Annotated in this window: 45 protein-coding genes and 3 tRNA genes (2 of these 48 only partly in view); 27 read left to right on the forward strand and 21 right to left on the reverse strand. The window is 37.0% G+C overall.

The window, feature by feature from the left end:
- Positions 1 to 322, forward strand: the end of a protein-coding gene (locus BUC16_RS04920) for a sodium-translocating pyrophosphatase (RefSeq protein WP_073368362.1). 2,255 nt of this gene lie to the left of the window's left edge; only the last 322 of its 2,577 coding nucleotides appear in the window; its start codon lies beyond the left edge, outside the window; the stop codon is at positions 320 to 322.
- A 77-nt stretch (positions 323 to 399) separates the two neighbouring features.
- On the opposite strand, the gene BUC16_RS04925 is transcribed toward BUC16_RS04920, so the two are convergent.
- Entirely contained in the window at positions 400 to 1,014 is a 615-nt protein-coding gene (locus BUC16_RS04925; protein WP_073368363.1) for a deoxynucleoside kinase, read from the reverse strand.
- On the reverse strand, positions 1,014 to 1,805 hold the full coding sequence (locus tag BUC16_RS04930; RefSeq protein ID WP_073368365.1) for a hypothetical protein: 792 nt from the start codon (positions 1,803 to 1,805) through the stop codon (positions 1,014 to 1,016). The genes BUC16_RS04925 and BUC16_RS04930 overlap by 1 nt, the downstream gene beginning before the upstream one ends.
- Before the next feature lie 276 nt (positions 1,806 to 2,081).
- On the opposite strand from BUC16_RS04930, the gene BUC16_RS04935 reads away from it, so the two are divergent.
- Positions 2,082 to 2,972 (forward strand): GLPGLI family protein, encoded by an 891-nt coding sequence (locus BUC16_RS04935; RefSeq protein ID WP_073368366.1) that lies wholly within the window; start codon positions 2,082 to 2,084, stop codon positions 2,970 to 2,972.
- 43 nt (positions 2,973 to 3,015) lie between these two features.
- On the forward strand, positions 3,016 to 5,718 hold the full coding sequence (locus BUC16_RS04940; RefSeq protein WP_141226081.1) for a carboxypeptidase regulatory-like domain-containing protein: 2,703 nt from the start codon (positions 3,016 to 3,018) through the stop codon (positions 5,716 to 5,718).
- Between the two features lie 94 nt (positions 5,719 to 5,812).
- Here the strand turns inward: BUC16_RS04940 and BUC16_RS04945 are convergent, their stop codons facing one another.
- The 7 genes from BUC16_RS04945 to BUC16_RS04975 form a co-directional block, all read right to left on the reverse strand.
- A complete protein-coding gene (locus tag BUC16_RS04945; protein ID WP_073368369.1) occupies positions 5,813 to 6,313 on the reverse strand; it encodes an OmpH/Skp family outer membrane protein in 501 nt (166 codons plus the stop codon).
- Between the two features lie 47 nt (positions 6,314 to 6,360).
- A complete protein-coding gene (locus tag BUC16_RS04950) occupies positions 6,361 to 7,803 on the reverse strand; it encodes an OmpH family outer membrane protein (protein WP_073368371.1) in 1,443 nt (480 codons plus the stop codon).
- A 35-nt stretch (positions 7,804 to 7,838) separates the two neighbouring features.
- Positions 7,839 to 10,595, reverse strand: coding sequence for a BamA/OMP85 family outer membrane protein (locus BUC16_RS04955; RefSeq protein WP_073368372.1), 2,757 nt, complete (start codon positions 10,593 to 10,595; stop codon positions 7,839 to 7,841).
- A complete protein-coding gene (gene uppS, locus BUC16_RS04960; protein WP_073368374.1) occupies positions 10,528 to 11,268 on the reverse strand; it encodes an undecaprenyl pyrophosphate synthase in 741 nt (246 codons plus the stop codon). The genes BUC16_RS04955 and uppS overlap by 68 nt, the downstream gene beginning before the upstream one ends.
- A gap of 3 nt (positions 11,269 to 11,271) precedes the next feature.
- Positions 11,272 to 11,946, reverse strand: a complete 675-nt coding sequence (gene porG / locus BUC16_RS04965; protein ID WP_073368375.1) for a type IX secretion system protein PorG — start codon at positions 11,944 to 11,946, stop codon at positions 11,272 to 11,274.
- Positions 11,947 to 12,114: 168 nt separating this feature from the next.
- Complete coding sequence (locus BUC16_RS04970) at positions 12,115 to 12,999, reverse strand: NAD kinase (protein ID WP_073368377.1); 885 nt, start codon at positions 12,997 to 12,999, stop codon at positions 12,115 to 12,117.
- Between the two features lie 12 nt (positions 13,000 to 13,011).
- Positions 13,012 to 13,671 (reverse strand): CBS domain-containing protein, encoded by a 660-nt coding sequence (locus BUC16_RS04975; protein ID WP_073368378.1) that lies wholly within the window; start codon positions 13,669 to 13,671, stop codon positions 13,012 to 13,014.
- A gap of 113 nt (positions 13,672 to 13,784) precedes the next feature.
- Here BUC16_RS04975 and BUC16_RS04980 point away from each other — a divergent pair, with 113 nt between their 5' ends.
- From BUC16_RS04980 to serB, 7 genes are all read left to right on the forward strand, one after another.
- Positions 13,785 to 14,498, forward strand: a complete 714-nt coding sequence (locus BUC16_RS04980) for a pyridoxine 5'-phosphate synthase (RefSeq protein ID WP_073368380.1) — start codon at positions 13,785 to 13,787, stop codon at positions 14,496 to 14,498.
- A gap of 166 nt (positions 14,499 to 14,664) precedes the next feature.
- The gene (locus BUC16_RS04985) at positions 14,665 to 15,426 is read left to right on the forward strand and encodes an alpha/beta fold hydrolase (protein ID WP_073368381.1); all 762 of its coding nucleotides are present in this window, start codon (positions 14,665 to 14,667) and stop codon (positions 15,424 to 15,426) included.
- Between the two features lie 31 nt (positions 15,427 to 15,457).
- The gene (locus BUC16_RS04990; RefSeq protein WP_073368383.1) at positions 15,458 to 15,796 is read left to right on the forward strand and encodes a phage holin family protein; all 339 of its coding nucleotides are present in this window, start codon (positions 15,458 to 15,460) and stop codon (positions 15,794 to 15,796) included.
- A 126-nt stretch (positions 15,797 to 15,922) separates the two neighbouring features.
- On the forward strand, positions 15,923 to 17,248 hold the full coding sequence (locus BUC16_RS04995) for a trigger factor (RefSeq protein ID WP_073368385.1): 1,326 nt from the start codon (positions 15,923 to 15,925) through the stop codon (positions 17,246 to 17,248).
- Positions 17,249 to 17,421: 173 nt separating this feature from the next.
- On the forward strand, positions 17,422 to 18,096 hold the full coding sequence (gene clpP / locus BUC16_RS05000) for an ATP-dependent Clp endopeptidase proteolytic subunit ClpP (RefSeq protein ID WP_073368386.1): 675 nt from the start codon (positions 17,422 to 17,424) through the stop codon (positions 18,094 to 18,096).
- Between the two features lie 79 nt (positions 18,097 to 18,175).
- Positions 18,176 to 19,408, forward strand: a complete 1,233-nt coding sequence (gene clpX, locus BUC16_RS05005) for an ATP-dependent Clp protease ATP-binding subunit ClpX (protein WP_073368388.1) — start codon at positions 18,176 to 18,178, stop codon at positions 19,406 to 19,408.
- A 150-nt stretch (positions 19,409 to 19,558) separates the two neighbouring features.
- On the forward strand, positions 19,559 to 20,794 hold the full coding sequence (gene serB / locus BUC16_RS05010; protein ID WP_073368750.1) for a phosphoserine phosphatase SerB: 1,236 nt from the start codon (positions 19,559 to 19,561) through the stop codon (positions 20,792 to 20,794).
- Between the two features lie 76 nt (positions 20,795 to 20,870).
- Here serB and BUC16_RS05015 read toward each other — a convergent pair whose 3' ends face one another.
- Entirely contained in the window at positions 20,871 to 22,322 is a 1,452-nt protein-coding gene (locus tag BUC16_RS05015; protein ID WP_073368389.1) for a T9SS type A sorting domain-containing protein, read from the reverse strand.
- A 574-nt stretch (positions 22,323 to 22,896) separates the two neighbouring features.
- The gene (locus BUC16_RS05020) at positions 22,897 to 24,423 is read right to left on the reverse strand and encodes a GH3 auxin-responsive promoter family protein (protein WP_073368391.1); all 1,527 of its coding nucleotides are present in this window, start codon (positions 24,421 to 24,423) and stop codon (positions 22,897 to 22,899) included.
- 140 nt (positions 24,424 to 24,563) lie between these two features.
- On the opposite strand from BUC16_RS05020, the gene BUC16_RS05025 reads away from it, so the two are divergent.
- Positions 24,564 to 25,358 (forward strand): DUF2797 domain-containing protein, encoded by a 795-nt coding sequence (locus tag BUC16_RS05025; RefSeq protein WP_073368392.1) that lies wholly within the window; start codon positions 24,564 to 24,566, stop codon positions 25,356 to 25,358.
- Positions 25,359 to 25,413: 55 nt separating this feature from the next.
- Here the strand turns inward: BUC16_RS05025 and BUC16_RS05030 are convergent, their stop codons facing one another.
- Together BUC16_RS05030 and sppA are read right to left on the reverse strand one after the other, a co-directional pair.
- Positions 25,414 to 28,053, reverse strand: a complete 2,640-nt coding sequence (locus BUC16_RS05030; RefSeq protein WP_073368394.1) for an AsmA-like C-terminal region-containing protein — start codon at positions 28,051 to 28,053, stop codon at positions 25,414 to 25,416.
- 185 nt (positions 28,054 to 28,238) lie between these two features.
- On the reverse strand, positions 28,239 to 29,999 hold the full coding sequence (gene sppA, locus BUC16_RS05035) for a signal peptide peptidase SppA (RefSeq protein ID WP_073368395.1): 1,761 nt from the start codon (positions 29,997 to 29,999) through the stop codon (positions 28,239 to 28,241).
- Between the two features lie 136 nt (positions 30,000 to 30,135).
- Here sppA and folK point away from each other — a divergent pair, with 136 nt between their 5' ends.
- Positions 30,136 to 31,272 (forward strand): 2-amino-4-hydroxy-6-hydroxymethyldihydropteridine diphosphokinase, encoded by a 1,137-nt coding sequence (gene folK / locus BUC16_RS05040; RefSeq protein WP_073368397.1) that lies wholly within the window; start codon positions 30,136 to 30,138, stop codon positions 31,270 to 31,272.
- Between the two features lie 12 nt (positions 31,273 to 31,284).
- On the opposite strand, the gene BUC16_RS05045 is transcribed toward folK, so the two are convergent.
- From BUC16_RS05045 to BUC16_RS05055, 3 genes are all read right to left on the reverse strand, one after another.
- The gene (locus tag BUC16_RS05045; protein WP_073368399.1) at positions 31,285 to 35,280 is read right to left on the reverse strand and encodes an Ig-like domain-containing protein; all 3,996 of its coding nucleotides are present in this window, start codon (positions 35,278 to 35,280) and stop codon (positions 31,285 to 31,287) included.
- A 91-nt stretch (positions 35,281 to 35,371) separates the two neighbouring features.
- Complete coding sequence (locus tag BUC16_RS05050; protein ID WP_073368400.1) at positions 35,372 to 35,908, reverse strand: RNA methyltransferase; 537 nt, start codon at positions 35,906 to 35,908, stop codon at positions 35,372 to 35,374.
- Between the two features lie 75 nt (positions 35,909 to 35,983).
- On the reverse strand, positions 35,984 to 36,451 hold the full coding sequence (locus tag BUC16_RS05055) for a DUF1573 domain-containing protein (RefSeq protein ID WP_073368402.1): 468 nt from the start codon (positions 36,449 to 36,451) through the stop codon (positions 35,984 to 35,986).
- A 153-nt stretch (positions 36,452 to 36,604) separates the two neighbouring features.
- Between BUC16_RS05055 and mutS the strand changes: the two genes are divergently transcribed.
- From mutS to BUC16_RS05070, 3 genes are all read left to right on the forward strand, one after another.
- Positions 36,605 to 39,211: a DNA mismatch repair protein MutS gene (mutS, locus tag BUC16_RS05060; protein ID WP_073368404.1), complete on the forward strand. Its 2,607-nt coding sequence runs from the start codon at positions 36,605 to 36,607 to the stop codon at positions 39,209 to 39,211.
- Between the two features lie 144 nt (positions 39,212 to 39,355).
- A tRNA-Gly gene (locus tag BUC16_RS05065) sits at positions 39,356 to 39,428 on the forward strand.
- Between the two features lie 82 nt (positions 39,429 to 39,510).
- Positions 39,511 to 39,596 (forward strand) — tRNA-Leu (locus tag BUC16_RS05070).
- A gap of 290 nt (positions 39,597 to 39,886) precedes the next feature.
- Here the strand turns inward: BUC16_RS05070 and BUC16_RS05075 are convergent.
- Together BUC16_RS05075 and BUC16_RS05080 are read right to left on the reverse strand one after the other, a co-directional pair.
- Positions 39,887 to 40,090, reverse strand: a complete 204-nt coding sequence (locus BUC16_RS05075; protein WP_073368405.1) for a hypothetical protein — start codon at positions 40,088 to 40,090, stop codon at positions 39,887 to 39,889.
- A gap of 355 nt (positions 40,091 to 40,445) precedes the next feature.
- Positions 40,446 to 41,675 carry a 3-deoxy-D-manno-octulosonic acid transferase gene (locus BUC16_RS05080; RefSeq protein WP_073368407.1) on the reverse strand — a complete coding sequence of 410 codons (1,230 nt, stop codon included), beginning with the start codon at positions 41,673 to 41,675 and terminating at the stop codon, positions 40,446 to 40,448.
- A 133-nt stretch (positions 41,676 to 41,808) separates the two neighbouring features.
- Here BUC16_RS05080 and BUC16_RS05085 point away from each other — a divergent pair, with 133 nt between their 5' ends.
- Genes BUC16_RS05085 through galE form a run of 3 tightly spaced genes read left to right on the forward strand, consistent with a single transcriptional unit; the run spans position 41,809 to position 44,411 of the window.
- Positions 41,809 to 42,939, forward strand: coding sequence for a DegT/DnrJ/EryC1/StrS family aminotransferase (locus BUC16_RS05085; RefSeq protein ID WP_073368408.1), 1,131 nt, complete (start codon positions 41,809 to 41,811; stop codon positions 42,937 to 42,939).
- Between the two features lie 5 nt (positions 42,940 to 42,944).
- Positions 42,945 to 43,391 (forward strand): nuclear transport factor 2 family protein, encoded by a 447-nt coding sequence (locus BUC16_RS05090; protein ID WP_073368410.1) that lies wholly within the window; start codon positions 42,945 to 42,947, stop codon positions 43,389 to 43,391.
- Positions 43,392 to 43,397: 6 nt separating this feature from the next.
- On the forward strand, positions 43,398 to 44,411 hold the full coding sequence (gene galE, locus BUC16_RS05095; RefSeq protein ID WP_073368411.1) for a UDP-glucose 4-epimerase GalE: 1,014 nt from the start codon (positions 43,398 to 43,400) through the stop codon (positions 44,409 to 44,411).
- Positions 44,412 to 44,539: 128 nt separating this feature from the next.
- Here the strand turns inward: galE and BUC16_RS05100 are convergent.
- Positions 44,540 to 44,612 (reverse strand) — tRNA-Gly (locus tag BUC16_RS05100).
- Positions 44,613 to 44,747: 135 nt separating this feature from the next.
- On the opposite strand from BUC16_RS05100, the gene BUC16_RS05105 reads away from it, so the two are divergent.
- Both BUC16_RS05105 and BUC16_RS05110 read left to right on the forward strand, forming a co-directional pair.
- Positions 44,748 to 45,194: a GNAT family N-acetyltransferase gene (locus BUC16_RS05105; RefSeq protein WP_073368413.1), complete on the forward strand. Its 447-nt coding sequence runs from the start codon at positions 44,748 to 44,750 to the stop codon at positions 45,192 to 45,194.
- Positions 45,187 to 46,782: a L,D-transpeptidase family protein gene (locus tag BUC16_RS05110; protein WP_073368414.1), complete on the forward strand. Its 1,596-nt coding sequence runs from the start codon at positions 45,187 to 45,189 to the stop codon at positions 46,780 to 46,782. The genes BUC16_RS05105 and BUC16_RS05110 overlap by 8 nt, the downstream gene beginning before the upstream one ends.
- Here BUC16_RS05110 and BUC16_RS05115 read toward each other — a convergent pair.
- Positions 46,771 to 47,493, reverse strand: coding sequence for a murein L,D-transpeptidase catalytic domain family protein (locus BUC16_RS05115; protein ID WP_073368416.1), 723 nt, complete (start codon positions 47,491 to 47,493; stop codon positions 46,771 to 46,773). The two genes, BUC16_RS05110 and BUC16_RS05115, sit on opposite strands and share 12 nt — an antisense overlap.
- A 188-nt stretch (positions 47,494 to 47,681) precedes the next feature.
- Between BUC16_RS05115 and BUC16_RS05120 the strand changes: the two genes are divergently transcribed.
- The 7 genes from BUC16_RS05120 (at position 47,682) to pruA (ending at position 56,951) form a co-directional block, all read left to right on the forward strand.
- Positions 47,682 to 50,075: a DUF5916 domain-containing protein gene (locus BUC16_RS05120; protein ID WP_073368417.1), complete on the forward strand. Its 2,394-nt coding sequence runs from the start codon at positions 47,682 to 47,684 to the stop codon at positions 50,073 to 50,075.
- 117 nt (positions 50,076 to 50,192) lie between these two features.
- The gene (gene gpmI, locus BUC16_RS05125) at positions 50,193 to 51,710 is read left to right on the forward strand and encodes a 2,3-bisphosphoglycerate-independent phosphoglycerate mutase (RefSeq protein ID WP_073368419.1); all 1,518 of its coding nucleotides are present in this window, start codon (positions 50,193 to 50,195) and stop codon (positions 51,708 to 51,710) included.
- An 89-nt stretch (positions 51,711 to 51,799) separates the two neighbouring features.
- A complete protein-coding gene (map, locus tag BUC16_RS05130; protein WP_073368421.1) occupies positions 51,800 to 52,618 on the forward strand; it encodes a type I methionyl aminopeptidase in 819 nt (272 codons plus the stop codon).
- Complete coding sequence (locus tag BUC16_RS05135) at positions 52,618 to 53,382, forward strand: class I SAM-dependent methyltransferase (RefSeq protein WP_073368423.1); 765 nt, start codon at positions 52,618 to 52,620, stop codon at positions 53,380 to 53,382. Before map ends, BUC16_RS05135 begins: the two co-directional genes overlap by 1 nt.
- Positions 53,383 to 53,463: 81 nt before the next feature.
- Positions 53,464 to 54,717 (forward strand): type IX secretion system plug protein, encoded by a 1,254-nt coding sequence (locus BUC16_RS05140; RefSeq protein WP_073368424.1) that lies wholly within the window; start codon positions 53,464 to 53,466, stop codon positions 54,715 to 54,717.
- An 81-nt stretch (positions 54,718 to 54,798) separates the two neighbouring features.
- A complete protein-coding gene (gene apaG, locus BUC16_RS05145) occupies positions 54,799 to 55,185 on the forward strand; it encodes a Co2+/Mg2+ efflux facilitator ApaG/CorD (RefSeq protein WP_073368426.1) in 387 nt (128 codons plus the stop codon).
- Between the two features lie 137 nt (positions 55,186 to 55,322).
- Positions 55,323 to 56,951 (forward strand): L-glutamate gamma-semialdehyde dehydrogenase, encoded by a 1,629-nt coding sequence (gene pruA, locus BUC16_RS05150; RefSeq protein WP_073368428.1) that lies wholly within the window; start codon positions 55,323 to 55,325, stop codon positions 56,949 to 56,951.
- 105 nt (positions 56,952 to 57,056) lie between these two features.
- Here the strand turns inward: pruA and BUC16_RS05155 are convergent, their stop codons facing one another.
- On the reverse strand, positions 57,057 to 57,671 hold the 3' portion of the coding sequence (locus BUC16_RS05155) for a DUF2490 domain-containing protein (protein ID WP_084546095.1). 63 nt of this gene lie beyond the right edge of the window; the window shows 615 of its 678 coding nt (coding positions 64-678); its start codon lies off the right edge, out of view; the stop codon is at positions 57,057 to 57,059.

The following is a 57,671-nucleotide window of genomic DNA, read 5'->3' on the forward strand; positions in this document are numbered from 1 at the left end:
GGGCAAATGCGATATGTCAAAATGTGCCACGATGACCAAAGAAGAGTGTGCCAAAATGTGTGACGAAAAAGGCTGTACTCCAGAGCAAAAAGAAATGTGCATGTCGCATTATGATGCCAACGGGAAATTTATTGAGCATAAAACTGAAAAAGCGTGTTGTGCCAAAAAAGGAATGGTTGACAAAAATGTAAAAGTTGAAATTATCAATACGGATGGAAAAGCAAAAGCGACGGTGACCACTTCCGAAAAAGGAAATGTAAACGTCCAAGTTTTTGAAGGTTCCTTAGAAGAAGTCAAGGCTAAAGTGGGAGCTTTGAAATAGTGTCTTTCCGTATTTAGATCATAAAAAATGCCTCACGAAAGTGAGGCATTTTTTTATATTATCTGAAAATCTATGTTCTAAAACAATCCATTCAACTCGGCATCGATTTTATTGATAATCATTCCCAAATCTTCAGGATTGTCAACAAAATTGATATTGTCCACATCGATAATCAATAATTTTCCTTTCGTGTAAGTCTGAATCCAAGCTTCGTAGCGTTCGTTCAATCGGTTGAGGTAATCTATGGAAATCGTGTTTTCGTATTCACGACCGCGTTTGTGGATTTGACCGACTAAATTAGGGATTGAACTTCGTAGATAAATTAGCATATCGGGTGCTTTTACCATTGATTCCATTAATTCAAAAAGCGAAGTATAGTTCTGGAAATCACGGTTGGTCATCAAGCCCATGGCGTGAAGATTGGGTGCAAAAATATGTGCATCTTCGTAAATGGTTCTGTCTTGGATGATTTTTTTGCCGCTTTCGCGAATTTGCAACACCTGGCGAAAACGACTGTTCAGGAAATAAATCTGCAAATTAAACGACCAACGCTCCATTTGGTGATAGAAATCATCCAAGTAAGGATTGTCGACCACGTCTTCAAAATGAGGTTCCCATTTAAAATGTTTTGCCAGTAAACGTGTCAATGTCGTTTTTCCTGCGCCTATGTTTCCTGCTACTGCTATGTGCATTACGGTATTGAGATTTTATAATTGCTAATTCCTTGGTTGGTAAAAATAGACAAAATTTGGTCTTTGTAATAGAAATTTTTAAATGATTTTTCCACATTTTCAATCGGGGAAATCGTTTTGTTTTTCAAATCCTGAACATATAATTTTCCTTCTTTTAAAAAGATAATGTATTGGTTTGAAGCAATTTGAATCTGGTCAAAAAAGGCAACTTTTCCCAAGCTGCTGATTTTTCCAAAAACATCGCAAGAGTACCAATTCAGGTTGTTGTCTATCCATTGAAAAGTATTGAAATCGGATTGGTAGTATTTTATGCTTCCTGAAATGGAAGGTGTTATCGATTGGAACACGTTTTTCAAGTAGTCAAAAAGTCCAATTTGTTGGGTCAAACTGTTGTAAATCCAAAGCCTGTTTTGGGAAGCAATTCCGGTTGCGGTAGCCATTATTGGAACATCATTCTCGGAAAGATTTATTTTTTGGGTTTCGCTCAACTGATTGTCCAAAAGAATAATCGTGTTGAAATTTTCATAAAACAACATAATTTTCAATGGGTTTTGGACGTCAATTTTTGTTGGTCTTCCCAGAGAAATATTTTTGTATTCAAAAGATTCGTCTTTTTTGCGCTTGGACAAAACATTGTTTTTTATCGAATAGTAAAAACCAAATTGATCGTATCCCATGAAATTATCTGCGACAAGGGCTGTCGAATCCAGTTTGGTGGCAACAAATATTTTATCCTGTCCATAAGAAACAGCAATGAATAAAATAAAGAATAAGAGAAAGGTTTTTTTCATAAGCGCACCAAATTACAAAAAAATGAATTAAAGCTGTTGGATATTTTCAATTTCAAGTCAGGGTTTCATGTTCATCTGTTTAAAAACACAATCTATCTATAGGTTTGGGGAACTTGTATGTTTAATTTTCCTTGTTGGTTTATTAATGCTACTTTTGATAGAATGCTTTTTACGGAAAGCTAAATTACCATTAAACCCTTTGCATTAATAAATGTCTAATTTGTTAATTGTAACAAAAACATTTTTGAATTGTCTTATATAAAAAAATTAAAACTTATGTCTAAACTTATTTTTACAATCACGTTATTTTTTGCGGTTCATTTAGGACTTCAAGCCCAGGAATTTCAAGGGATGGCAGTGTATGAGTCCAAAACGAGCATGGAGGATTTTAAGGCTCGAATGTCTGGTAACAAGGATATTACTCCAGAGATGCAAAAAAACATGGAAGATAGGATGAAAAAAATGTTCGAAAAAACATTTATTCTCAATTTTGACAAATCGGCTTCAATTTATAAAGAAGAAGAAAGACTCGATGCACCCACACAAGGCGGTGGTGGTTTTCGTGTGATGGGAGGTTTGATGGGTGGTGGAGGAACGTTTTACAAAAACATAAAGGAAAAAACGTATACTGTTGACAAGGAATTTATGGGGAAAGAATTTTTAATTAAAGATTCGTTGCCCAATTTAAAATGGAAAATGGAAGGGGAAACTCGTGTAATTGGAGGTTTCAATTGTTTCAAAGCAACTGCGGTACGTCCAGTAAATAAAACTGATTTTCAAAATTTAAGACCAAAAAAAGAAGAAGAAACAACTGCGAAACCAGCCGATGCCACCAAGAAAACTGATTTTATGAGCGGATTGGAAATGCCTAAAGAAGTTGTCGTGACGGCTTGGTACACACCAGAAGTGCCAGTTAACCAAGGGCCTGATAATTATTGGGGTTTGCCAGGATTAATATTGGAAGTTAACGACGGTAAAACGGTTATTTTATGTTCCAAAATTGTTTTAAACCCAAAAGAAAAAGTAGTGATAAAAGCATCCACAAAAGGGAAAGTAGTTACTCAAGCTGAATATGATGAAACCGTAATAAAAAAAATGGAAGAATTCCGAGAAATGAATCGTGGACGTGGTGGAAACGGTGGGACACAAATCCGAATAGGCGGTTAATTGTCCAGACAGCACCAGTTTTTAACATTCCAAATTTCATATAATGAAAAACATATTTCTTGTTACACTATTCTTTATCAGTTCACTTTCTTTTGCCCAAACCATAAAAATTGAAGGAGTTATAACCGACGATAAAAACGTTGGTTTGGAAATGGTCAATGTCATGGCGGTAAACAAAGCCACAAAAGGGATGGATTCCTATGCCATTACAAATGAAAAAGGGAAATATGTGCTGGATTTGAAAGTGAATACTACTTATACCATCAATGTGAGTTTTTTGGGAATGAAGAGCACGCAGTTGGAAATTGTCACTTCTAACGTGAATATCAAAAAGAATATTGTTTTAGAAGGAGGAGCTGTTGAATTGGACGGGGTCGAAATTGTACGTGAAATGCCTGTTTCCATCAAAGGTGACACCATCGTTTACAATGCCGATTCGTTTAAAACAGGAACCGAACGAAAGTTGGAAGATGTCTTGAAAAAATTGCCAGGTGTTGAAGTCAACGCTGATGGAGAAATAGAAGTGGAAGGCAAAAAAGTGACCAAATTAATGGTTGAAGGCAAAGATTTTTTTGACGGCGATACCAAATTGGGTGTCAAAAATATTCCTGCAGATGCCATTGACAAGGTTCAAGTGCTTCGCAATTTCAACGAAAATTCCATCCTGAAAGGGGTGGAAAACAATCAAGACAACGTGGCGATGAATATCAAACTGAAATCAGGAAAAAAGAATTTCTGGTTTGGCGACTTGACTGCAGGAATTGGCGTGGGAATGTTGGATAGTCGCTATTTGATTAACCCAAAATTGTTTTATTACAGTCCTAAATACAGTATTAACCTAATTACAAATTTCAATAATATTGGCGAGTTGCCATTGACCATTCAAGATTATAATAAATTAACGGGAGGATTTAGGGGATTGACGGCAAAAGGTGGTTCCAGTTTTAATGTTTCATCCAATGATTTGGGTATTTCATTGATGCGAAACAATCGAGCCAAAGAAATTGAAACCCAATTTGGAGCCGCAAATTTCTCTTATAATGTCAACAAAGCTTGGACTTTGAGTGGTTTTGGGATTATATCATCCTCGGTTACGGATTTAGAAACAGTATCACAAACCAATATTTTGGAACCCAATTCTTCCGAAATTCAATCTACGGAGAACAAGAAGGAGTTAGCCAATCAAAAAAGTAATTTGGGAATGTTTAAATTGAGTTCAAGCTACAAACCATCAACTGATTTCCAGTTTGATTATGATGTTTTGACCAAGATTTCGAAACAAGAGGAAGATGCACCCTCGATAAGGGAGTCCATTGTCAATAATACTTCGGCAACCGAAATTATCAATACGGCTAAAGAGCAACAACCTCTTTCGATAAACCAAAACCTGAGCTTGTTTTATACCCTTGACGAAAAGAATATTTTCGCAGTCGAAATGCAGCATTTGTATCAAGAGGAAGATCCTTTTTACAATACCAATTTAAACTCGCAACCCTTTAATTTGGTGGGTTATACTCCTGGTCAAAATCGAAATGACATTACTCAAAATCGTTTTGTCAAAACGAGTAAAATTGATGCTAAAGCCGATTATTATTATATGCTTACACCAAAAAGCAATATCAATGTCACACTTGGAAACACCTATTCGTATCAGAATTTCAATTCCAGCATGTATCAAACTTTGGACAATCAAGACATTAATGAATTGGACGCGACCGTCAACAAAAATGACGTGAGTTACAATTTCAACGACGCCTTTTTGGGATTGCATTACAAGATTTTGACAGGGAAATTTACTTTCACGCCCGGTGTGAGCGTTCACGGTTACAATATGACCAACCAACAATTAGGAACGGATTACAGCCAGAATTTCTCGAGGGTATTGCCTGATTTATTGGCAATTTATCAAATCAAGAAAGCGGAATCCCTGACTTATAATTTTTCGTACACCAACAGTTTTACCGATATTAACCAATTGGCGGAAGGGTTGGTTTTTTCTAATTACAATAGTCTAAGAAAGGGAAGTAGAACGCTCGAAAACGCAACTGCTCGTCAACATTCCTTACGCTATTTCAAATACAACATGTTTAATTTAGAAAACATATCCGCCTTTTTGACCTATTCAAAGCGAATAGATGCCATAAAGACCAAGGCTTTTTATAATGGTGTAAACCAATCCTCGGTACCCTATAATTCGGATTTTGCAGACGAAACTGTTTCGGGAAGCGGGTCTTACGGTCGTTCTTTCTTGAAGAATTATAAAGCTTCTTTTTCGGCAAACTTAAATTGGTCGTTGTTCAATAATATTCAAAACAACGTATTGTCGTCAAATGAAAGTTTTACCCAAAGTTATACGCTAAGAACGTCCACGAATTACAAAAAATTACCCAATTTAGAACTGGGTTACAATATGGTAATTAATAATTACGCCAACAGTATTTACTATACCGACAGACCTTTTGCCAAATTGGATTACTACTTTTTGGACAGTTTTTCGCTCGTGACGGAATATGAGTTTTACCACTATCACAATGCCGAAAAAACGGTTGATAACCAGTATGATTTCTTGAGTGCAAGTCTTATTTATCAAAAGAAAGACAGCAAGTTCGAATATAAAATCAGTGGAACCAATCTATTGAACACCAAGTCCATAAACGACGATAGTTTCTCGCAATTCTCCACCAGAATCTCGCAATACACCGTTCAGCCACGATATTTGATATTGTCTTTGAAGTATAATCTATAAGGAGCTAATCCAGCTGTTTATTTCAATCTTGGCTAATAAAAAATCCGCAATTCTTCAGAAATTGCGGATTTTTTATTAACAAGCGTTTTTTTTATTAGAAACCTAAATCTTTTTTTACGTCTGCAGTCAAGTTTGGACCGTCAGCAAGTAAAAGAGCAGTTCCATCAAGAACATATTGAAAACCTTTTGCTTTACCCACTTTTTGGATAGAAGTTCTTACTTTTTCGTAGATTGGTTTTGTGATTTCTTCTTGTTTAGTTTGCAATTCTTTTTGTGCATTTTGACCATAATCCTGGATTCTTTTTTGCATGTCTTGAACTTCTTTTTGACGTTCTCCATTTACAGCTTCTGTAACTGTTGCAGCTTCAGCATCATATTTTTTCAATTTTGCTTGAAATTCTTCAGCCATTTTTTTGTATTCAGCATCATAAGTAGCACTCAATTTTTCAAGTTGTTTTTGCGCATCAAGCATGGCAGGCATTTTCGTCATAATTTCACTTACATCAACATGGGCTACTTTTGCTTGTGCATTAATAGTTTGGCTGGCTCCTAAAACTAGTATTGCAGCAATTAGTAAAGTTTTGATTTGTTTCATCGTTTTAAAATATTAATTAATTATTGTTTGTATTTATTTTATTGTATCTAATTTTTTTCTTCATTTGCCTTTTTTGCGGCTTCTTTATCTTCGAGCATTTTTTTTCTTTTTGCTTCCAATTCTTTTTTACGGTCTTCAATCACTTTTTTGCGATCTTCCAGTGCTTTTGCCCTTGCATCTGCTTGTTTTTGTTTGGCTATTTCCGCTGGTGTTTTTGTCGTTTCCTTGGCTGGATCAGCAACAGTTTCTTTTGTTTTTGCCTCTTCTTTTGTTGTACTTTCAGAAACCGTGCCAGTTTTTTTGGCTTCTTTTTCTTCAAGTGCTTTCTTCCTTTTTTCTTCTTGTGCCTTTTTATTGTCTTCGGCTACTTTTTTACGGTCTTCCAAGATTTTTGCCCTGGCGTCGATTTGTTTTTGTTTAGCTTCGGCAGCCGCTGTTTTTGCAGCTTCTTTGTTAGCGTCGGTATTGGTTGTAGCCGTAGTGCTGCTAGTTGTTGTTGGAGTGGCAGCTCCTGTTTTCTTGGCTTCTTTTTCGGCCAAAATTTGTTTTCTTTTTTCTTCTTGTGCTTTTTTATTGTCTTCGGCTACTTTCTTACGTGCTTCCAGCGTTGCCGCTCTTTCGTCCAATATTTTTTGTCTTGCCTCTGCCGCAGCTGTTTTTGCTGCTTCTTTGTCCACGTTGTTGCCAGTATTGGAACTGGTTGGAGTTGACCTTGAAGCAGAAGGGGCTACGCCATTTTTTCTAGCTTCTCTGTCGGCAATGATTTGCAATCTTTTTTCTTCAGCCGCTCTTTTCTTTTCTTCCTGCAATAATATTCGGTCAGCAATTGCTTTGTCTCTTGCCGCTTTTTTTGCGTCCAATGCTTTTTGTCTGTCTGACAAAGCTGGATTCTCGTCAAGAGCATCTTCTTTGGCTTCCTTGGCTTCTTCTTCTTTCAGTTCTTTTTTGGTCAACTGCTCTCTTTTTTCGGTTCGATTCAAAACACGAATAATTTGGTCGCTTATGTCAAATCTTTTTGCAGCAAAAAGCATTGTCAAATCTGAAGTTTTGTCAAATATGAAATCATATTTTTTTGTTTCGGCAATATCCTGCACTGCTGTGAAAACTTGGTCTTGTATCGGTTTTGTCAAACCGGCTTTTTGTCTCATCAAATCACCGTCAGGGCCAAATCTTTTTTGTTGGTAGTCCAAAGTTTCATTTTCAAGGAACGTGATTTCAGCAATTCTTTCTTCAATAAGTCCTTTTGTCAACAAGGCTTTTTCTGCTTTTAAGGCTTCTTTCAGTTTGTTGATTTCAATTTTTTTTGCTTCTATTTCTTGCTTCCATTTCTGGGCTTTTTGCTCAAGTTGATTTTGGGCTTCCATGTAATCGGGTACATTTTGCAAAATGTATTCCATGTCGATATAGCCCACTTTTGTCCCCCTGGTCTGTCCCAGAAATTTTCCGGATACGATCAGCGCTAAAAATATAAATAAAAATTCTTTTCTCATAACTTAGGTGTATTAGAAAAAATTATATCATTTTTTTAAAATTGTTGCCCAATAATAAAATGCGTTTCCCATCCATTTGGTTTTGAACCCAATGTTCCATTTGGCTGCGGTAATCCATCGAAACCATAACCAAAATCAATTCCCAATAATCCAAATGCAGGCATAAATACCCTTAATCCAACTCCCGCCGAACGGCTTAAAGCAAATGGATTGTAATTTTTGAACGTGTCGAATGACGAACCTGCTTCCAAGAAAGTAAGAGCATAAATGGATGCCGATGCTTTCAAGGTTATTGGGTATCGCAATTCCAATGAATATTTGTTGTAAATAGTTGCTCCAATTGGTTCCCCTTTATCATTTATAGGAGTCAATGAACTATTTGGATATCCTCTCAAGGCTATGGTTTCTCTACCATCCATGGAGTAATTTGCCATTCCATCTCCACCTAAAAAGTATCTTTCGAAAGGGATGATGCCTCTGTCTTTATTGTATGCTCCCAAGAATCCGTATTCTACCAAAGATCGGAGTACTAATTTACCATAAACTTTTGTATACCAATCCCCTTTGAACTTTATTTTGTAATATTCTAACCATTTGTATTTCTCTTGATCCACTTTTGCAGGATCGGCAGCAGCATCTTGATAATTGGCAACGCTACTTGGTGTTGGGTTTGTTGCGCTTGGAACGGCTTCCAAATAATCACCATCGTTAACCATTACTCCATTACCACCAACATAAGAGGCACCTGAGTGAGTATATTTATATTGTTCTTGATTGCCTAATGTGGCATAATCCACTCCGTTAAAGTAAGAGTAAGGAAGGGTAAATTTACCAACCAAACTAAATTCGGCACCATAGGTCGGGAATATCGGGTTGACCCCTTTGTTGCTTCTGGAGAAACCGATGGTGTAAGCCAAGTTTCTTGAGGCGCCATCACCAAATGTAAACAAGCCGGTATTGTAATTATGCAAATCATAATGTTGGTAACTGATGGTTTGCGACAATCCGAAATAATCATCAGGAATCGTAAGTCTTTTGTAAATACCTGCCGAAAGTGTCAAGATGTTGAAACTTCTGCTTTTGTCCACTTTTTGTGTTTGAAAGTTGTTGTAAAACTGACTTGTATAAGAAACAGAGGTAGTAAGATTTACAGGCTTTTGTTTTCCAAACCAAGGCTCTGAAAAAGATGCGCTGTAGGTTCTGTAATATGAACTTGCTTGCAGTCTCAAGGATACTTTTTGTCCGTCTCCCATGGGAAGAGGTTTGTAGGCTTCTTTTTTGAACAGGTTTCTTGCCGAGAAATTATTAAAGGACAATCCTAAAGTTCCAATAAAACCGCCTCCGCCATAACCTCCTTGAAGTTCGATCTGGCTGGCCCCTTTTTCGGTCAATGGATATTCGATATCTACCGTTCCTGCCGCTGCATCCACGTTTTTGAATTTTGGCTCAATGGTTTCAGGATCAAAAAATCCTAATTGTCCAATTTCACGAATGGTTCTTATCAGTAATTCTTTGTTGTATTTTTCTCCCGGTTTGGTTCTTAATTCTCTGTAAACTACGTGGTCATTGGTTTTGTCGTTTCCAGTAATCGTAATTTTGTTGAAATAAGCGATTGGTCCTTCGGTAATTCGAATTTCAAAATCGATGGAGTCATTGGCTGTTTTTGTTTCCACTGCATTGATGGTAGAGAACAAATAACCGTTGTTTTGGTATAAATTGGTAATGTCGTCACCATCGGGTTTGGATTTATCCGCGATTCTTTTTTCAAGAAGCACGCCGTTGTAAGTGTCTCCTTTTTTGACGCCTAGATAACCGATAAGCGCTTCATCTGAGTATACCGTGTTTCCAAGAAACTTGATATTTCCGAAACGATATTTGTTACCCTCTTCGACTTTTATTTTAATCATCAAAGCATTGATGTCTTTGTTGTAGGCTACTGAATCAGAAACAATTCTCGCATCTCTGTATCCTCTTTCTTTGTAAGCATCAACTACTTTTACTAAGTCATCATCGTATTTCGATTTGATGAATTTGGATGCTTTTAGAGTGATAAGGGTTTTTCGTTTGGTATCTTTCATTGCGGCGCGCAAGGTTTCGTCTTTCAACTCCTTGTTGCCCACAAAATCAATGTCCTTGATTTTTACTTTTGCTCCTTTGTCGATTTTTACAACCATGTTAACCATGTTAACTTCTGCAGTGTCTATAACGGTATTTATGGTTACCTTGGTATTGAAAAAACCATCTTTTTTGTATTTGTTTTCGATGTAGTTTTTTGTGGTTGTGATCAAGTTTTCATTGACTACTTTGCTTTTGGTAAGGCCATTGTCTTTTATTAAACCTTCAATTTTACTTTTAGGAACTCCTACAATTTTTACTTCATTTAATTTAGGTAATTCTTCAACGTGCAAATCAAGATAAATGCTGTCATTTTCAACTCTATTTACATAAAAAGAGATTTCGTCAAAGAGACCCAGTTTTCCTAATTTTTTTATGGCATTGCTTATTTGTTCTCCGGGAACGGTAATTTCTTGTCCTTTTTCAAGACCGGCAAAAGTTACTACGGTATTGGCGTTGAAACTTATTTTGCCCACTACGTCAACTTTGGCTAGAATGTATGATTTTCCTTGGTCAAAAGGGATTCTTTCTTGGGCTTTAATTTGAGAAAAACTGCCAAAAATTAAGAGGCTAAGGACTATCTTTATGCTTTTTTGTAACACTAAAAAATTATTTAATTTGTTCACTTGTTTTTCCAAATCTACGCTCTCTTTTTTGATAACTAATGATAGCCTCATACAAATCTTGTTCTTTAAAGTCTGGCCATAATATATCAGTAAAATATAATTCTGCGTAGGCAATTTGCCATAACAAAAAATTACTTATTCTATGCTCTCCACTTGTTCGTATTAATAAATCTACCTCTGGTAAATTTTGCGTGTAAAGATGCTCATTTATAATTGAATCGTCAATAGAGTCTATTGAAATTATATTATTTTTAACTTTATCGCTTATGTTTCTTACAGCATTTACGATTTCTTCCCTAGAACCGTAGCTTAATGCCAGTGTCAAGGTCATTCTGGTGTTGTCTTTGGTCTTGTCCATTACGTCCAGAAGTTCTTTCTGTGCTGATTTTGGTAATTTGTCTAAATTGCCAATGGCGTTTAGTTTGATGTTGTTGTTTTGAAGGGTTTTAAGCTCTTTCTTCAGGGCTCTTATCAAGATTTTCATCAGGGTTTCGACCTCTATTTTTGGCCTGTTCCAGTTTTCGGTGGAAAAAGCATACAAGGTAAGAAACTCTATGCCTAATCTGGCACAAGTCTTTATGTTCTCTTTTACGGATTTTGTCCCGCTTTCGTGTCCAAGAGTTCTTAATAATCCTTGTTTTTTTGCCCAACGACCATTGCCGTCCATAATGATGGCCAAATGTTTGGGTAAATTGGTAGTGTCTATTTTATCTAGTAAATTCATTTTTTATTCTGCACAATAACAGGGTTTGATTCCAAAAGTATAAGTTAGCGTTAGCCCTGTGAAAACGTACCAATCATTGTTATTTATATTTCCAAATTTCAACAAATTTTCATCCTTTGGATTGCTTCCGTCCAAGTTGTCCGTAAAGGTATATCTTGTTCCAACTTCCAAGCCTATTACAAAATATGGCGAAACATTTGATTTTATTCCTAAAATCATTGGAATTGCCATGGAACCAGCGTCTGAATTCTTAAACGTTTCTCCTGACGAAACATACAATCCATCGTACCTGAAATAGCTTATTCCAGAATACACATAAGGCGTTATTTTTCTTTTGGCTTCGTGTAAATTGAAGTCGAAAAAATTAAATTCAAGGCCTAAAGATACTTCTTTTATATTATTTTCAAAACGATAACCTCTTTGATTTCTGCCTGGCTCTTTTGAATCAAGATCATTGGCTGAAATTTTTGATTGCGTGTACGAAAAACGGTAGGAATGTCTAGGGCTTTTGTTCCACTTGTAAAGAATTCCAAGAGCCGGTTCGTTGGGTGCAATATAGGTGGTAAGCCCAACATCACCAACATAATTACTTCCGCCTACAAAAACACCCAACTCGTTAATTTGGGCATTCATTGTACAAAAAAAAAGCAAAAACAATAGATGAAATAATTTATACATTTAATTAAAAATTGCGTGCAAATATAATAATAATCAACACGAATCAATACCCATTGGATTAAATGTGTGTTTTATTGAATAATTGACACTAAATGAAGTGAATAATTGATTCGAAAACACTTTAACGGAAAAAACAAGCGTATTCGTATGGTGAACAGTAAGAATGATTTAGTTTCTTCTGTCTTCTCCCCAAAATAATTTGGTTCGAAGGGTTTTCAAGAAAGTTTCTTTTGGTATTTCCACCATGTTGATTTGGAAAGGCGTTTTCTTGATAACCAATATGGTTTCGTTTTTCACGGACGTGATTCTGGAATCCAATGAAACCAAGTAATTTTCTTCTCTTCCTGAAACTTTTAATCTGATTTCCGTTTCGTCGGGAACCACTAGCGGACGGGCATTGAGATTGTGAGGCGCAATAGGAGTGATGACGAAACTTCTCACGTCTGGAGTCAATATTGGTCCACCACAACTCATTGAGTAGCCGGTAGAACCTGTGGGAGTGGCAATAATTAAGCCGTCGGCCCAATACGAATTTAAAAACTCGTTGTTCAAATAGGTTTCTATCGTAATCATGGAAGTGGTGTCTTTTCGGCTAACGGAAATTTCATTCATTCCAAAATTAAGTTCTTCGATGGCTTCATTGGTTGGAGTGCACGTTAGGCTCAACAATGTTCTTTTGGAAATGGTGTATTTCTTGTCAATGATGAATTGCATGAACTCGTCGATGTTTTCTTTTTGCACAGTTGCCAAGAAACCCAGTCTTCCTGCGTTTATTCCCAAAATTGGAACGCCTGAATTTCGTACCAAAGCTGCGGCTCTCAAAATAGTTCCATCCCCTCCAATGCTGATGAGCATGTCGAAACTGCTGTCTAGTTCTTTATGGGAAGAAAAAGTCTTGTATTCTTTTTCGATGATTTTTTTTTCGTGTAGTATCATCAAGAATTCAGCTTCGATAATCATTTCTACATTATTTTTGTTGAAAAACACAAAAATGTCATTTATGATCGGTTCGGTGCTGTTTAGATAGTATTTCCCGTAAATGGCTACTTTCATCAAGTTGGTTTGTTAGATATTAAGATATTTGTCCAAATAATCGGAGCGTTCCTTTAATGTGTTGATGTAATTGTCTTCGTTGTGTTCGGACATAATTTCATAGTCATATCTTCTGAAGGTCTGGATGATTTCGTTTATGGGGCCGATATTTATTTTTATGGTTACTTCTATGTTTTCCACATCAGTGCCAGACACGAACAAACCAAGTATTTTGCCATTGTTGCTTTCCACGATTTGGGTAATTTGGCTTAACGAATAATCTGCTTGTCTTTTTTTGACAACAATAATTCTTCCCGACTCGAATAAAAAAGGGGTTTCGCTAAAAAATTTGATGATGTCGCCCATTTCATAATAGCCGATATATTTGTTTTTATCGTCCAAAACAGGAACCAGGTTGGTGTTGTTTTTTGCAAAAACCTCCAAAACTTCAAGCCAAGCCATATTGTTTCTGGCAAAAAAACCTTCGAGGGAATATTTGTAATCGGATATTTTTTTAGAGCCGTCAAAAGTTTCAATATCTTCGGAAGCAATACTGCCAATGTACACTTCTTCCTCGATTACGGGGAAATGGGAAAAAGTCAATTCATCAAAAAACTCTTGAACAACCGAGATACTGTCTTGGCTTTCAATAGCTTTGAAATCATTGGTAATATAGTTTGTAATTTCAGTCATAATCAATTCAAAATATTTGACGCAAAATAATCAAAATTATACAATTACAGCTAATTTAACTTTGTATTTTTGCAGCTTAAGGTTCTAAAAATTATTCTCAATAAATTAATCCAATGACAAAGTTAAGTGTAAATATTAACAAAATAGCCACTTTGCGAAATGCTCGTGGTGGAAATGTTCCAGATTTGTTAAAAGTGGCTGCCGATATCCAGAAATTCGGTGGACAAGGAATCACCATTCATCCAAGACCGGACGAAAGACACATTCGCTATCAGGATGCCCGTGACTTGAAATCGATAGTTTACACCGAATATAATATTGAAGGAAATCCCGAAAAAAGCTTCGTTGATTTGGTTCTCGAAATAAAACCGGAACAAGTTACTTTAGTGCCCGATGCCGTCGATGCCATAACTTCAAATGCAGGTTGGGACACCATAAAACATAAAGATTTTTTAATCGAAATGGTTCAGGAATTTCAAAGAAACGGAATCAGGACTTCCATCTTTGTGGATCCCGTTCTCGAAATGATTGAAGGAGCCAAAATTATTGGAACCGAAAGAATCGAATTGTACACGGAAGCTTTCGCGCATCAATATGGTTTGGGAAACAAAAACGGAATTGATCCTTACGTGAAGTCGGCAGTTTTGGCCAATGAGCTAGGTTTGGGGATTAATGCAGGGCACGATTTGAGTTTGGACAACATCCAGTTTTTTCATCAAAACATTCCGGGTTTATTGGAAGTTTCCATTGGTCACGCACTTATTTCCGAAGCTATCTACCTTGGATTGGACAATGTGGTCAATATGTATTTGCAAAAACTGAAATGATTTTCTACCATATAAGTTCATTTAAGTTGTAGAGAAATTGCAATTCTTAAAACTTATATTTCTTATGATATAAATTGTTTAAACCATATAAGATAAACTATCGAGTCAAACCTTAAATGAACTTATATGCCTTATGTGGTTAACAATTTTTAAATTCTAAATTAAAATGATTTATTCAAAAATAGAAGGTACGGGCAAGCCACTCCTGATTATCCACGGATTTCTGGGAATGTCCGACAATTGGAAAACGATGGGAACGCAATTTGCTGCCGATGGATTTCAGGCGCATTTGTTGGATTTGCGCAATCACGGCAAGAGTTTTCACTCCGAAGAATTCAATTATGAAATAATGGCGCAGGATGTTTTTGATTATTGCAAAGCCAATAATTTGGAAAAAGTCAGTATCATCGGGCATTCGATGGGTGGGAAAACGGCAATGCTTTTTGCAGCACAGTATCCTGAAATGGTCGAAAAATTAATAGTTGCCGACATTGGTCCAAAATTCTATCCGCAACATCATCAAATTATTTTTGAAGCCTTGAATGCAGTCGATTTTTCCAAAAAACCAAGCCGAAACGAAGTTGAAGAAATTATGTCGCAACACATAACCGATTTTGGAACAAGGCAGTTTTTGTTGAAAAGTTTGTATTGGCAAGAGCCGGGACAATTGGCATTCCGATTTAATTTGGCCGTTTTCAATGCAAAAATGGACGAAATAGGAAAGCCGCTTCCGGAGAATGCCATTTTCAATAAACCGACGCTTTTCATTCGTGGCGGAAATTCCAATTATATTCTCGATGAAGATTTCCAAAACATCCAGCAACATTTTCCGGATTCCAGGATAGAAACCATTCCGAATGTAGGTCATTGGCTTCACGCCGAAAATCCAAAACTCTTTTATGAAATAACGAATTCGTTTTTGAAATAATTATTTTATACTTTTGAAATAAAAAACACTTATGAAATTACTTACCAGAATTCTCGTTACCTCAGTTTTGGTGTTGCTTATTGCCCATTTTATGACAGGTGTTCATGTTGCGGGGTTTGTTACCTCATTGCTTGTTGCAATTGTTTTGGGATTGCTCAATATTTTTATAAAACCCATATTTGTATTATTGACTCTGCCATTTACCATATTTACATTAGGTTTGTTTTTATTGGTCATCAATGCCATAATCATCTTGCTTTGTACCAATATAGTGGGCGGATTTAGTGTGGATTCTTTTTGGACGGCATTGCTTTTTAGTGTCGTGTTGTCTATTTCACAGTCTATTATGTATAAAATTGTGGGAGATTAGAGGAAGAAAAGAATCTGAATTGAAGTGCAAATAAGGAGCTAAAATTCAATAGATTAAAAACTTGTTTGGGTTGTAAAATTTTTATAATTTTGCAACCCAATTTTATTATGTAAATAAACGAAGAAGATGGATATTAAAAGAGTAGCATTAGACGCAGTAAACGAAACAATTGTAATGACAGTTGTTCACATAGATTACAAAGGTCAAGTAGCAAAAAGAATAAACGAAAAAATGCCTTTGGCAACCGTAAAAGGTTTTAGAAAAGGGGCTGTGCCAAAAGACCTTGTTGAAAAACAATATGGTAAAGCAATCAAACAAGAAGAAGTTAAAAAAGTGGTTGATTTGGCTTTAGAGCGTTATGTTCAATCGGAAAGATTAAATCTTTTGGGAACTCCTCTTGCCAAAGTAAACGAAAACTTCAATTGGGATGCTGAAGAATTGGTTTTTGAATATGAAATTGGTTTGGTTCCATCTTTCGAAATTGACTTGGATGCTAAAAACGACATCGTAAAATATGTAGTTACAGCTGATGATAAATTAATTGACGGACAAGTAGAGCGTATACAAAAACAATTTGGAAATGCAATTCCTCAAGAAGTTGTTGTAGAAGGTGCTGATTTGAAAGGTGTTTTTACCAACGAAGCAGAAGGAATCGGAAATACTACTAGCATTTCATTGTCAGTTTTCAAAGACAAAGCAACTGCCGATAAATTTATTGGTAAAAAAGTAGGTGATGTTGTGACTGTAAATACAAAAGGTTTATTCGAAGATGATCATCAATTGATGGATTATTTGAAAGTAGGTCACGATAATGTTCACGGTTTGGCAATCGATGTTGATTTTACTATCGAAGCAATCACCGTTTCTGAGCCAGCTGAATTGAATCAAGAATTGTTCGACAAATTGTTCGGTGAAGGAAACGTGGCTTCATTGGAAGACTTGAAAGCAAAAATCAAAGAAGATGCCGAGGCTCAATTCGCTCAGCAAGCAGACCAAAAATTATTGGGTGATGTAACCGAGTTTTTAATCGAAAACACCAAATTCGATTTGCCGGCTGAATTTTTGAAAAAATGGTTGCAAACTGTAGGGGAGAAAAAATTATCTCCAGAAGAAGCTGAAGTAGAATATGCACGTTCTGAAAAGGGATTGCGTTTTCAATTAATTGAAGGGAAAGCATTGGCACAAAGTGATATCAAAATCACTTTTGAAGATTTGAAAACTTTTACAACTAAAAACATTCGTCATCAAATGGCACAATTCGGGCAAACCAATCCTACTGACGAAGAAGTTCAAGGGATTGTTGCAAGAGTTTTGTCTAACCAGGAAGAAGTAAAAAGACTTTCAGACCAAGTAGTTGCCGAGAAATTATTGGAAATCTTCAAAGAGAAAGCAAATCCAACAACTAAAGAAGTGACTTACGAAGAATTTATTGCTGCGTCTTACGGAGAATAATTTCTAAAAAAAATAAGTATATTTGAGCGTCAAAAAGATTATTTTTTTGGCGCTCTTTTTTTTAAAGTTCTTGTAAAACTTAGAATTAAGACATATTGGCATCATTTGTAAAGAGGTACGACCTTTGATAAATTAAATTACAATATATAAACTAAAACTTAGAACAAATAAATATGAACTACGGTAAAGAATTTAAAAAGTTTGCTACAAAACACCAAGGTGTAAACGCAATGTACTACGACAAAATCGTGGCAGCAATGAATCCAACAAACATGACACCTTATATTATTGAGGAACGTCAGTTGAATATTTCTCAATTGGACGTTTTTTCAAGATTGATGATGGACCGAATTATTTTCTTGGGAACAGGAATTGATGATCAAATCGCCAACATCGTTCAAGCGCAGTTATTGTTTTTGGAAAGTGCCGATGCTTCAAAAGACATTCAAATTTATTTGAACTCTCCAGGAGGAAGCGTTTATGCAGGATTGGGAATTTATGATACGATGCAATACATCAAACCAGACGTTGCCACGATTTGTACAGGAATGGCCGCTTCTATGGGAGCAGTTCTTTTATGTGCAGGAGCAGCTGGAAAACGTTCAGCATTGCCGCATTCAAGAGTGATGATCCACCAACCATCAGGAGGAGCACAAGGTGTTGCAACGGATATGGAAATCAACTTGCGTGAAATGTTGAAACTAAAAGACGAATTATATAATATCATTTCGCATCATTCAGGACAAACTTTCGATAAAGTACACAAAGACAGTGAGCGCGATTATTGGATGAAAGCTGATGAAGCCAAAGAATATGGAATGATTGATGAAGTGTTGAGAAGAAGTTAAATTAGATAACAGGTTTCGGATTTCAGGCCGCAATTTTTACAACCTGAAATCTGAAATCTAAAATCTGCAATCTAAAAAGATGGCAAAACCAAAATTAGAATGTTCGTTCTGCGGAAGAAAAAAACCGGAAACCAATTTATTGATTGCCGGAATCGATGCACACATTTGTGATAAATGTATCGAACAAGCCCATGGAATTGTATTAGAAGAATTAAAATCAAGCGGGAAGGCTCATTTGCCAACCGATTTGGTGTTGAAAAAGCCAAAAGAGATCAGGGCTTTTTTGGATCAATATGTAATTGGCCAAGACCAAACCAAAAAAGTAATGTCGGTTGCGGTTTACAATCACTACAAACGTTTGATGCAACAAGAATTGCACGACGAGGTAGAGATTGAAAAAAGCAATATTATTATGGTAGGCCAAACTGGAACCGGGAAAACATTGGTGGCTAAAACCATTGCGAAAATGTTGGATGTTCCTTTGGCTATTGTTGATGCAACGGTATTGACAGAAGCCGGTTATGTGGGAGAAGATGTCGAAAGTATTTTGACACGTCTTTTGCAGGCTGCCGATTATGATGTGACCAAAGCCGAAAGAGGAATTGTTTTCATTGACGAAATTGACAAGATTGCCCGCAAAAGCGACAATCCATCCATCACTCGTGATGTGTCTGGAGAAGGAGTGCAGCAGGCTTTATTGAAATTATTGGAAGGAACTGTGGTAAATGTTCCACCAAAAGGAGGAAGAAAACATCCGGATCAAAAATTCGTTGAGGTAAACACCCAAAACATTTTGTTTATTGCCGGTGGTGCTTTCGACGGAATTGAGCGAATCATTTCAAAACGTTTGAATCGTCAGGCTGTGGGTTATTCTACTTCTAAAAATGCTGACAATATCGACAAAGACAATTTGTTGCAATACATTATTCCAAAAGACATCAAAGACTTTGGATTGATTCCTGAGATTATTGGTCGTTTGCCAGTATTGACTCATATGGATCCTTTGGATAGGGAAACTTTGAGAGCGATTTTGACGCAGCCTAAAAATGCTTTAATCAAGCAATATAAAAAATTGTTTTTGATGGATGAGGTTGAATTTAGCATCACGGACGAAGCTTTGGATTTTATCGTTGACAAAGCTTTGGAATACAAATTGGGAGCTCGTGGATTGCGTTCATTATGTGAAGCTATTTTAACAGATGCCATGTATGAATTGCCAAGTTCTGATGATAAAGTATTGCATATCGACGTGGATTACGCCAAAGAAACATTGAACAGAAATTTATTGAAACGATTGGAAATCGCTTCTTAAATTTTTTGGTTTATTGAATTCCAAACCCGACAGTTTTTAAAAAGCTGTCGGGTTTTCTATTTTTTACTCTTTGTGAAAAAACATCAGATATTCTTTTTTATGAGCAATAGATTGTCGATTTTTGCCCATCGTAAATCAAAACAAGTAAAAATGGCAATAGGAGATAAAGAGATTATTTTGTTAAAAGTTTCTGGTCAGGATAAACCTGGGGTAACAGCTGGGTTGACATCCATATTGGCAACTTATGATGCCGTTATTTTGGATATTGGTCAAGCTGATATTCACGATACATTATCATTGGGTATTTTGTTTGAAATAAAAACAGGGTCTTCTTCAGGGCCAGTTTTGAAAGATTTATTGTTCAAAGCTTATGAATTGGGGATTAAGGTGAAATTTATTCCGATTTCCATTCCTGACTACGAAATTTGGGTAAAAGGACAACGCAAACAACGCTATATCATCAATGTTTTGGGAGAAACATTGACCGCCGTGCAATTGGCTGCCGTGACCAAAATAATGTCAGACCAAAATTTGAATATCGATTCCATCATACGATTAACGGGTAGAACTTCTGTAGTGGAGAAAGAGGAATATCCTCGTTCTTGCGTGCAATTATCCGTGACTGGAGATATTGTCGATAAAACGTTGATGACGGCCAGTTTTATGGAAATTTCTGGAGAATTAGATGTAGATATCTCTTTTCAAGAAGATAATATGTATAGAAGAAACAGACGTTTGGTGTGTTTTGATATGGATTCGACTTTAATTCAAACTGAAGTAATTGATGAATTGGCTGAATTGGCTGGTGTTGGCGAACAAGTTAGAGCCATTACCGAATCGGCGATGAACGGCGAAATTGATTTTAGCGAAAGTTTCAAAAAGCGTATGGCTTTGCTGGAAGGTTTGAGCGAAGATGTTTTGCATAATGTTGCCATAAATTTACCGATAACCAAAGGAGCACATCGTTTGATGAAAGCCTTGAAATATTACGGTTATAAAACGGCTATTTTGTCTGGAGGTTTCACCTATTTTGGTCACTATTTGCAAAAGGAATTGGGGATTGATTATGTTCACGCCAATGAATTGGAAATTAAAGATGGTAAACTGACAGGGAAGTATATAGGCGAAATTGTCGATGGAGCAAAGAAAGCTGAATATTTAAAAGCGATAGCCGAAAAAGAAGGCATACACATCAACCAAACCATTGCAGTGGGTGATGGGGCTAATGATTTGCCTATGTTGAATTTGGCAGGGTTGGGAATCGCTTTTCATGCGAAACCAAAAGTAAAAGAAAATGCGGCTACATCTATTTCTAGCCTTGGTCTTGACGGTATTTTATACTTGTTGGGCTACCACGACAGACATATTGATATGATGCAGGAGTAAAAACTGCAAACTAGAATATAAAAGCCTTGATTCTTTGGGGTCAAGGCTTTTTTGTGTGTACTAGAGGGACGTTGATTTATTTTTTGATTATGGTTTTGGTGGCTTTTCCTTCATTGGTGATTACCTCAAAAAAGTAGCTTCCATTGGTTAAAGAGCTCATGGAAATACTAGTGCTTTTTTCTGTTTTTACCAATTGTCCCAAAGTGTTGTAAACATTTACTTTTTCCAGAATTAAATCTTCCTGAAAACTGATGGTCACCGTCCCTGAAGCCGGATTGGGATACACCGAAAAATTAGCCAATACAAAACTGTCTGAACTTAAAACAGCCGATAAATCATAGACCCTGACGGATCCCGTAAAACCATAATTGCCTGGAGCTCCAATGGCCAAGATGCTTCCGTCGCCGGAAAGCGAAACACTGCCACTTTCATCACCAGCGGCTTCTCCATCAATGTCGGTTCCCACTTTTGTCCAAGTGCCGGAAACATTTTTGTAGACCCTGACCGATCCTGAACCATTGCCATTGCCACCATTGTTTGTAGCTCCAATAGCCAAGATGCTTCCGTTGCCGGAAAGCGAAACACTGCCACTTTGATCACCAGCGGCTTCTCCATCAATGTCGGTTCCCACTTGTGTCCAAGTGCCGGAAACATTTTTATAAACCCTGACTGATCCTGAATTGAAACCATTTCCATCATTGGCTATAGCGCCGATGGCCAAAGTAGTAGCGTCGGTGGAAAGCGAAACACTCGATCCAAAACTATCACCAGCGGCTTCTCCATCAATGTCGCCTCCCACTTGTGTCCAAGTGCCGGAAACATTTTTGTAGACACGAACTGATCCTGACTCAGCACCATTTCCATCATTTTGTGGAGCTCCAATGGCCAAGATGCTTCCGTCGCCGGAAAGCGAAACACTATTACCAGTCCAATCACCCGCTGCTTCTCCATCAATATCGGTTCCCACTTGTGTCCAAGTATTAGAAACATTTTTATAGACCCTGACTGATCCTGAATAAGTACCATTTCCACTATTAGTAAGTGCTCCAATGGCCAAGATACTTCCATCGTTGGAAAGCGAAACACTAGAACCACTCCAATCACCAGCGGCTTCTCCATCAATGTCGCCTCCCACTTGTGTCCAAGTGCCGGAAACATTTTTGTAGACACGAACTGATCCTGAAAAACTACCATTTCCATCATTTCCAGGAGCTCCAATGGCCAAAGTAGTACCGTCGCTGGAAAGCGACACACTCCATCCATTACCATCATCAGCGGCTTCACCATCAATGTCGGCTCCCACTTGTGTCCAAGTACCTGAAACATTTTTGTAGACCCTAACGGATGCTGAATTCTCGCCAAAAGTCCATTGTTGAGTAGCTCCAATGGCCACGATACTTCCGTCGCCGGAAAGCGAAACACTAGAACCACTATAAAGATTACCGGCTTCTCCATCAATGTCGGCTCCTATTTGTGTTTGTCCAAAACAAAAAAATGGAAATAAAATAAAAAGTAGTATTTTTTTCATAATTAATTGATTTAGAGATATCTAATAAAGTTAATTAAAAAAATGCAAGAATGTTAAAGAATAATCAATTTATTTAGATTATTGTGCAAATGGAAAATTTGAATCTTTTTATTAAGTTTGAAGTACTTTTAAAACGACTTAAGAAAGTCCAAGAAATGCCAATTGAATTACAAAATCTTCACCTTTTTCAAATTTCAAGGTGTCAACACTTGTTAAAAACTACAAAAAGGAAAAGCTCAAAAATGTACTTTTTTTGAGCTTTTTTATTTGTTTATGTGTGCTTAAAGGTATTTTGTAAATTATGTTTTTTTGAAAACCTTTCCATGTTTTTACACTAACCTAAGTCTAATTAATGATAGAACTTAGATTAAGAGAATAATGAATACATACTTTTTATGATTTATTTAGAAATAATTTTTTTAGATTTTTCTACGCACTTAGAAGTAAAAAAAATATAAAAAGTATTGCATAGTTTTGTTGATTGTAATATTTTTTTCAATTCATTATTTAAAAAAATCAGACCAAGCTAAAAAGTAGTGAAAATGTAAAACTATCAGAAGCAGTTTTTTTATTTTTAATGATGCACGATAGACTGCATTTTTTTCAATTGTTCCAAATAATCTCTCTCGTTCGACAATCTCGGAATTTTGTGTTGACCGCCTAGTTTGTGTTTTTCTTTTAGCCAATCATAAAATAAATTGGGTCTGGCGATATTGATTATCAAAGGATTTAACGTCATGTTGTTGAATCGTTTGGCTTCGTAATCGGAGTTCAAGGATTGCAAAGTTTCGTCCAGTACTTTTTGGAAAAGAGCAAGGTTGGTTGGGTTTTCCTTGAATTCGATAATCCATTCGTGGGCACCTTTTTCCTTGTCTTTCATGAAAATTGGCGCAACGGTATAATCGACCATTTCGGTTCCGGTAATTTGGCAGGCTTTGGCAATGGCTTGATCGGTGTTTTCGACCATCAGTTCTTCGCCAAAAACATTGATGTGGTGTTTGGTTCTGCCGGTTACCCGAATTCGATACGGACTCAAGGAAGTAAAACGAACAGTGTCGCCAATCATGTAACGCCACAAGCCGGAATTTGTGGTAATGACAATGGCATAATTTTTAAAAAGTTCCACTTCCGATAATCGGATGGTTTTTTGATTCGGAGTCCCAAAAGTATCCATCGGAATGAATTCATAGAAAATCCCGTAGTCCAGCATCAGCAACAAATCGCTGGAATAATTCAAATCCTGGATGGCAAAAAATCCTTCAGAGGCGTTGTATATTTCGTAATATTTGAAATCTTTTTTAGGCAATATTTTTTGATATTGTTCCCGATACGGTTCAAAATTCACTCCGCCGTGAAAATATACTTCAAGGTTTGGCCAAAGTTCCAGTAAATTTCCTTTGCCCGTTTCCGTGAGTAATTTGTTCATCAAAACCAGCATCCAAGACGGAACACCTGCAAAACTGGTTACATTTTCATTTTTGACTTCATTGATTATAGCGGGAAGTTTGGTTTCCCAATCGCTCATCAGCGAAATTTCCTTGTTTGGAGTGCTGCTGAAATCTGCCCAAAGTGGCATATTTTCAATCAAGATGGCCGATAAATCGCCAAAGGAAGTATTGTTGTCTTCATAAATTTGGGAACTCCCACCAAGGCGAAGACTTTTTCCTGTAAACATTTCTGAATTTTCGTTGTTGTTCAAATACATGCACAATAAATCCTTGCCCGCTTTGTAATGACAATCCTCTAATGCTTCAGGGCTTACGGGGATAAATTTGCTTTTGGCATTGGTCGTTCCGCTGGATTTGGCAAACCATTTTATCGGAGTTTCCCATAAAACATTTTGTTCGCCTTTTCGGGTACGTTCAATCAAAGGCTGCAATTCTTCGTAGGTGGAAACGGGAACTCTTTCGGTAAAAGTGGCGTAGGAATGAATGCATTCATAGCCATATTGTTGACCTATAACCGTGTTTTCAGATGCTCGAATCAAATTCATCAGTAATTCTTCCTGAACTTCATTTGGGTACTTCAAGAAAAGTTCTATTTGATGGATTCTTTGTTTGAGAACCCAAGAAGCAAACGAATTAATGACAGTTATTGGCATTTTTCTGATTTAGATTTTTAGTGCTAGAATTAGGATTCGCAATTTGATTATCGACTAACAAATACTAACTTTACATCGTTATCAAAAATAATAAAAAAATATAGATTTCCTAACAGATAATTCCTAATTCTCAATCCAAAATGACCTACGAAGGAACACTTACCAAAATGCAAACCGAGTTTGCGAACCCAATTCAATATTATCTGGTTTTTGAGAATAGTTTTTTGAATGTAAATCAATTACTCAACAAGAATGTCGAAATTTCTTTTCAGGGCTATCAATGTTTGAATTGTGGCAAAAAGAAAAAGATATATCGTCAAGGGTTTTGTTATGACTGTTTTTACTCGAGTCCAGCTGTTGGAGACTGGATTATGAAACCGGAATTGAGCACGGCGCATCTGGGTATTCAAGACCGTGATTTGGTTTATGAGGAAAAAGTGCAATTGCAACCGCATATTGTGTATTTGGCTTTGTCAAGCGAAATAAAAGTTGGGGTGACCAGAAAAACTCAAATGCCCACAAGATGGATTGATCAAGGTGCAACCCAAGCTATTTCTATCGTGGAAGTACCGAATCGTTATTTGGCGGGAATAACGGAGGTGGCTTTGAAAAATCATTTTGCAGACAAAACGAATTGGCGTAAGATGCTGCAAAATAATGTGGAACAAGTAGATTTAATCGCCGAAAAATTGAAAGTCCAAAATTGGATTCCCACTGAAGTACAGGAATATTTCTACTCCGAGAAAAATGATTTATACGAAATGCATTTCCCTGTTTTGGAATACCCAAAAAAAATAAACAGCCTAAGTTTGGACAAAACACCCAATTTTCAAGGGAAGTTAACCGGAATAAAAGGGCAATATTTGCTCTTTGATGACGGCACGGTTTTTAATGTCCGCAGTTTCGAAGGATATGTGGTAACAATCAACGTATAAAAGAAAAGCCTAAAAGATTAAATACTTTTAGGCTTTTTTGATTCTATGAAACACTCTAAGGTGTTTTAGTTTCTTCTGCCGGTTTTTTCTTTTTGTTGAACAATCCATTCAGCAAATCGGCGGCTTTTGTTTTTACATCTTCATTAGTTGCGGGAGTTGCAGTTTTAGTGGTGTCACTTGGCTTTTTCGTGTTTTTATTAATGTAATCGGTCAATGCTGAACTGCCTTGTTTTATTGCTTTTTCTTTTTGTTGTTTCACCAATTGATTGGTTAAATTAGTGACTGCGCCTTTCATGTCTGTCGAAATTTTTGGGCTGCTGAAACTTCCCGTCATCAGCGCATTTATTGGGATGTTCTCCAATTTTGCGGCATCGGCTGGAGATAGTTTCGCGATTAAGGCATTCGCCTCCGTTCCAAGATATTTGGCGGGAACATCAAATTTCAGGTTGTAATTCATGCTTTGGTCAAAACCGTGTGTTCCGCCAATTGTCGCTTTGATGTCTTTGTATTTGATGTCAAATGGTTTTACGTTTACTTTTCCATCCTTGAAAGTCACGGCAGCTTTCAAATCATTCAAATTGACTTTGCTTATGTCAATGAACTTCAAGTTAGAACCCAATGCGTTTAGCAAAGTCGAATTTTGGGCACTTACGGTAGTCGAAAGCAGTTGCCCCAACAAATCTCCGGTAAGCGAATTCAAATCGGGAGTCAATTCCATTGCGTCAAGATTTCCGTTGAATTTCATGGTCGAATTGATTTTTCCATTGATGATTCCGGCTATTGGTGCAATTTTTTTCAACATGTCAAGTTGGGTAAACGATTGTGCAATATCCACTTGGTTCAAATTCAAGTCCATATTGAAAATCGGTACTTTTCCTTTGGTTGAAACGGCGCCGTTTACGCCAATCGTTCCTCCGAAAATGGAAGATTTCACGTTTTGCAAAGTGACTTTTTCGTCTTTGACAATCAATTTCCCGGAAACATCTTTCAAGGTCAAATTGTCGTATAAAACCGTGTTGGCTTTTGCGGTGAGCGTGCAATTCAAGAAAGCGGGAATCTTCATGGCTTCCGCTTTTTTGGTTGGTTTCGCCTGTTCGCTGTCGCTCTGGTCTGTTTCTGCTTTGGAAGGTTTTCCCGTTGTCATAAAATCATCAACGGCCAATTGATTGGAAGTCATGTTGAAGTTTCCTTTCAATTCTTGGTTTCGGAACATAAATCCATAGAAATTCTCCAAAACTCCCGTCACGCTCAAGTCGCTTTTTCCGGTCGTTGCGTTGAATTGTTTCAAATGGACTTGACTTGGATTAAACTGGACCAAAGCATTGCTGATGGTCATTGTTTTGCCGTTTTCATCCACATATTTAAAGCCGGACAAACTCATTGTTCCTGCATTGTTGATGTTTTGATATTGGCTTTTTTCAACGGATTGCATGTCAAATTTGGTGGTCACGTCTGCTTTTAGGATCCCGGACAAAGGTTTGCTCAATTTTATCGGATAAGCTTTTGACAAATTCCCCAAATTAATGGTTCCTTTCAATGCGGCATCTACCAAGGCATTTTCGGTAATGTTTCGAATATTGGCTTTGGCATTGAAAACGTCTTGGTCAATGGCGAAAGACAATTTGTCCAAATTAATGTAAGTGTCGTTCAAAATCCCCGTTTCATTGATAATTTTGGTATCGATTACAATATTTTTAACCGATTTTGGAAGGTTTGGATATTGGAAAGAAGCGTTATTGGAAGCAATTTCAATATTGAATTTAGGAACGGTTCTGTCCGAATACAATCCTTTGGCAAAACCAGCCACGGTAAAATCACCAGTCGTTTTTACGTTTTCCAAACTCGATGAATAAGCCGCTGGAATAAGTCCCAAGAAGTTTTTGAAGGAGGAAGTGGGCGTTTTGAATGTCAAATCATATTGTTGTCCGCCTTCGACCATTTGGATAAATCCATCCAATTCTATTGGCAATTGATTGATCAAGGCCTTGTTTTTCTTGAAAGTGTATTTGCTGTTTTTCAAATCGATTCCCAAAACCGCATCCAGACTGATGGAAACATTTTTCATGTAATTGACTTTGTCCATCGAGAGCACTATTTTGGCTGTCGATTTGGTGTCCAAGTCCAGTTTTTGGGCGGCAAAATCTCCTGTTCCTTCGTGGTTTAAACTATCGATGACCATTTTTATTTTCGACTTTTCGTCCAAATATCGGAATTGGAAATCTTCGATTTTATAATTCTGGATTTTTAACGACAATGGCTTGCTTTTTCCATCGGCTGCCGGTTTGTCGTCTTTCAGGGCGATGTCATAATTGGCCAATCCATCTTTATTGAAGATGATGTTGATCAAACCGTTTTTCGAAGTGATTCCGTCAATATTCATCGTTTCCTTTTCTCCCTTGAAAAGTTCCTTGATGGATAGTTGCAAATTCAATTCGCCCAAGGAAACCAAAGTGTCGCCTTCAAAAGGAGCTTTGTTGATGATGACCAATTTTTCTATCGTCACATTCGCATTGGGAAAATTTTTGAACAAACTCAAGTCAGCATCTGCAAAAGAGACTTTGGCGTCAACTTTCTCGTTGATGGCTTGTGCAATTTTGGCTTTTATCTGGTCTTTAAACAAGTAGGGGGCAGCAAATAAAGTTCCTACAAGAAGAACAATCACGATTCCACCAATTTTTAAAATTTTCTTTGTCATAATTGTTTTCTTTAGATGCAAAAATCGAAACAAAAATAATGCCTTATGTTTTTATACAAACGTAGTCTTTTTATAATTTAGTGTTTTCAGGAATCTTTTTTATAAGGAATACTTTAACTTTATGGAATTAAAAAATCCGTTTGAGCAATTGCTCAAACGGATTTTTTAGTAAAATGGGCGATGTTCTAATGGATGTTGATTTCAAAAGGCATCATTGCCTGAACTCCTTTTTGAGATTGGACTTTTTTAATTTGTTCCATTATTCTATAAGTTTCTTCACCTAATTCTTCTTTTATATAAGATTCTTTAGATTTTGCAAACGGTAAATTTTGCAAAAGATCATTGATGTCTTTTTCAAATTCCGGGAAGTTTTGAGTATTGTATTGTTTTGTTTTTGCCAAAGAGGCTGCTTCTTTTATGGCGGCATCCAAACCACCAATTTTATCGACAAGTCCTATTTTTACTGCTTCGGAACCTGACCAAACTCTACCTTGCGCAATGGAGTCCACTTGTGCAAAAGTCATTTTTCGTCCTTGTGCAACGTGTGACACGAATGTTTTGTATATATGCTCGACACTTTCAAGAGTGACGGTTTTGAATTTTTCGTCCATTGGTACAAAAGGGCTGTATTCAGCAGCATTTTCATTGGTTTTCACTTGTTCCGTGTGGATGCCAATTTTTGTAGCCAATTGGGTGAAATTCGGCAAAATTCCAAAAACGCCTATTGATCCGGTAATGGTGTTGTTTTCGGCAAAAATTTTGTTGGCATTACAAGCAATGTAATACCCGCCGGAAGCGGCATAATTCCCCATGGAAACCACTACGGGTTTCACTTTTTTGGTCAATTCGACTTCTCTCCAAATCAAATCCGATGTCAAGGCACTTCCACCAGGACTATTGATTCGAAGCACGATGGCTTTTACGTCTTTGTCTTTTCGAGCTTCCATCAGCGAGCGACGCATAGAGCCTTCGCCAATGGTGTTCACGTCACCTTCGCCGCTCATAATTTGACCTTGTGCATAGATAATGGCAATTTTGTCTTTGACTTCAAAATTTTCAGAAGTTGTAACTGTTTTTCTGGTATAGTCCAAAAGATCTACTTTGTTGTAATCTTCGTCTTTTTCCACCTTCAAAATTTTTCGAATGGCATCGTGATAAATATCTTCGTAGGCCACGACATCTACCAATTTTTCAGCTTTTGCCATTTGGGGAGTTCGAGCCAAAAGTCCGTTGGCAATCTCGTTCAATTTTGTCACTGAGATATTTCTGCTTTTGGAAATGTCTCCGATTATGGAACTCCAAACCGAATTCAACAAGGCCAAAGTTTGTTCCCTGTTGGCATCGCTCATTTCATTTTCCAAGAAGGGCTCCACGGCACTTTTATATTTGCCGTGTCGAATGACTTCCATTTTCACACCCGATTTCTCTTGTAAATCTTTGAAAAACATCAATTCGGCCGATAATCCCTTGAAATCGAAATCGCCAACTGGATTCAGGTAAATTGTATTGGCAACAGAATTCAAATAATATTCTTTTTGTGAATAGGAATTGGCGTAAGCCATAACAAATTTCCCTGATTTTTTGAAATCTTCCAAGGCATCTCGCAAGGCTTTTCTTTGTGCCATTCCCAATTCGGATTCGTTATTTAAAATTGATATTCCCTTGATGTAGTCATCAGTTTTGGCGCTTTCGATGGCGTTGATAATATCCGAAAGTCCAATTTTTTCCCCATCGGATAAAATGGTCATCCATGGGTTTTTGTATTTTCCTGCATAATCATCTTTGATGTGTTTCAAGTCCAATTCGATAACTGAATTGCTTTTTACTTCCACAGCTTCTGGTTCACCACCAAAAATAGCCGCGATGAGAATCAATCCAACAAAGAACAGCATTAAAAAAACGAATAGACCGACTATTGTTGCCAAAACATTTCCTAAAAATTTCATAATTGTATTTTTTTAATAAGTAGCAAAAGGGGTTGATGTGTTACAAATTCAAGTTTTAAAAACGGAAAATTTAGTTATCAACAGCTTGGCAAATATAGTTCTATTCTAAAATTGTTTTAGTTAATTTGTGCTTAATATGAAATCACAACATCAAGTCGTTTTATCTTTAGGCAGCAATCAGGGCGATCGTCTTCGAAATATTGAATTTTGCCTGCAACTGATTCATCAGGAAATTGGAACAATAATCAGGGTTTCAAAGTTGTACGAAACACCGTCTTGGGGTTTTGAAAGCGATGCTTTTTATAATTGCGCCTTGGTCATTCATACTTTTGCATCGGCAGAAAAAATATTGGAGCAAGTTTTGAATGTTGAAAGACAATTGGGGCGAGTTCGTGGTGAAACTTTAAACTATCAATCCCGAATAATCGATATTGATTTGATTACTTTCGATTTTGAAATTATCGATTCTGCAACTCTCCAAATTCCGCATCCGTTGATGCAAAACAGGAAGTTTGTGCTGCTGCCAATGCTGGACTTGAATTTAGATTGGAAACATCCTGTTTTGCATAAGAAAATAGCCGAATTGCTGGCAACATCTCCAGATGAAAGTGTTTGTACCGTGGTGCAAAATTTGAAAAATCCATTGGATTCGATTCCTTTGGAACAATTCAACTATATTGCTTTTGAAGGGAATATTGGAGCAGGAAAAACAACCTTGACTGCAAAAATAGCCGAAGATTTTAATGCCAAAACGGTTTTGGAACGTTTTGCCGACAATCCGTTTTTACCCAAATTTTATGAAGACCAAAATCGCTACGCTTTCCCGCTCGAAATGTCGTTTCTTGCCGACAGGTATAAACAATTGTCGGATGATTTGGCCCAATTTGATTTGTTCAAGGATTTTATCGTGGCCGATTACCATATTTTTAAATCGCTGATTTTTGCCAAAGTAACGCTTCAGGAAGACGAGTTTAGGTTGTATAAAACGCTGTTTGATATTGTTTACAAGGAAATGCCAAAACCGGATTTGTATGTTTATTTATATCAAAATACGGAGCGTTTACTGGAGAATATAAAGAAAAGAGGCAGAAGTTACGAGCAAAATATTCCGGCGGATTATTTGGATAAAATCAATGGTGGCTACTTGGATTACATCAAATCACAAACGGATTTGAATGTTTTGATTATTGATGTTTCGGATCGGGATTTCGTAAAAAACCAGGAAGATTATATTTATATCTTGGGTGAGATTCAAAGAAAAATAAGTAAATAAATACTTTTAAAATTATCTTTTTAAGGAAAAATGCCCTTTTATTTCGGGTTTGGAATCTTCCATTTTTAATACATACCAATAGTCATCGGCGGGTAATTCTAAACCATTGAATGTGCCGTTCCATCCTGAATTTCTGTAATTAAGTTGTTTTAATAGTTTTCCATATCGGTTAAAAATTTCTACTCTTGAGTTAGGGAAATTCTTCATTTCTTTTATTTCCCAAAGATCGTTAAATCCGTCATTGTTTGGAGTGAAATATTTTGAAATCGTAAATATTGTAAAATCTTGGTCTAATAAATTACAGCCGTTTTTTTCCCTGACATAAGCGGTATGCTGTCCACTTGGGATGTGTGAAAATTGATTGGAATCCGTGAATAATTCTCCGTCAATCGAAAATTCATAATAATTTTCAGGATTATCTAATTGTATTGTTATGGAATTTTCGTCAACAACAATTTCCTTGATTATTGGTTTTGGATGTTCTATGACTTTGAAGTTTTTTTTTGAATCGCAATTTGCTAAAGGCGAGCTAATAGTTACATTGTAATCGCCAATGCTTGAAACAACAATGGTTTGTGTGGTTTCGCCGCCTGGAGACCATAAATAATTCATTCCCGGGATTGAAGCGTCCAATGTTGCTGTTTCAGATTGGCATAACACAACTTCTTCATTGATGGAGGTAACGGGGTATATTGTCGCCACTACGGCTGACCTTGGACTTGTGCATCCAGATGTGGTTGCGTCTACATAATAAGTAGTTGTCGATGTTATGGTTGGAGTAGTGAATGTAGTTCCAATTCCCAATGCAGTTCCGCCAGTTGCTGCATCGTACCAATTAATTGTCCCGGCCGAAGCAGTTGCGCCAATTGTTACTGTTCCTGTGTCACAACGAGATGCAGGAGAAGTTGAAGTAATTGAAGGAGAAATATTGACGGTGGCCGTAATGGCAGTTCTCGTCAGTGCTGTGCATCCAGATGTAGTTGCGTCAACATAATAAGTAGTTGTGGTCGTAAGGATTGGAGTTGTAAATAAAGTTCCAGTTCCCAATGTTATTCCTCCTGTCGGGACATCATACCAGTTAATTGTTCCATTCGAAGCGGTTGCTCCCAGTGTTACTGTGCCGGTATCACAACGAGAAGCCGGTGCTGTAGAAGTAATTGTTGGAGGAATGTTGATGGTGGCTATAATGGCAGTTCTTGTTGGACTTGAACAGCCAGATGTAGTCGCGTCAACATAATAGGTGGTCGTTGAAGCAAGGTTTGGAGTCGCAAATGAAGTTCCAGTTCCCAATGAAGTCCCTCCAGTCGGCACGTTATACCAATTGATTGTTCCGGCCGAGGCTACCGCTCCCAATGTTACCGCTCCTGAATTGCAACGAGATGCGGGCGTGGTCGAAGTAATTGTTGGAGAAGTATTAATCGTGGCGATAATTGCAGTTCTAGTTGTTGATGTGCATCCAGATGCAGTGGCATCAACATAATAAGTGGTCGTCGATACTAGGATTGGACTTGTGAATGAGGTTCCTGTTCCCAATGCGGTTCCTCCTGTCGGGACAGCATACCAGTTAATTGTTCCTCCCGAAGCAGTTGCTCCCAGTGTTACTGTCCCGGTATCGCAACGAGATGTCGGTGTGGTTGAAGTAATGGTTGGCGTGGTATTTATGGTAGCCGTAATTGCAGTTCTTGGTATGCTTGGACAACTTCCATTCGTTGCATCAACATAATAGTTCGTCGTGGTTGCAAGGTTTGTAATGGTAAATGAATTTCCTGTTGCTATCGGAATCCCTCCAGTGCTATTTGTGTACCAATTTACAATACCATCACTGGCAGTGGCTTGAAGCGTAATACTTCCAGAATCGCATCTTGAACTAGGACTCGTGCTGGTGATTTTAGGGATGGTAATCTTGGTACTTGCCGAAATTTGAAGTACAGGGTCACCAAGCATGCCTCCGTATTCCACGATATATCCTTGGGGGTAGTAATTAGGGTTGGTAATTGGGTCTCCTGTTTCTCTAAGGTCATTCCAAGTTCCTATTCTATTTAGTGCAGGTGCTGTTATGTGAGCATAATCTTCGTTGTTGTTTGAATCATTAGGTTCATTGCCAGAGGTGTTCCAATTAGCATAATTAAAAGGAGGAGTTGTTGCTCCATTGCCTTTTCCAATCCAAAAAGTAGTACCCGCTTCGGGTCCAGTTACCCATTTCCAAGTACCTTCTGTTGCTGCGTCACTACCACCAATCCATCCAGTTCCTGGTGCTTGAGCTCCTGCTAATTGAGTTTCGTCTGCAGCTGTTAACGTTGCTAAATAGCCTTGTAAGCCATAATAAGTTTTTGCAGCAGCCTCATCTCTTGCTTTTGTCCAATTAATTCCTAAACTCGGAACATATTCATAAAAATGTCCATTTGATGGCAAATAATTGGCTGTTCCAAAACCTAAATTGATAGAAAAATCTCTAGTTCCAGAAGGAGATATTGACGAATTAGTAAATGTTACATCTTTGATTGCAGCTTCAAAATCGGAATAAGTAACCGGAATTCCTGTTGGACTATATAGTTTTAGTTTTCCTTCTAAAGAACTCCAAGATGTTGTAATTGTGGGATGTAAAAGAGGATTAGCTAGTGCTAATAAATCTTGACCTGAAACATAGCCTGAAGATATTTGAATATAAATGGCATCAGTACCTGTTTCGGATGGATCGTGAGTTATTGTTACTCCAGTAACTATTTTGATGCTTGTGCTGGGACAATAAGTTTGATTTCCTGTTGCCGTAATTACAGGAGGGGTTATTATAGGAGCAGTTATTTTATAGCCACAATCTTCAGAATAACTGGCTGCGGCGTCTTTTCTAGAAGACCAGTTGGCGTTAGAATAAGCTGCATCATCGACTTGTATGCATCCTAGCCTTAGGTTAGATGTTAAACTTAAACTAATGGGGATAATTGTTTTATTATTTCCATTTTTTAAATTTAAATTAGTTAATTGAGTATTATTGCATTTAAAATAAAATAAAAGAGTATTTTTTGAAACATCTAAATAAGTAAATGGATTATAACTGCATTCAAAATTCCACAAAACAGTATTTTTAGAAACATCTAAACTAGTCAATTGGTTGTTGCTGCAAAAAAAGCGCTTTAAAGCTACATTTTTAGAAACATCTAAATTGGTTAATTGGTTATTGTTGCAATAAAAAGTTTCTAAAGCTGTATTTTTAGAAACATCTAAATTAATAAATGGATTATTGCTGCAATCAAAAGTTTCTAAAGCTGTATTTTTAGAAACATCTAAGTTAGGTAATTGGTTATTGTTGCAACCAAAATTTTCTAAAGCTGTATTTTTAGAAACATCTAAACTAGTTAATTGGTTATTGCCGCAAGATAATCCTTTTAAAGCTATGTTTTTAGAAACATCTAAGTTAGGTAATTGGTTATTGTTGCAAGCAAAACTTTCTAAAGCTGTATTTTTAGAAACATCCAAACTAGTTAATTGGTTATTTCCGCAAAATAATTGTTTTAAAACCATGTTTTTAGAAACATCTAAAGAAGTTAATTGATTAACCGAGCAAGAAATTTTTTCTAAAGCTGTATTTTTGGAAATATCTAAATTAGTTAATTGGTTATAATCGCAAAATAATATAATTAAAGCAGTATTGGCAGAAGTGTCAAGACTTGATAAATTATTCCTTTGACAGTTCAAATCAGTAAGATTTGTGTTTTTGGAAAGATCTAGAGAGCTAATTTTGTTGAGATTAGTTAAGCCTGCGCTTCCAATATTTAATCTTTCTAATTTTACAAATGCTTGAATTCCTGTTAGATTTGAAATGTTTTTACTTGGAACTTCCAAGGATTTTAAATTATCTACACTCGCAGTAAGGACTTTGCCATCAATTGATCCGCTGTCAATTCCTAAATCTATCAAGGCCTGCTCAAAATTTACATCAGGAATTGCAGTATATTGGGCTTGCCCGAAAAAACTAGACAAAAGAATAAACAGTAAAAAAAGTTTTTTCATGCTAAAATTAATTTCTTTAAAAAAAAGTTCACGGAAGATATAAAATAAACCCTTTAAATTAATTATTTAGCACAAAAAAATCAAAAAATAGTTACAAATTCCATTTCATTTTTTTGAACAAATCCCAAACCACGATTCCTGTACTTACTGAAATGTTCAAGGAGTGTTTGGTGCCTAATTGTGGAATTTCGATACAGCCATCACACAATGCAACCGCTTCTTGAGATACACCATATACTTCATTTCCGAAAACCAAGGCGTATTTTTTGTCTTTTTCCACTTTGAAATCTTGAAGAAAAGTAGCGCTTTCAACCTGTTCGATAGCGAGTACGGTTACACCTTCTGTTTTCAAATTTTTGATGACTTCGAGAACGTCTTTAGCGTGTTCCCAAGCCACGGTTTCGGTTGCGCCGAGAGCCGTTTTGTGAATTTCCTTGTTGGGAGGAGTGGCCGTGATGCCGCACAAATATATTTTTTCAATCAAAAAAGCGTCGGCGGTCCTGAATACGGAACCAATGTTGTGTAAACTGCGTATATCATCCATAACAATGATGATGGGTGTTTTCTGGGCTTCTTTAAAATCTTCAATGGATTTTCGATCGAGCTCGCTGTTTTCTAGCTTTCTCATATGTATATGGTTGAGTGTTCAAATAAAAAAAGCTTCCAGAATGAGGAAGCTTTTTTTAGGATATTAATTTTGAATTTAGCTTTTTGGAGCATCAGCGGCCAATACATTACCTTTTATTGTAAGGGTTTTTGAAGGACTTCCTGCTGCATTCGAGGTTACTGTTACTGTTTTTGTAAATGGTTGTCCAGCTCTTGAAGTATCATATTTTACGCCAATAACACCTTTTGCACCTGGAGCAATTGGCTCTTTGGAATAAGTTGGAACGGTACAGCCACAAGAACCAGTGGCATTTGTTATGATCAACGGTTTGTTGCCGTTGTTGGTGAATACAAATTCACGTTTTCCATCGGAGTTTGCGGCGATGGTGCCGTAATCAATCGTTTCAGACACGAAAACCATTCCTGCGCCTTCTACTTTAGGTAATGCGGGTGTAGTTGCTTTTGCAGTGGTTTTTTTTACTGGTTTTGTAGTTTTTGTTGTTTCTTGAGCATTACAAAAAGTAAATGCCAATAGGGCTATTGAAAGTGTAATTAATTTTTTCATCGCAATTGTTTTTTTGATTGAGAGACAAATTTATGTAAAAAAACGAAATTCCATCTTAAATTTTGCTTAAAAATATTTTAAAATTTCAGAGTGCTTATTTATTCGCCATAAAATCTATAAATTCGCTTCCTGTTAAATTAAAATAAATAAATTTTGTCATCTAAAGAAAAAGTAGCCAAGGAAACGCCTTTAATGAAGCAATACAACGAAATCAAAAGGAAATATCCTGATGCTTGTTTGTTGTTTAGGGTGGGAGATTTTTATGAAACATTTGGTGAAGATGCCATTCGTGCGTCCAAAATTTTAGGGATAACATTAACCAAACGTGGTGCGGGTTCTGAAACAGAGACGGCTCTGGCAGGTTTCCCACATCACTCCATTAATACCTATTTGCCAAAATTAGTCAAAGCCGGACTTCGTGTCGCGATTTGCGATCAGCTTGAAGATCCAAAAATGACCAAAACCATTGTAAAACGTGGTGTTACCGAATTAGTGACTCCCGGAGTTTCCATGAATGACGAGGTTTTGCAATCGAAAACCAATAATTTCCTTGCGGCTATTTATTTTGCCAATAAATCAATAGGAATTTCATTTTTGGATGTTTCTACAGGCGAATTTCTTACGGCACAGGGAAATGCAGAATATATAGATAAGTTGTTGCAGAATTTCAATCCAAGCGAAGTTCTGGTTCCTAAAAACAATAAAAATGATTTTCGGCAGACTTTTGGAGAGGATTATCATAGTTTTTACTTGGAAGACTGGATTTATAAAGAAGATTATGCTTTTGAAACGTTGACCAAGCATTTTCAAACGACTTCTTTGAAAGGTTTTGGTGTCGAAGAATTAAAGGAAGGAATTATTGCTTCAGGTGCGATTCTATATTATTTATCCGAAACGCAGCATAACAAAGTGCAACATATCACGGCGATTCAGCGTATTGCGGAAGATGCCTATGTCTGGATGGACCGATTTACAATTCGAAATCTCGAATTGTATCACAGTTACAATCCCAATGCGGTGACACTTTTGGATGTTATCGATAAAACGCTTTCGCCAATGGGTGGTCGTTTACTGAAACGCTGGTTGGCATTGCCTTTGAAAGATGCTGCTAAAATTCGAAGTCGTCATCAGGTGGTTTCGTATTTGAAAGAGAATCAGGAAGTGTTGAAAAACATTCAAAAACAAATCAAACAAATTTCAGATTTGGAACGTTTGATTTCGAAAATTGCAGCTGGAAAAGTGTCGCCACGTGAAGTGGTTTATTTGAAAGAATCATTGGATGCCATTATTCCAATAAAAACTTTGGCGTTGGAAAGTCCGCAAGAAGCCGTAAAAGTAATTGGAGATAGTTTACATAGCTGCGATTTATTGCGAGAAAAAATCAAAACGGTCTTGAATCAAGATGCGCCGGTGGCTGTTGCCAAAGGAAATGCGATTGCTAAAGGAATCAATGCCGAGTTAGATGAATTGAGAGCCATTTCCACTTCGGGAAAAGAATTCTTGGAAGGAATTGAAAAAAGAGAATCCGAAAGAACGGGAATCTCATCCTTGAAAATTTCTTTCAATAATGTGTTTGGGTATTATATTGAAGTTCGAAACACGCATAAAGATAAAGTTCCAACGGAATGGATTCGCAAGCAAACTTTGGTCAATGCGGAGCGTTATATTACCGAGGAATTAAAAGAATACGAAACCAAAATTCTAGGTGCCGAAGAAAAAATCCATAAAATAGAAGTAGAATTATTTGAGCAATTGGTCAATTGGATTGCGACTTATATCAAACCCGTTCAAATGAATGCCAATTTAGTGGCGCAATTGGATTGTTTGTGTTCTTTTACGCAATTGGCTGTCGAAAATAAATATGTTTGTCCAGAATTGGACGAAACATTCGAACTGGAAATCAAAAACGGAAGACATCCCGTTATCGAAAAACAATTGCCGGTTGGTGTGCCTTATATTGCCAATGATGTTTTCCTGGATAGAGAAGTACAGCAGCTAATAATGATTACCGGACCAAATATGTCTGGAAAGTCGGCTATTTTGCGTCAAACGGCTTTAATTGTGCTCTTGGCTCAAATGGGAAGTTTTGTCCCGGCAGATAGTGTTAGAATGGGAATTATTGATAAAATATTCACCAGAGTAGGAGCTTCTGATAATATTTCGATGGGAGAATCTACTTTTATGGTCGAAATGAACGAAACGGCTTCTATCTTGAACAATATCTCCGACAGAAGTTTGGTGTTGTTGGACGAGATTGGAAGAGGGACTAGTACCTATGATGGAATTTCCATCGCTTGGGCAATTGCTGAGTTTTTACACGAACATCCTTCGCAACCTAAAACGCTTTTTGCAACACATTATCACGAATTGAACGAAATGAGTGAATCATTGCCTAGAATCCAGAATTATAATGTTTCGGTAAAAGAATTAAAAGACACCGTGCTTTTTATTCGAAAACTGGTAAAAGGAGGAAGTGCGCATAGTTTTGGAATTCACGTGGCAAAAATGGCGGGAATGCCGCAAATCGTGATTTTGAAAGCCCAAAAGCTTTTGAAGAAATTAGAGAAAGATCATTCCAGCGAGGCTTTGAGCGGAATCAAATCAGCCAAGGACGAGATGCAAATGAGTTTCTTTAATCTGGACGATCCTTTGTTGGAAGAAATCAAAGAAGAGATTTTGAGTCTCGATATCAACACGATTACGCCAATGGAAGCCTTGATGAAACTCAATGAAATTAAAAGAATGCTGATCAAAAAATAGTTTTGTTGAATTTAAAGTTAGGGTTATCAGAAGGTTATATTTTGTTGGTATATTTTTTGCTAAAAAGGCTTGTGTAATTGAATTAATGTATTAAATTTGCATCCGCAATACAGAACAAGTATTGGTTCTTTTTAGAATGAAAATGCGAAAATAGCTCAGTTGGTAGAGCGCGACCTTGCCAAGGTCGAGGTCGCGGGTTCGAGCCCCGTTTTTCGCTCAAAGTCATTGAATACTCGATGGTGGTTGTATTTAATTAATTTTTCCTGAAAATTTTAGATATAACATCCAAAAAGCAAAATGCTCGGATGGTGAAATTGGTAGACACGCTGGACTTAAAATCCAGTGAACAGCAATGTTCGTGCGGGTTCAAGTCCCGCTCTGAGTACTAGAAAGCCGTAAAGAATTAATTTTTAATTCTTTGCGGTTTTTTATTTTTAGAAACTTTCGGTTATGATTACTAATGTCGAAGAGTGGATTACTGTATTTTTTTAGATATGAATAAAAGTGATTCTGTTTGGTAACAAAAAAGCCATAACACTTTCGGTGTATGGCTTTTTTGTTTTTCTTGCAAATGACTAATTGGTCGTCTGAAGCCTGTGTTTGAAATTTAGTTCAAAACAGGGCAAAAAAAAGCCACGCAATGCGTAGCTTATTTTTTTTCTGCGTAATTTAGAATTACTTAGCAGCTGGAGCTTCAGCAGCTGGAGCAGCAGCAGTAGTATCAGCAGCAACGGCAGCAGTATCAACAGCAACAGCAGCAGTATCTACAGCAACAGCAGTAGTATCTACAGCTTCAGCAGCAGGAGCTTCTTCAGCTTTTTTACATGATACAACAGTCAAAACAGCAACAACGGCTAAACTTAAAAGTACTTTTTTCATCTTACTTAATTATAAAAGGTTAATTATTAATTCGGGGCAAAGATATAAATTTTTTAATAGTTAAAATATTTTTTTATATTTTTTTTGAAAAATAATATTCATTTGTGCTATTCTCTTTCGTCTGAACTCGTGCATCAATAAAGCAATCTGCTGAAATCTTGTATTGTTTTAAAAAAATCGGCGTCGTGCATGGCTTTTTCGAGGATATGTTTATAACTATCTTGTCTAGCTTCATGATAAAGCTGTCAGGGTTTATTTGTTATTAAAATTTAGATTTATGTTGTAATCGTTCAGTCGTGACTATTTTTTTAGTCTTTAAATGAAAATTAGGACTGCGAAATCCAGTTAGTTTATGTTAAGAAATGTTGTTCATGATGATGGCTGTTGCTCCTTTGTTCATTTGTACAAAAGTGCTGCAAATATGTCCTTTTTCGTGACGGATGTCATCATTGTCGATCAAATTGGAAAAAGCGTCAAAAAGCTCTTTTTTATTGGCAATAGAAATGCAGCCTTCCATGTTTACCAAGGCCGTTGCTTCTGCAAAATGGCTGAAATTAGAGCCAATAATGATTGGAACGCCAAAAGTGGCTGGTTCCAGAATGTTGTGGACTCCTGGATTTCCAAAACCGCCACCAACATAGGCAATGTCGGCATAACTGTAAATCTTGGTTAGAATCCCGATGGTGTCGATGATGAATACGTCAAAATCAGTTAGATTTTTAGTTTCTTTCTCCGAGAATAAAACTGTTTTTTTATTGATAGAATTTTTTAATTCCTGAATTTGTTCTTGTTTGATATTGTGCGGAGCAATAATAAATTTGACCTTTTCAGAAGTTTGATTAATATAATCAACTAATAAAATTTCGTCTTTTGGCCACGAACTTCCAACAACAATAGTCAAGGTGTCGTTTTTGAATGTTTCAATAAAATCCAAAGAATTGTCTTTTTCCAAAATTGTGGCCACCCGGTCAAAACGTGTGTCTCCAGAAACGGCAACATTGGTTTTGCCTAATTGCAACAACAGTTTTTTGGAGCTTTCATTTTGTACAAAAAAGTAAGTGAATGTTTCAAGAGCTTTTCTGTAAAATCCACCATACCATTTGAAGAACATTTGATTTTCCCTGAAAATTCCTGAAATCAAATAGGTTGGAGTTCCTAGTTTGCGAAGTTCGTTCAAATAATTGGGCCAATACTCGTATTTGATGAAGAAAACCATTTCTGGATGAACCAGTTTCAAGAATTGTTGTGCATTTTTTTGGGTGTCCAACGGTAAATAGACTGTAACGTCGGCAACAAGATTGTTTTTGCGAACTTCATAACCCGAAGGCGAAAAAAAAGTCACCACGATTTTATGATTAGGGAATTTTTCTTTTATTTTTTCGATGACCGGCAAACCTTGTTCGTATTCGCCAAGAGAAGCGGCATGAAACCAAATGGTTTTGTCGTTTGTTTTTATTTTTGCGGCCAAAATTTCAAAAACAGGCTTGCGTCCATCTATGAAAAGTTTGATTTTTGGACTGAATAGCGCCACGATTTTTAATGAAAAATTCGCAATTTGAACAATTATAGTGTAGAGGAAAAGCATATCAAAAAATTTCTGCGGCTAAAATACGTTTTCTTTTAAATATCTATAAAATCATTCTCTTAAAATCCCTATTTTTGTTCCAAATTTAAAACTGGGGAAACTTTGTTTTAAAGAACTTTAAACAAAAGGTTAAATGAAAAAAATACAAATGGTTGACTTAAAAAGTCAATATGATAAAATAAAAGACGCCGTAAATACTTCAATTCAAGAGGTTCTTGATACCAACACTTATATTAACGGACCACAAGTTCACCAATTCCAAAAAAATCTAGAAGAATACCTTGATGTAAAGCACGTGATTCCTTGTGCCAACGGAACCGATGCTTTGCAAATTACCATGATGGGACTGGGTTTGAAACCGGGCGACGAGGTTATTACCGCCGATTTTACATTTGCTGCGACTGTTGAGGTTATTGCTTTGTTGCAATTGACGCCAGTTTTGGTCGATGTGGATTTGGTCAACATGAATATTTCCATCGAAGCCATTAAACGAGCGATTACGCCAAAAACCAAAGCGATTGTGCCAGTTCATTTGTTTGGTCGTGCCGCCAATATGGATGCGATTATGGCTATTGCCAAAGAAAATAATCTGTATGTAATAGAAGATAATGCACAAGCTATTGGAGCCAATTATACTTTTGCCGATAGAAGTAAAAAGAAGGTTGGAATAATTGGACATGTGGGGGCAACTTCGTTTTTTCCTTCCAAAAACTTGGGATGTTACGGTGATGGTGGAGCAATTTTTACCAATGACGATGCTTTGGCGCATACTATTAGAGGAATTGTAAACCACGGAATGTACGAGCGCTATCACCACGACGTGGTGGGTGTGAATTCAAGATTGGACAGTATTCAGGCTGGGGTTTTGAATGCCAAATTGCCCAACTTGGACCAATACAATTTGGCTCGTCGTGAAGCGGCATCAAAATACAATGCAGCTTTCGAGGGGAACAAAAACATTATTACGCCGGCATTCGATTCAAATGGGGACGATCACGTTTTTCATCAATATGTACTGCGAATTATAGATGCCGACAGAGACGCATTGATGCAACATTTGTTGGGTAAAGGAATTCCTTGTGCAATTTATTATCCAATTCCATTGCATTCGCAAAAAGCGTACGTGGATGTGCGTTACAAAGAAGAAGATTTTCCAGTGACGAACCGATTGGTGAAAGAAGTAATCGCGTTGCCAATGCACACCGAATTAGACGATGAACAAATCCAATTTATTACGGATTCAGTTTTGGAATTTTTAAAATAAAAACCATGAAATATTTTTTGACAATTCTTGCGGTAGTTTTATTCCAGTTTTCAGGTTTAGCCCAGAATAATTCCAAATCTAAAGAAGAAAAAGCTGTTGCGGCTCGTGTCGAAACTTTGCGTCAAGCAATGATTGATGCCAATGGAAATGCATTGAAGGAACTTACTTCTGCGGGTTTAAGTTACGGGCATTCTAGTGGAGTTGTTCAAAATCAAGCGGTGTTTATAGAGAAAATCGTGAATGGAGAGTCTGATTTCGTAACGATTGATTTTCAGGATCAAACCATTGAAATTGTTGGCGATGCTGCCATCGTTCGTCACAATTTAGTTGCTCATACTAAAGATGGCGGAGTAGATAAAGATATAAAAATCGGGATAATACTGGTTTGGCAAAAACAAGCAAACAAATGGTTGCTCATTGCCAGACAAGCTTTTAAATTACCTACAACATAAATAAAGATGAAAATACTAGTAACAGGAGGGTTGGGTTTTATCGGTTCGCATACCGTGGTTGAATTGCAAAACAAGGGTTTTGAAGTCGTGATTGTTGATGATCTTTCGAATTCTTCGGAAGAAGTTTTGAAAGGAATTGTTGCCATCACAAACAAAAAGCCGCAATTTGAAAAGTTGGATTTGCGTGAAAAAGAAAAAGTGCAAGATTTTTTCAAAAAGCATCAAGATGTTTCGGGAGTAATTCATTTTGCAGCTTCAAAAGCGGTTGGCGAAAGCGTTGAAAATCCATTGTTGTATTATGAAAACAACATCAACAGCTTGGTTTATTTGCTTCAAGAATTGCAGAAACTACCGGAATCCAACTTCATTTTTAGTTCGTCTTGCACGGTTTACGGTCAAGCAGAAAAAATGCCCATTACGGAAGATGCTTCTATTCAAACAGCGATGTCGCCTTACGGAAATACCAAGCAAATAGGAGAAGAAATTATAACGGATGCGGCCAAAGTGACCAATATCAATGCAATTTTATTGCGTTATTTTAACCCTATTGGAGCACATCCATCGGCTGAAATTGGTGAATTGCCATTGGGAGTTCCCCAAAATTTAGTGCCATTTATTACCCAAACGGGATTCGGTTTGCGAAAAGAATTATCGGTTTACGGGGATGATTACCCTACGCCAGACGGAACGGCAGTTCGCGATTATATTCACGTAGTCGATTTGGCGAAAGCCCACGTTATCGCGATGGAACGCTTGTTGGAAAAAAAGAATTTGGACAAAGTTGAAATCTTTAATCTGGGAACAGGAACAGGGAGTTCGGTTCTGGAAGTGATTCGCGCTTTCGAAAAAGTAAGCGGTCAAAAATTGCCGTATAAAATTGTAGACAGAAGAGAGGGAGATATTACATCGGCTTACGCCAATACCGATAAAGCCAACAATGTTCTGGGCTGGAAAGCACAATCGACATTGGAAGAAGCGATGGAAAGTGCCTGGAAATGGGAACAGAAGGTTCGTTCGTAGTTTTTAGTTTCAGTTAACAGGAATCCTAAATTATCGAGATGATGGTTTAGGATTTTTTTTGTTTTAAAGAATTCAGGACAGACATGGTTTAAAATAAAAAACCCCAAACTTTCGTTTGAGGTTTTTAGAGCGAAAGACGAGGCTCGAACTCGCGACAACCAGCTTGGAAGGCTGGAGCTCTACCAACTGAGCTACTTTCGCATTACTGTGGTGCAAATATAAGAAAGAATTCAAGTTCTTTGCAAGCTTTTTTTTGATTTTTTTATCCAAAAAGTTTATTTTTTTTATAACCGATTTAAAACTAAATCGTTAGAAATTCACTATTTTTATATCATTATGGGAATTATAAAAAAAATAGCGGCCGTGGAGACCTATTCGGTGCGGCTTCCCGTGCTTCGAAAGGGAAAACCAATAGAGAGTTGTCACTTTGAAGGTGACGACTTGGAAACGACCCTGCATTTTGGACTTTATTTGGATCAGGAATTAGTTGGCATCATTTCATTGTTCCTTAAAAGTAATCCCAATTTTTCAGAAAAAAATCAGTATCAAATTCGAGGTATGGCAGTTTTGGAAAATCACAGGAAAAAAGATTTTGGCAAAGTACTCCTCGCTCATTGTGAAAAAGAATGCAAAAGACAAGACGTGGACTTGATTTGGTTTAATGCAAGAACGGAAGCTGTTGGGTTTTATGAAAAAGGGGGATACCAAAAAACAGGAACTCCTTTTGAAATTCCTGATGTTGGTGAGCACATTGTGATGTTTAAAAAAAGTAAAAATGAATAGATTTTTTATTTTAGTATTGTTGTTCAGTATTTTCAGTTGTAAAAAAGAAGTGATAAAAAAGGAAGTAACTCCCAAAACTCCCAAAACATCGACTTTTGTTCCAACTATTCAACCCGAAGGAAAATCATTTCCGGTTGACAGCCTTTTGCTCATTCCCTTCAACAGCAAAGTACTGAAAGAGTTTTACATGTCTACTGGCTACAGGACCATTTGGCAATCAAAAGAAAATAGGGGAATCATATTAAAATATCTTATTGCTTCTGAAGAAGAAGGACTGAATCCAGCTGATTACAATATAACTAAATTGCAAAAATACGAAAGAAAAAGAGCTGTTTTAAGTAGCAATGAAATAGTGAACTATGATGTTTTGCTTACTCGCAGTTTTCAAAAATACATTTCACACCTGACAACCGGAAAATTAAATCCCAGAGCATTATATCCCGATTGGGATTTGAAAGAAAATAAAATCGACATCAATCAAACTATTGCAGGGATGCTTAAAAGCGATTCATTGGATTATAAAATCGAACAACTAAAACCCAATCATATAGTATATAAAAAATTAAAAAAAGCACTTGAGATTATTGACGATTTGCCAAACGATACTTTTGCAAGGATAGAAACGTCAAATAAAATTGTTGCGAATGACACCAATCCTTCGCTAATTGATATTAAAAAAAGATTGATTTATTGGAAAGATTTACAGTCAAAAGACAGTTTGTCTAATGTTTACGACAGCAGGACTATCGAAGCCGTAAAAAAATTTCAATTCCGTCACGGATTGTCGGCTGATGGTGTTATTGGCAAAGGAACAATTGAATCACTCAATTATTCGAAAGAACAACGCAAAGGGCAAATTCTGGCCAATTTGGAACGCTGGAAATGGTTTCCAAGAGATATGGGAAATGAATACATCATCATCAATATTCCTGAATATAAATTGAGATTGATCAACGGCGAAGACACCATAAGAATGTATAAAGTCATCGTGGGTAGAGTCGAAAGAAAAACCCCGATTCTGTCGTCAAAATTGACTCACGCCATTTTTAATCCTACTTGGACTGTTCCTCCCACAATTTTAAAAGAGGACGTGATTCCTTCCATATCAAAAGATCTAAACTATTTGGTTCAAACAAACATCAAGATATATGATGGAAACGGAGATACTGTTTTGGCAAAGGACTGGACGTTGTCGAAAGCAAATAGTTATCGTTATGTGCAAAGTCCAGGAACATTTAATTCGTTGGGAATGGTCAAACTTACTTTTCCCAATCGTTTTTCAGTTTATTTGCACGACACAAACCATCGAGATTATTTCACGAAATCAATGCGTTCCTTGAGTTCAGGTTGTGTAAGAGTTGATAAACCATTGGAATTGGCCGAATATTTATTGGATGATCCAGCCTATTGGAATTTAGAAAAAATTACCGAAACGCTCCAAAGCGAAAAAACAAAACAGATTGCCCTAAAAAAAGAATTGCCTATCCATATTTTATATTGGACAGCTTGGAGTAAAAATAACAAGTTGATTTTTAGAGAAGACATCTATAAACTTGATGCCGATTTGTACGATAAATTAAGAAAATAAATTGCCAATTTCTTTGAAACTTCTTGAAGGATGATAAATAAATAAACAAGATTTATTTTTTATCGTGTTGACTATTTTATTTAAAGATTCTTGTGGAATAGCTGGACACCCTTGGCTTCTTCCCAATCTTTTATTGCATTTTATGAATGAATTTGAAACATAATTTGCCGAATGCATGACCACGCCTCTTTCTCTGGCATTGTCGTTAATTCCTTTTTCCAGACCGTCCAGTTTCAAGGACATTCCATGTTTGCCGTTGTATGTTTCGCCCGTTACATAAAACCCTAGACTACTTTTGAAAGAGCTATTGGCATTCGAAAAACTGTTGGCAAATTCCTCTCCGGTATTTCTTCCATGGGCAACCAAGGAATTGTATAAAATGGTATTGGTGGACAAATCAATTACCCAAAGTCTTTTGACATTGGAAGACAAACTAAAATCAACCAAGGTTAAAATGTCTTTTTGTATTACCCCTTTCTCTTTCAATAAATAAAAACCTTTCAAGGCTTCTTTGAAACTTTCGAGATTTGGTAATTCAAATTGACTAGAATTCAATGAGTTATAAATCGTGTCTACTTTAGAATCAAAAGTAGATTCGGCTGTAACAACAACTTCTTGAATTTTGGAAGTTTCTGTATTGTAACAATTTGTTTCGTTTGGAAAAATTGAAAACAACAAAAACAAAATAGAAGGGAATATCTTATAAATCATTGATAATGTATAGGTTATGCTTCAGATTAAGGACTGCAAATGTACGACATAAATGCTTTTTTATTGAAAAATTAAGAAAAAAATATGATTTAGCCGTTGATTCCGCCCGCTAACCGCATATTAAAAATCACATAAAACTTTGTTTTTGTGTTAATTTTACTATTTTTGCTTAACCATAATCATAATATATGCCGAAGTTTTACTCTTCAATTCTACTTATTTTGGTTTTTATCCATTTTAGTTCTTATGGCCAAAAAAAGACACTTCAGGCAAAATCAACTGTAGAAAACATTGTCATTGACGGAAAAATCACCGAAGAGGCTTGGAAAACCGCTCCGATTGCTTCCGATTTTGTCATGTTTGAACCGGATAATGGAAAACCTATTAGCGACAGCAAGAAGACGGAAGTGAAAATTCTTTATGACAATACCGCCATTTATGTTTTGGCAGTATTGCAAGATGACGAGCCCAATAAAATTTCAAAAGAATTAACCAATAGGGATGTTTTCGGGATTTCCGACCATTTTTCGGTTTCCATAAATGGCTACAATGATGGACAACAAGATTTCAGGTTTTCTGTTAGTGCTGCCGGAGTGCAAATGGATTGTTTGGCCATAGAAGACAGCGAGGATTACTCTTGGGATGCCATTTGGAACAGCGAAGTGATCCTAACCGATTTTGGATGGGTTGTTGAAATGAAAATTCCTTATGCTGCCCTACGATTTTCAAAAGCCGAAAAACAAACTTGGGGCATCAATTTTATGCGTGAAATAAAACGTGATTTCCAAAAATACACTTGGAATCATATTGATACTAAAATTGGTTCCATAATTACGCAAGAAGGAATCCTGGAAGGAATTCAAAACATAAAAACGCCAACAAGACTTTTCTTGATTCCATACAGCTCGGCCTATTATCAACAAAATAATTTTGATTCCGATAAAACCTTCAAAGCGGGAATGGATATCAAATACGGAATAAATGATGCCTTTACGCTTGACGCCATATTAGTTCCTGATTTTGGACAAACAAAATTTGACAATGCCATTCTAAATCTGGAACCTTTCGAACAGCTTCTTAACGAAAACAGGCCTTTTTTCACTGAAGCAACCGACTTGTTTGCAAAAGGCGGGATGTTTTATTCCAGAAGAATTGGCGGCGAACCGATCATTCAGCCAGAAACAAAGATTAACGAGGAAGTCACGGATTATCCAAGCACTGTTGATTTAATCAATGCCGTAAAAGTTTCTGGTCGAACGGAAAAAGGTTTGGGAATTGGGGTTTTGAATGCCGTTACCGAAAAAACGTATGCAACCATTCGCGACACCATAACAAATGTGTCACGAAAAGAAGTAATATCGCCTTTGACCAATTATAATGTATTGGTTTTAGACCAACGATTCAATCAAAATTCATCAGTGTCTTTTGTTAACACGAATACTGTTAGAAATGGAAATTTCAGGGATGCCAATGCTTCGGCTTTACTATTCGATTTGAATACAAAAGACAATACCTATAATTTATATGGAGACTTTAAATGTAGTTATGTCAATGACGTGAAAGATTACGATGGTTATAAAACTGCCATTAATTTTGCCAAAACCAGCGGAAAATTCAGGTATTTGTTTTCGGCTAAATATCTATCCGATAATTATGATATAAATGATTTGGGAATTATTTTTGTTACAAATTATCACGGTGTTTATGCCGAATCAAGTTATAGAATAGTCAACCCCACAACTGTTTTCAATACTTTTAAGGCATCACAAAACATAAATATTGATCAGCAAAACACGACTGGGAAAATACAGGATGCTCGATATCAGCTTGTTGTTAAGGCGACAACATTAAAAAACCATTATTTAGAATTTCTTTTTCAAATTAACCCCTTGGATCGATACGATTTTTACGAACCGCGTTCTTATGGAAGCTATGTTTACAAACCTAAAAGCATTATAGGATATGGACAGTTTTATTCAGATGAAACCAGGCCTTTTCATTATGAAATTGAACTTTCGACCGAAAAATTTGATGAAGAAAACAGAAATATTTACAGGGTATTTGGAGGGACAAAATACAGGTTCAACGATAAATTTTCATTGTCTTACAACTTCGAATATACCCGTATGACAAACGATAGGGGTTGGGTAGATTTTGACAATGACGATATTATTTTTGCCGAGCGCAATCGAGAAATTCTGCAACATTATTTTACCGGTAAATACTCTATCACCAACAAAATGACTTTTAATCTTATAGCAAGATATTACTGGTCCTATTCTGATAATCACGAATTTTTCACGTTGCAAGATGACGGCTATTTAATGCCAAACCCAGGTTATTCCGAGAATAAAGACAGAAATTTCAATTCTTGGAATTTAGATTTTTCTTATTCTTGGTGGTTTGCCCCAGGAAGCGAACTTTCGGTTTTGTATCGAAATTATGCATTGGAAAACACCAATCTTGTCGAGAAGAATGCGCAAGACAATTTCAGTAATCTTTTTGGAGGCAACATGACCAATATTTTTTCGATTAGTTTGCGTTACTATATTGACTATAATTCCTTGAGAGGCAAGTATTGAAAATGCATTAATTTTAAGAAAACACTTCTTGTTTTACACAATAAAATGCATAATAGTGATTTTTATCATCTAAAACATTTTTATAAATGCTTTATCTTTGCATAAAAATACAACACAATGAACAAAAAAGTAATCCTCATGATTCTGGACGGTTGGGGAAAATCTCCAGACCCTAAAGTTTCGGCAATTGACAATGCAGACATTCCTTTCATCGATAGTTTATACAAAAAATATCCAAGCGCACAGCTTAGAACCGACGGATTGAACGTTGGCTTGCCTGAAGGTCAGATGGGAAATTCCGAAGTGGGACACATGAACCTTGGAGCAGGAAGAATTATTTATCAAGATTTGGCAAAAATAAATCTTGCCGTTGAAAATAAAACATTAAACACTGAACCGGTACTTGTTGACGCCTTCCAATATGCCAAAGACAAAAACGTGGACGTTCACTTTTTAGGATTGGTTTCTGATGGTGGAGTGCATTCCCATACCTCTCATTTAAGAGGTTTAATCGATGCAACCCAAAATTTTGGTTTAGAGAAAGTTTTTGTTCACGCTTTCACTGACGGACGTGATGTTGATCCAAGATCAGGTGCAAAATACATTCAGGATTTAGAAAATTATACGGCGAAAACTTCTGTGAAGATTGCTTCTGTTGTGGGGCGTTATTATGCAATGGATCGTGACAAACGTTGGGAAAGAGTGAAAGTTGCCTACGATTTATTGGTAAATGGAGCTGGAACTCATTCGAGAAATATTGTAAAAAACATCGAAGAGAGTTATGCAAAAGATATAACAGACGAATTTATCGACCCTATCATTGCGGTTGACGAAAACGACAAACCATTGTCTATAATTAAAGAAGATGATGTCGTGATATTTTTCAATTTCAGAACCGACAGGGGGCGTGAATTGACCGAAACTTTGTCTCAAAAAGATTTCCACGAGCAAAACATGCACAAACTCAATTTGTATTATGTTACGCTTACCAATTATGATGAAACTTACGAGGACGTAAAAGTCGTTTACAACAAAGACAACATCACGGAAACCCTTGGTGAAGTCTTGGAAAAAGCGGGCAAAAAACAAATCAGAATCGCCGAAACAGAGAAATATCCACACGTGACCTTCTTCTTTTCTGGTGGTAGAGAATTGCCGTTTGAGGGCGAAAGCCGCATCTTGAAAAACTCTCCAAAAGTAGCCACATACGATTTGCAACCCGAAATGAGTGCTTATGAACTAGCCGATGCTTTGGTTCCTGAACTGGAAAAAGGCGATGTTGATTTTGTTTGTCTGAATTTTGCCAATGGAGACATGGTGGGGCATACAGGAGTGATGAGTGCAGCAATAAAAGCCTGTGAAGCGGTTGACAAATGTGTCGAAAAAGTAGTTACTGCGGCCTTGGCGAATGGTTACACGACATTGGTAATTGCAGACCACGGTAATTGCGAAACGATGATAAATCCTGACGGAAGTCCAAACACGGCGCATACTACAAATCCAGTGCCTATTATTTTGGTTGACAATGAATTGAAGGCGATTAATGATGGCGTTTTAGGCGATTTAGCTCCGACTGTCTTGGCGTTGATGGGCGTTGAAAAACCTGAAATTATGACCAGACATTCACTTCTATAATCATATAGTAATTTTATAAAAAAGCTTCTCCAAAACAGAGAAGCTTTTTTTATAAATAAAATTGTATTTTTGCCACTTATTTTACAAAAATGATTATCCAAAAAACAAGAGAAGAAATAGAATTAATGCGCGAAAGTGCTTTAATCGTATCCAAAACATTAGGAATGATTGCTTCTGAAATCAGACCTGGAGTTACCACTTTACATCTGGACAAGTTAGCCGAAGAATTCATTCGTGATCATGGTGCAGTACCAAGTTTCCTAGGATTGTATGGTTTTCCAAACTCGCTTTGCATGAGTCCAAATGCGCAAGTGGTGCATGGAATTCCGAACAACAAACCGCTAGAGAGTGGTGACGTGATTTCTGTAGATTGTGGCGCTTATAAAAACGGATTCCACGGAGACCACGCTTATTCATTCGAGATTGGAGAAGTGGCTCCAGAAACCAAAAAATTATTGCAGGTTACCAAAGAATCTTTGTACGTAGGAATACGTGAATTAAGAATAGGAAACCGCGTGGAAGACGTGGGTAATGCCATCCAGAAATACACCGAAGCCCACGGATATGGAGTGGTTCGCGAATTGGTAGGACACGGTGTTGGTCAAAAGATGCACGAAGACCCTGAAATGCCCAATTATGGTAAAAAAGGTCGCGGAAAACTTTTCGTTGAAGGAATGGTCGTTGCTATTGAGCCAATGATCAATATGGGAACCAAAAACATAAAACAACTCAAAGACGGTTGGACAATCCTTACTGCCGACGGAAAACCATCTGCCCATTTCGAACATGACGTTGCAATCATTGACGGAAAACCAGAGATTTTGTCCACTTTCGCCTATATCTATAAAGCTTTGGGAATTGAAAGCAATGAAGAAGACGAGTTTAGAAAAATACCATTGGTTTTATAATGAAAAAACTTTTTAAATTAATCCTCAATACCATTCCGCGTCCAATATTAATTCGTTTGAGTTATGTGGCGCGACCAATTATCGCATTTTCGTTAAAAGGAACTAATTTTACCGATCCTATCGACGGGAAAAGTTTCAAGTCAATGTTGCCTTATGGATACGAAAAACAACGCAACAATGTACTTTCGCCAAGTACTCTTTCGTTGGAAAGACACCGTTTGTTGTGGTTGTATCTAAACGAACAAACCGATTTTTTCACGGCAAAAAAGAAAGTATTGCATTTTGCACCGGAACAGGCTTTTTATAAATTGTTTCGCAAGCAAAAAAATCTCGATTACACCACAACCGATTTATTTTCGCCATTGGCAGACGTGAAAGCGGATATCTGTAATTTGCCTTTCGAAGACAATCAATACGACGTTATTTTGTGCAACCACGTTTTGGAACACATTCCAGACGATACCAAGGCAATGCAGGAATTATTCCGAGTTTTGAAACCGGGTGGAATGGCGATTCTTCAAATTCCGCAAGACTTAAAAAGAGAAGTGACATTTGCCGACGATTCTATCACTGACCAAAAAGAACGCGCCAAAATATTCGGGCAGTACGATCACGTTCGCATTTATGGTCGCGATTATTTTGACAAATTGAGAAGCATTGGTTTTACTGTAATTGAAGAAGATTATACCAATAAAATCGCTCTAGAATTGGTAGAGAAATATTGCTTGGCCAAAGGAGAAATTATTCCGGTTTGTTTTAAATAAACCGAAAATCATCCAATTTTATTTCAACATAATTTAGCAAAGCATAATTCGTTATATTTACCATTCAACAATTACGAAATTATGCTTGCTCCTTTTTTTCGAAAAATACTATTGCTTTTTATCGTCACTTCGGCTGTTGCACAAACAGAAACCGAGGTAGTTCCGCCTTATAACATCAAAACCACGACCTTCATACAAAACAATGAAAATGTAGTTCCCATATTCGAATTGGGTTCGGGTTTCCAATTTCAATTTGATGATTTGTTCGGAAATGAAGCCAATTATTATTACGAAATCGTGCATTGCGACTACAATTGGAAACCAACTGACATTCCAAAAACCGAATATTTAAAAGGTTTCGACGGGCAAAGAATTCAAGAATACGAGAATTCCGTTAACACCCTGCAAACCTATTCGCATTATAGATTGCCCATTCCAAACCAATTCACGCAATTAAGAATCAGTGGCAATTACATCCTGAAAATCTTGGACGAAAATAAAGATGTGGTGTTCTCCAGGAAGTTTATCCTTTATGAAGATTTAGTTACTGTTCCCATGCAAATAAGACGTGCCCGAACTGCAAACTATTTAGATTATAAACACAATATCGAGTTTTCGGTTCGTTCACTCGTGCTCAATTTTCAAAATCCCTTGAAAAACGTAAAAGTGGTCTTGTTTCAAAACGGCCAGTTCAACACCGCCATCAAAAACATAGCGCCACAATACACCATTGGCAACGAATTAATTTATAAATACGATACCGAAACCCAATTTTGGGCTGGAAACGAATTTTTGTATTTCGACAATAATGATATTAGAGCCGCCGCCAATAATGTTTCAAGAGTAAATTCAAGTACTGGGATTTACAGTTCTAATTTATATACCAATAATGCCAGAGGAAATTTTCCATATTCCGTAACTCCGGATGTCAATGGAAATTTCGTGGTTCGCAACATCAGTTCGGTAAAAAACGATATTGAAGCAGATTATGCCTGGGTTTATTTCAGTCTTTCGGCTCCCGCATTTATGTCGAAGAAAGGCATTTATGTGACGGGAATGTTCAATAATTACAGTTTGTCGCCCGAGTACAAAATGGATTTCAATGCCGAAAAAAAGATATATGAAAAAGCCGTTTTAATAAAACAAGGGTTTGCCAATTATCAATATCAGGTGGCTGACGAAAAAGGGAACGTGGATGCCGAAAAAGCTATAGACGGCAATTTTTGGCAAACCGAAAATGATTATTCCATATTGGTTTATTATCGCGAAAACAGCGACCGCTACGATCGAGTTATTGGAAAAGCAACCGCAAATTCGAATGTAATTACCAACTAAAAAAACATTTTTTAAAACTGCAAAACAAACCCATTTTTTTGTAAATTTGCGATATATTAAACTCATTAGTACTCAATTACAATGGTTTCACAAATAACAAGAGGTATTAAAATTTCCGTTTTGACTAGTTTTGAAGGTACCTACTTCAAGAACTACAAAATTCATTTTGCCTTCAGTTATCAAATCACCATCGAAAACCACAGTAAAGATTCCGTACAATTAGTTTCACGTCATTGGGAAATTTTCGATTCCCTCAACAACAGGGAAATTGTGGATGGCGAAGGCGTAATTGGTAAAAAACCAGTTTTAAGACCAGGCGAATCACATACTTATAATTCCGGCTGTTTGTTGGCCTCACCTTATGGTGCCATGAAAGGATTCTTCAATATGGTCAATTTTACCACCACAAAAACTTTCAAAGTAATTGTACCTACATTTCGTTTGTCTGCACCTTTTGCCTTGAATTAAAAGCTATTGCCAAAACCAAGCAAAGTGGATTAAATTTACAATCATGACCCGAACAGATTTGCATCATTAATTGCATGTTTTTAAAACAATCCTTTGTACTTTTGTGAAACTTTTATAATTCTCAAAATAAAAAAGATATGCTCAAAGGATTTTTCAATACGCCAAAAGCCGTAAACGAGCCCGTAAAATCGTATGCGCCGAATTCTCCGGAAAAAGCTGCTGTTCTGGCTGCTTACAAACAAATGTGGAATGAAAAAACAGACGTTCCCCTATACATAGGAAGTGAGGAAATCAGGACCGGGAACACCAGAAATATGACTGCGCCACACGACCACAAACACGTTGTAGGAGTCTATCATCTTGCCGAAAAAGTACATATCGAAAAAGCCATTGCCAATGCATTGGATTCCAAAGCAAAATGGGCCAATATGGCTTGGGAACAACGAGCCGCGATTTTTCTGAAAGCTGCCGAATTAATTGCAGGACCTTACAGAGCCAAAATAAATGCCGCAACAATGATTGCGCAATCCAAAAATATTTACCAGGCCGAAATTGATGCTGCCTGCGAATTCATAGATTTCTTGCGTTACAACGTGGAGTTTATGACGCAAATCTACGGTGACCAACCCAAATCAACTTCCGATGTTTGGAATAGACTGGAATACCGTCCTCTGGAAGGTTTTGTGTATGCCATTACGCCTTTCAACTTTACGGCCATTGCAGGAAATCTTCCGGCTAGTGCTGCCATGATGGGGAATGTCGTGATTTGGAAACCCAGTGACAGCCAAGTTTTTTCTGCCAAAATTATCATCGACATCTTCAAGGAAGCCGGACTTCCTGACGGTGTAATCAACGTGGTTTTTGGGGATGCCTTAATGATTACCGACACCGTTTTGGCAAGCCGTGATTTCGCCGGAGTTCATTTTACGGGTTCCACCCATGTATTCAAGGATATTTGGGCAAAAATTGGAACCAACATTCACCACTATAAAACCTATCCAAGAATTGTGGGCGAAACGGGTGGAAAAGATTTCGTTTTGGCACATCCAAGTGCCAACGTGAAACAAGTTGCCACCGGAATTGTTCGTGGTGCTTTCGAATTTCAAGGTCAAAAATGTTCTGCCGCTTCAAGAGCTTATGTCCCTAAAAGTATGTGGACTGAACTCAAAAAACAATTGATTGTTGACGTGAAATCAATGAAAATGGGTTCGCCGGAAGATTTTGGTAATTTCATCACCGCCGTGATTCACGAGGGTTCTTTCGATAAATTGGCAAGATTCATAGACCAAGCCAAAAAAGATGTGGATGCCGAAATTATCGTTGGTGGAAATTATGACAAATCTGTTGGTTATTTTGTTGAACCAACCATAATCGTGACCACAAATCCACATTATGTTACGATGGAAACCGAATTGTTTGGACCAATCCTGACGCTTTTCGTTTACGAAGACGATCAATGGAAATCCACTTTAAAGCTGGTTGACAGTACTTCTGAATATGCCCTGACTGGAGCTGTCTTTAGCCAAGACCGTTATGCCATCGAGGAAGCGACAATTGCTTTGCAAAACGCTGCCGGAAATTTCTACATCAACGACAAGCCTACAGGAGCTGTTGTGGGAATGCAGCCTTTTGGTGGTGCCAGGGCTTCCGGAACCAACGACAAAGCGGGTTCGGCATTGAACTTGTTGCGTTGGGCTTCGCCAAGAACCATCAAGGAAACTTTTGTAACTCCTGAAGATTATAGATATCCATTTTTGGGAGAATAGTTTTCAAGGTACGAGGTTAGATATACGAAGTACGATATTTAAAAACCCACAAGAATCAGGTTATTTGAGTTCTTGTGGGTTTTGTTTTTAATTTTTTATAAGAAACTAAAAAGGCAAACTATTAAAAAACATGATTTGAAATTGGGTTCTGCTGGAATTTGGGAGAATTTGCGACATTAAACCCGCTTCAACTTTGAAATTCTTATTAAAACAATAGCCAAGACCACCATAAATACGATCTCTATCAAAATAACTTGGACCTTCGGTATTGATAAAAATTTCATTGTAAGCGGAAGCATATATGGCATTTTTATCCATTTCTTTTTTGTTGATTGGAACATTCAAAGAGAGAAAATAACGCGCCCGCATCTTGAAATCATCTTCGATAAATCGTTGTTCAAAGCGATAGCGATGCTGAATGTTTACTCTTCCAAATTGTTGCTTGGTAATAAATTGCTGAAAAATCCGGTGTTCGTTCGTATTCGTTTTGTTATCTGTTCCAGCGATATAGGGCTCTGAATAGACATAAGCGTATCCCAATAACAGATTGTTGTTGTTTTCGGATAAATTGTATCCAATTCCTGTTCTTAACAATAATTGCTCGAGATCTCCGGCGAAATTATAGTTTCGGTACTGCACTTCATTGTGCCAATTCCATCTATTGTTGATTTTTTGGTTGCCGAAATAAAGGAACCAATTTCCTGTATCTGTTTTTTGTGC

Origin of the sequence: Flavobacterium fluvii, assembly GCF_900129545.1 — a bacterium.
GTDB classification, from domain to species: Bacteria; Bacteroidota; Bacteroidia; order Flavobacteriales; family Flavobacteriaceae; genus Flavobacterium; species Flavobacterium fluvii.

Excerpts from the sequence above, each read along its gene's own strand:
- BUC16_RS04925 (WP_073368363.1), bottom strand. The coding sequence starts at position 1,014 with ATGCACATAGCAGTAGCAGGAAACATAGGCGCAGGAAAAACGACATTG.
- BUC16_RS04930 (WP_073368365.1), bottom strand. The coding sequence starts at position 1,805 with ATGAAAAAAACCTTTCTCTTATTCTTTATTTTATTCATTGCTGTTTCT.
- BUC16_RS04935 (WP_073368366.1), top strand. The coding sequence starts at position 2,082 with ATGTCTAAACTTATTTTTACAATCACGTTATTTTTTGCGGTTCATTTA.
- BUC16_RS04940 (WP_141226081.1), top strand. The coding sequence starts at position 3,016 with ATGAAAAACATATTTCTTGTTACACTATTCTTTATCAGTTCACTTTCT.
- BUC16_RS04945 (WP_073368369.1), bottom strand. The coding sequence starts at position 6,313 with ATGAAACAAATCAAAACTTTACTAATTGCTGCAATACTAGTTTTAGGA.
- BUC16_RS04950 (WP_073368371.1), bottom strand. The coding sequence starts at position 7,803 with ATGAGAAAAGAATTTTTATTTATATTTTTAGCGCTGATCGTATCCGGA.
- BUC16_RS04955 (WP_073368372.1), bottom strand. The coding sequence starts at position 10,595 with ATGAGGCTATCATTAGTTATCAAAAAAGAGAGCGTAGATTTGGAAAAA.
- uppS (WP_073368374.1), bottom strand. The coding sequence starts at position 11,268 with ATGAATTTACTAGATAAAATAGACACTACCAATTTACCCAAACATTTG.
- porG (WP_073368375.1), bottom strand. The coding sequence starts at position 11,946 with ATGTATAAATTATTTCATCTATTGTTTTTGCTTTTTTTTTGTACAATG.
- BUC16_RS04970 (WP_073368377.1), bottom strand. The coding sequence starts at position 12,999 with ATGAAAGTAGCCATTTACGGGAAATACTATCTAAACAGCACCGAACCG.
- BUC16_RS04975 (WP_073368378.1), bottom strand. The coding sequence starts at position 13,671 with ATGACTGAAATTACAAACTATATTACCAATGATTTCAAAGCTATTGAA.
- BUC16_RS04980 (WP_073368380.1), top strand. The coding sequence starts at position 13,785 with ATGACAAAGTTAAGTGTAAATATTAACAAAATAGCCACTTTGCGAAAT.
- BUC16_RS04985 (WP_073368381.1), top strand. The coding sequence starts at position 14,665 with ATGATTTATTCAAAAATAGAAGGTACGGGCAAGCCACTCCTGATTATC.
- BUC16_RS04990 (WP_073368383.1), top strand. The coding sequence starts at position 15,458 with ATGAAATTACTTACCAGAATTCTCGTTACCTCAGTTTTGGTGTTGCTT.
- BUC16_RS04995 (WP_073368385.1), top strand. The coding sequence starts at position 15,923 with ATGGATATTAAAAGAGTAGCATTAGACGCAGTAAACGAAACAATTGTA.
- clpP (WP_073368386.1), top strand. The coding sequence starts at position 17,422 with ATGAACTACGGTAAAGAATTTAAAAAGTTTGCTACAAAACACCAAGGT.
- clpX (WP_073368388.1), top strand. The coding sequence starts at position 18,176 with ATGGCAAAACCAAAATTAGAATGTTCGTTCTGCGGAAGAAAAAAACCG.
- serB (WP_073368750.1), top strand. The coding sequence starts at position 19,559 with ATGGCAATAGGAGATAAAGAGATTATTTTGTTAAAAGTTTCTGGTCAG.
- BUC16_RS05015 (WP_073368389.1), bottom strand. The coding sequence starts at position 22,322 with ATGAAAAAAATACTACTTTTTATTTTATTTCCATTTTTTTGTTTTGGA.
- BUC16_RS05020 (WP_073368391.1), bottom strand. The coding sequence starts at position 24,423 with ATGCCAATAACTGTCATTAATTCGTTTGCTTCTTGGGTTCTCAAACAA.
- BUC16_RS05025 (WP_073368392.1), top strand. The coding sequence starts at position 24,564 with ATGACCTACGAAGGAACACTTACCAAAATGCAAACCGAGTTTGCGAAC.
- BUC16_RS05030 (WP_073368394.1), bottom strand. The coding sequence starts at position 28,053 with ATGACAAAGAAAATTTTAAAAATTGGTGGAATCGTGATTGTTCTTCTT.
- sppA (WP_073368395.1), bottom strand. The coding sequence starts at position 29,999 with ATGAAATTTTTAGGAAATGTTTTGGCAACAATAGTCGGTCTATTCGTT.
- folK (WP_073368397.1), top strand. The coding sequence starts at position 30,136 with ATGAAATCACAACATCAAGTCGTTTTATCTTTAGGCAGCAATCAGGGC.
- BUC16_RS05045 (WP_073368399.1), bottom strand. The coding sequence starts at position 35,280 with ATGAAAAAACTTTTTTTACTGTTTATTCTTTTGTCTAGTTTTTTCGGG.
- BUC16_RS05050 (WP_073368400.1), bottom strand. The coding sequence starts at position 35,908 with ATGAGAAAGCTAGAAAACAGCGAGCTCGATCGAAAATCCATTGAAGAT.
- BUC16_RS05055 (WP_073368402.1), bottom strand. The coding sequence starts at position 36,451 with ATGAAAAAATTAATTACACTTTCAATAGCCCTATTGGCATTTACTTTT.
- BUC16_RS05075 (WP_073368405.1), bottom strand. The coding sequence starts at position 40,090 with ATGAAAAAAGTACTTTTAAGTTTAGCCGTTGTTGCTGTTTTGACTGTT.
- BUC16_RS05080 (WP_073368407.1), bottom strand. The coding sequence starts at position 41,675 with ATGCTTTTCCTCTACACTATAATTGTTCAAATTGCGAATTTTTCATTA.
- BUC16_RS05085 (WP_073368408.1), top strand. The coding sequence starts at position 41,809 with ATGAAAAAAATACAAATGGTTGACTTAAAAAGTCAATATGATAAAATA.
- BUC16_RS05090 (WP_073368410.1), top strand. The coding sequence starts at position 42,945 with ATGAAATATTTTTTGACAATTCTTGCGGTAGTTTTATTCCAGTTTTCA.
- galE (WP_073368411.1), top strand. The coding sequence starts at position 43,398 with ATGAAAATACTAGTAACAGGAGGGTTGGGTTTTATCGGTTCGCATACC.
- BUC16_RS05105 (WP_073368413.1), top strand. The coding sequence starts at position 44,748 with ATGGGAATTATAAAAAAAATAGCGGCCGTGGAGACCTATTCGGTGCGG.
- BUC16_RS05110 (WP_073368414.1), top strand. The coding sequence starts at position 45,187 with ATGAATAGATTTTTTATTTTAGTATTGTTGTTCAGTATTTTCAGTTGT.
- BUC16_RS05115 (WP_073368416.1), bottom strand. The coding sequence starts at position 47,493 with ATGATTTATAAGATATTCCCTTCTATTTTGTTTTTGTTGTTTTCAATT.
- BUC16_RS05120 (WP_073368417.1), top strand. The coding sequence starts at position 47,682 with ATGCCGAAGTTTTACTCTTCAATTCTACTTATTTTGGTTTTTATCCAT.
- gpmI (WP_073368419.1), top strand. The coding sequence starts at position 50,193 with ATGAACAAAAAAGTAATCCTCATGATTCTGGACGGTTGGGGAAAATCT.
- map (WP_073368421.1), top strand. The coding sequence starts at position 51,800 with ATGATTATCCAAAAAACAAGAGAAGAAATAGAATTAATGCGCGAAAGT.
- BUC16_RS05135 (WP_073368423.1), top strand. The coding sequence starts at position 52,618 with ATGAAAAAACTTTTTAAATTAATCCTCAATACCATTCCGCGTCCAATA.
- BUC16_RS05140 (WP_073368424.1), top strand. The coding sequence starts at position 53,464 with ATGCTTGCTCCTTTTTTTCGAAAAATACTATTGCTTTTTATCGTCACT.
- apaG (WP_073368426.1), top strand. The coding sequence starts at position 54,799 with ATGGTTTCACAAATAACAAGAGGTATTAAAATTTCCGTTTTGACTAGT.
- pruA (WP_073368428.1), top strand. The coding sequence starts at position 55,323 with ATGCTCAAAGGATTTTTCAATACGCCAAAAGCCGTAAACGAGCCCGTA.